This window comes from Pseudomonas veronii (assembly GCF_002028325.1).
GTDB lineage: Bacteria > Pseudomonadota > Gammaproteobacteria > Pseudomonadales > Pseudomonadaceae > Aquipseudomonas > Aquipseudomonas veronii.
In genome coordinates, this window is sequence record NZ_CP018420.1 from 6,736,565 (window position 1) to 6,794,235 (window position 57,671).

Here is a 57,671-nt window from a genome sequence, read left to right on the forward strand (position 1 = left end):
TGGTTACGGATCCACACCGCCGACAAGTTGAGCGTGGCGATCACCAGCACCAGCAACAGCGCGGTGGCATATACCAGCGGCCTTGCGGCCTCGACGTTGGGGCTCTGGAAACCGACGTCATAAATATGGAAGCCCAGGTGCATGATCTTCTGGTCAAGGTGCAAGTAAGGGTAGTTGCCGTCCAGCGGCAGCGACGGGGCCAGCTTGACCACGCCCACCAGCATCAGCGGCGCTACTTCACCGGCGGCACGCGCCACGGCGAGGATCATGCCGGTCATCATCGCCGGGCTGGCCATCGGCAGCACGATCTTCCACAGCGTTTCCGCCTTGGTCGCGCCGAGTGCCAGCGAGCCTTCGCGCACAGTGCGAGGAATCCGCGCCAGGCCTTCCTCGGTAGCCACGATCACCACCGGCACCGCCAGCAGCGCCAGGGTCAGCGACGCCCACAACAGGCCCGGCGTACCGAAGGTCGGGGCCGGCAGGGCTTCGGCGAAGAACAGGCGGTCAACCGAGCCACCCAATACATACACGAAGAAGCCCAGGCCGAACACGCCGTAAACGATGGCCGGTACGCCCGCCAGGTTGTTCACGGCGATGCGGATGATCCGCGTCAGGGCGTTCTGCTTGGCGTATTCACGCAGGTACACCGCCGCCAGCACGCCGAATGGGGTCACGATCATCGCCATGATCAGGGTCATCATCACGGTGCCGAAGATGGCCGGGAAGATCCCGCCTTCGGTGTTGGCTTCCCGTGGGTCGTCGCTGAGGAATTCCCAGACCTTGCTGAAGTAGAAGCCGATCTTGGTCATCGTGCCCATGGCGTTCGGCTGATAGGCGTGGACCACTTTGCCGATGCCGATTTCGACTTCCTTGCCGTTCGCATCGCGGGCAGTCAAGGCGTCGCGGTTGAATTGGGCGTGCAGGTCGGCCAGGCGCGCTTCGATGTCCTGGTAACGGGCATTCAGTTCGGCGCGGCCCGAGTCCATGTCGGCCTGGGCGGCGGCGTCGAGCTTGCCTTCCAGTTCCAGCTTGCGACCGTGCAGACGGATACGTTCAAGACCGGCGTTGATCGCGCCGATATCGGACTTCTCAAGGGTCTTGAGCTGGGCCGCCAGCTTGTTCACGCGGTCGACCCGAGCCTGCAGCTCCGGCCACGCGGCCTGGCCTTCGGCGATGACCTTGCCATCCTGCTTGACGTTGACCAGGGTGCCGTAGAAGTTGCCCCACTCACGGCGCTCGATGGTCATCAATTCCAGCGGTTTGGTCTGGTTCTTCAGCCATTCGCCGACGATCCATGTGAAGTCGTTGCCATTCAGATCGCGGTTACCGACTTTGATCAGCTCGCGGGTCATGAATTCCGGGCCCACGTCGGGCACGGGCAGGCCAGCGCTTTTCAGGCGCTCGCGCGGCACTTCTTCTTTCTGTACCACTTCGCCGATGACGATATGGTTGGCCTGGCCCGGGACATCGTAGTTGGCCTGGATCAGGTCAGCCGGCCAGAAGTGGCCCAAACCACGCACCGCAATCACAGCCAGCAAACCAAGGGTCATGATGACCGCGATGGACACCGCGCCACCGCTGATCCAGACGCCGGGGGCGCCGCTCTTGAACCATCCATTCAGGGAGTTCTGTTTCACAGACTTCTACCTTTCTTAAAGCGACGAGTATTTCTTGCGCAGACGCTGACGAATCAGCTCGGCGAGGGTGTTCATGATGAAGGTGAACAACAGCAGCACCAACGCCGAGAGGAACAGCACGCGGTAGTGACTGCCGCCCACTTCCGACTCGGGCATTTCCACCGCGACGTTGGCCGCCAGGGTGCGCAGGCCTTCGAACAGGTTCATCTCCATCACCGGGGTGTTACCGGTGGCCATCAGCACGATCATGGTCTCGCCCACGGCGCGGCCCATGCCGATCATCAGCGCCGAGAAAATCCCCGGGCTGGCGGTCAGGATGACCACGCGGGTCATGGTCTGCCACGGCGTGGCGCCCAGGGCCAAAGAGCCCAGGGTCAGGCCGCGCGGCACGCTGAACACGGCGTCTTCGGCGATGGAGTAGATGTTCGGGATCACCGCGAACCCCATCGCCAGGCCGACGACCAGAGCGTTGCGCTGGTCATAGGTGATGCCCAGGTCATGGGAGATCCACATCCGCATGTCGCCGCCGAAGAACCAGGTTTCCAGGTACGGGCTCATGTACAGCGAGAGCCAGCCCACAAACAGGATCACCGGGATCAGGATCGCGCTTTCCCAGCCATCGGGAACCCGCAGGCGAATGGACTCAGGCAGGCGGCTGAAGATAAAACCGGCCACCAGGATGCCAATCGGCACCAGCATCAGCAGGCTGAAAATCCCCGGTAGATGCCCTTCGACATACGGCGCGAGGAACAGGCCGGCGAAGAAGCCGAGGATCACCGTCGGCATCGCTTCCATCAGCTCGATCACCGGCTTGACCTTGCGGCGCAGGCCCGGCGCCATGAAGTACGCAGTGTAGATCGCTGCGGCAACAGCCAGCGGCGCGGCCAGCAACATGGCGTAGAACGCGGCCTTCAGCGTACCGAAGGTCAGCGGCGCGAGACTCATCTTGGGTTCGAAATCGGTGTTGGCGGCGGTCGATTGCCAGACGTATTTAGGCTCGTCGTAGTTTTCGTACCAGACCTTGCTCCACAGCGCGCTCCACGACACTTCCGGGTGCGGGTTGTCCAGCAGCAACGGTTGCAGCTTGCCGCCGGCTTCGACGATCACACGGTTGGCCCGTGGCGACAGGCCGAACACGCCCGGGCCATCGACCACCGGGTCCACCAGCAGGGTGCGGTGGGCGGTGCTGTGGAACACGCCGAACTTGCCGGAAGCGTCGAGGGCGGTGAAGCCTTTGCGGCGTTCTTCGGCGGTGATTTCAACGATGGGCGCAGTGCCCATCTCGAAGGTGCGGATCTGCTTCAGGCGCTGTTCGCCATCCGGGTCACGGGCCATGAACCACTGGGCCAGGCCGCCCTTGGAGTTACCGACGATCAGCGAGATACCACCCACCAGCTGGGTGCTGGCGGTGATTTCGGCGTCGCCGTCTTCCAGCAGTTTATAGCGACCGTTGAGGCTCTTGTCGCGCAGGCTGAACACATCCGCCAGGGCACGGCCGTTGATCACGTACAGCCATTGCTGGCGTGGGTCGATGAAGATCGCCTTCACCGGCTCGGTCATCTGCGGCAGCTCGATACGCTTCTGCTCGCTGGTGACTTCGCCGGTCATCATGTTTTCTTCACGGCTCAGGGACAGCACGTTCAAGTGCGAACCGGCCGAACCGGCCACCACCAGCGAGGTGTCGGTGACGTTCAGCGCGACATGTTCCAGCGGGCGACCGGCGTCATCCAGCACGATCGGCGTTTCGCCGTAAGGGTATTCGATGGCCGGGCTGATGGTCTTCTTGCCGTCCGGGTAGGACACCTTGTAGGTGTGGCGGAACACCAGGGACTGGCCATTGGACAAACCGAGGATCACCAGCGGGCTGCCCGGCTGGTCTTTACCAATCGACACGACGCTGACGCCGGCCGCCAGCGGCAGGTCGATGCGCTTGAGTTCGGCGCCGGTGCTCACGTCGAAGAACAGCGCCTGGCCTTTGTCGGAAACCCGCATGGCGACTTGGTTCTGTTCTTCCAGCGAGATCATCAACGGCTTGCCCGCGTCTTGTATCCACGCCGGTGTCAGCGCGGCTTCCTTGGTCAGCGAGGCGCCCTGGAACAAGGGCGCGACCACGTAGGCCAGGAAGAAGAAGATCAGAGTGATAGCGCCGAGGACGGCGAGGCCGCCGATCAGCACGTACCAACGGGTCAGGCGATCCTTGAGCGCGCGAATGCGGCGCTTGCGTTGCAACTCAGGCGTATTGAAGTCAATACGCTTGGGGGGAGAAGTCGTCGTCATAGTGGAATTGGCCAGATCATTCATGCGCACACCCTAGCGGTCCTGTATGACAGAAAGATGACAATGCAGTGACGCAAGAAATCCGCCGCATGGCAAAGCCGGCAGCGGACTAAAAATTAGGAGTTTCTGTAGGAGCGAGCTTGCTCGCGAAGAGCGTTAACGATAACGCGCCGCTTCTGAATAAACGCGGTGCTCTATCATCTTTCGCGAGCAAGCCCGCTCCTACAGAACGGCCGGTTTTACCCGGCCCAGCAACTTAGTTGCCTTCTTTCAGACCCAGGTCAGCCAGTGCCTTGGCGGCAACTTTGGCTGGCAGTGGGATGTAGCCGTCCTTGACCACAACTTCCTGGCCCTGCTTGGACAGAACCAGCTTCACGAACTCGGCTTCCAGCGGTGCCAGCGGCTTGTTCGGGGCTTTGTTGACGTAAACGTAGAGGAAACGCGACAGCGGGTATTTGCCGTTCAGGGCGTTTTCTTCGCTGTCTTCGATGAAGTCAGTGCTGCCTTTCTTGGCCAGGGCCACGGTCTTCACGCTGGCGGTCTTGTAGCCGATACCCGAGTAACCGATGCCGTTCAGCGAGGAGCTGATCGACTGCACGACCGAAGCCGAGCCTGGTTGTTCGTTCACGTTAGGCTTGTAGTCGCCTTTGCACAGGGCTTCTTCTTTGAAGTAGCCGTAGGTGCCGGATACCGAGTTACGACCGAACAGTTGCACTGGCTTGTTGGCCAGGTCGCCGGTCACACCCAGGTCGCCCCAGGTTTTGACGTCGGCTTTGGCACCGCACAGGCGAGTCGAGGAGAAGATCGCGTCGACTTGTTCCATGGTCAGGTGCTTGATCGGGTTGTCCTTGTGCACGAACACGGCCAGGGCATCCACGGCAACCGGGATAGCGGTTGGCTTGTAGCCGTACTTCTGCTCGAAGGCCGCCAGTTCGGTGTCCTTCATCTTGCGGCTCATCGGGCCCAGGTTGGAGGTGCCTTCAGTCAGCGCAGGTGGCGCAGTGGCAGAACCAGCAGCTTGAATCTGGATGTTGACGTTCGGGTATTCCTTTTTGTAACCCTCGGCCCACAGGGTCATCAGGTTAGCCAGGGTATCGGAACCGACGCTGGACAAGTTGCCCGACACACCAGTGGTCTTCGTATAAGCCGGAATAGCCGGGTCAACACCAGCGGCCACCGCGTGGGCAGTCGCAACGCCAGCAGCGACAAAAGTCATTGCCGCCATCAAACGCTTCAGTTTCATGCCTTACTCCTAGCAGATAGGGATAGTTGGATCGGGGCCAAGTATTGATAGGCCGTGTGAACACTCTATGTCTGGAATATGACAATTAGATGAAAGGCCAGTATTGGGGGAAAAAGCGGCCAGAAGCGGCAAGTGCCGAAAAAACGGGGGTGGCGAGGACGTCGGGGCGGTTGAAACGATGATTCGGAAACACTCTGTAATTTATGATCGTTCCTACGCAACTGCGTAGGAACGATCTTCAGATAGCTGATTACCTGCCGCGCTTCCACAGATACCCACCCACCCCCATCCCCATCACGCACAGGACGGCAACGTAGTAGGCCGGGCCCATCGGGCTTTCTTTCATCAGCAGCGACACCGCCAACGGCGTCAGCCCGCCGAACACGGCATAGGCCACGTTGTAGGAGAACGACAACCCGCTGAAGCGCACCACCGGTGGGAAGGCTTTCACCATCACGTAGGGCACCACGCCGATGGTGCCGACAAACAGGCCGGTCAGGGCGTACAGCGGGAACAGCCAGTCAGGGTGGTCCAGCAGGCTGTGATACAGCGTCCAGGAGGTCGCCAGCAACAGTGCGCAACCGACCACCAGTATGCGGCCGGCACCGAAGCGGTCGGCCAGGGCGCCGGAGGCAATGCAGCCCAGGCTCAGGGTCACGATGGCCAGGCTGTTGGCTTGCAGCGCAACGGTCGGGCTGAAGTGGTAGAGGGTCTGCAGCACGGTCGGGGTCATCAGGATGACGACTACCACGCCGGCCGACAGCAGCCAGGTCAGCAGCATCGACAGCACGATGGCGCCACGGTGGTCGCGCAGCACCGCGCGCAGCGGCAGTTCGGCGGCCAGAGCCTTGCGTTGCTGCATCTCGGCGAAGATCGGCGTTTCATGCAGCCAGCGGCGCAAGTACACCGACAGCAGGCCGAACACACCGCCGAGCAGGAACGGGATACGCCAGGCGTAATCGGAGACCTGCTCCGGGCTGTAGAGCGTGTTGATGGCGGTGGCCACCAGCGAACCCAACAGGATGCCGGCGGTGAGGCCGCTGGTCAGGGTGCCGCAGGCGTAGCCGATGTGGCGTGGCGGCACGTGTTCGGAGACGAACACCCAGGCGCCCGGGACTTCGCCGCCGATCGCCGCGCCCTGGATCACGCGCATCAACAGCAACAGGATCGGCGCCCACAGGCCGATCTGCGCGTAGGTCGGCAGCAGGCCCATGATCAGGGTCGGCACGGCCATCATGAAGATGCTCAGGGTGAACATTTTCTTGCGCCCCAGCAGGTCACCGAAGTGCGCCATGATGATGCCGCCCAGGGGCCGCGCCAGGTAACCGGCAGCGAAGATGCCGAAGGTCTGCATCATGCGCAGCCACTCGGGCATGTCGGCGGGGAAGAACAGTTTTCCGACCACGGTGGCGAAAAACACGAAGATGATGAAGTCGTAGAACTCCAGCGCCCCGCCCAAGGCAGACAGCGACAGGGTTTTGTAGTCGTTGCGGGTCAGCGGGCGCGACGGTTGCGCACTGCTTGCGGGCACGGAGGACATGGCAAGGCTTCTCTTATAGTAATCAGCGTAATAAAGACGGCACGCCCTGGACTTGCGGCGGTCTGGCAAGATAGCAAATCGCCGGAAAAAGCACAGCGTCGAACGGTTGATAGCGCAGCGCGGTGAACTATTCACGGCGTAGGGAGTCGGTCAACCAGGGCAGGAGAACAGTTGCCGGAAAAAGCTCCGTTACAGCGTCTATTTACCGACCAAATGAGCGCCGAGAGGTCGTCGCGACGCCAGCGTCTCGATATACTCGGCCCTTGCAAGCGCCAGACCCGCAGTCTTGAGGGGCTGCTGTGCCAAAACGCCGTTGGGTGCCATCCAGCCGGTTTGGCAGAGTTTCCCTTTAGTACGCCTTACGAGAAACACAGCTCGCGTCGTGCGTTGGTGCTGAAATGTTTTTCTACAAGACGGCTATCCATTTGAAACACCCATGAAGCGTCACGGCTCAGAGGCACCCTCGGCATGATCGAACTCGAACAAGAAGATCCCATCCCACAAGGCGATCTCGCCCTGCAAATCACCGCGCTTCCGCGTGAAACCAACGGTTTCGGCGATATCTTCGGCGGCTGGCTGGTCTCGCAGATGGACCTGGCCGGTACGGCCATGGCCAGCAAGGTCGCAGGCGGGCGTGTCGCCACCGTGGCCATTGATCGCATGGCGTTCCTGGTGCCGGTGGCCGTGGGCGCGCAATTGTCCTTCTATACCCAGGCCCTGGAAATCGGCCGCAGCTCGATCCAGATGATGGTCGAAGTGTGGAGCGACGACCCGCTGTCCAGCGAATGGCGCAAGGTCACCGAGGCGGTGTTCGTGTTCGTCGCCATCGATGGCAGCGGCCGCACCCGTTCGGTACCGTCGCGAGCGCGTTAAACCTCGCCGGGTTTTGACGGTCAATTGCCCCATTGCCTGCTATTAAGAGTGCTTTGTTATGCCGACGCCCCACGTTGAATCCGTGAAAATCGACGAGCTGGACTGCTGGCGCATCCGCCACAACGGCGCCGAGCTGATGGTGGCCCAACAGGGCGCGCACCTCTTCAGTTACCAACGCGCAGGCGAACAGCCGCTGATCTGGCCGAACAAGGCAGCCGTCTTCAAGGCTGGCAAAGGCATCCGCACCGGCGTACCGGTGTGCTGGCCGTGGTTCGGCGTGTTCGATCGCAACCCGCACAGCGTGCAGGCCATGCGCCAGAGCGACCAGCCCGCGGGCGCCCACGGTTTCGTGCGTACTGCACTCTGGGAATTGGCCGCCACCGAACTCGAAGGTGACACCCTGCGCGTCGACCTGGTGCTCCCCGTGCCCGCGGGCGGCTTCCCCGGCTGGCCGCATCAGGTCGACCTGAAGCTGAGCCTGCGCCTGGACGATCACCTGCACATCGGCCTGACCAGTCATAACCGTGGCACCGACACCGTGACCCTCAGCCAGGCGTTGCACACCTACTTCGCCGTGAGCGATGTGCGCAACGTGCAGGTCGAGGGCCTGGACGGGCTTGCGTATATCGATACCGCCGACGGCTGGGCCACCCGGCAACAGGCTGGGCCGCTGCACTTCGGCGCCGAGACCGACCGTATCTACCTCGACACCCCCGCGCAGTTGCACATCGTCGATAACGACTGGCAGCGGCGCGTCCGGCTCAGCAGCGAAGGCTCCCACTCGACCGTGATCTGGAACCCCTGGACCGAACGTGCCAAAGCCTTCGACGACATGGCCGACAACGGCTGGCAGGGCATGCTGTGCATCGAGACGGCGAATGTGCTGGATGACGTGGTGACGCTGGCGCCGGGCGAAAGCCACACCTTGGGCGTGAGCATCACCAGTAGCGCTTTGTAAACCCAATCAAAATGTGGGAGGGGGTGTTGCTCCCTCCCACATTGGTCGGTGTTGTGGTTTAGAGATCCGACTCCTTCACCACCCGCACCTTCCCCGCATCCAGCGCATACGCCGCATCGGCCAGGTCGTTATTGACCGTCTCCACCTTCAACGTGCCCGTGACCCACAGCGGCGTGTAGATATCATCCAGCTTCAACCCCTTGGGGTAACGCACCAGCACCAATTGGTTCGGCGGCGGTGGCGGCACGTGGATGCACGCGCCTGGGTACGGCACCAGGAAAAACAGGGTGCTGCGGCCCTTGGCGTCGGTTTCCAAAGGCACCGGGTAACCGCCGATGCGGATGTTCTTGCCGTTCATGGCGGCCACGGTCTTGGTGGAATACATCACCGCCGGCAACCCTTTGCTCTGCTTCAAGCCACCTTTGTCGGTGAAGGTGCCCTGGGCTTCGGGGGAGTTGTGGTCGATTTCCGGCATTTGTTCGAGGGCTTTCTGGTCCGACAGCGGCATCAGGTCGAGCCAGTCGGTTTCCGGCAGTTCGCCAGCATGAGCCAGGCCTGGGCCCAGCAGGAGAAACATCAAGAGGAGACGGCGCATGGAGGAGCTCGACAAGGTAAACAGTGCCGGCATTCTAGCCCTCTGCGCCTGCGCAGCGCAGAGGACTTTGTCGCTCGATTAGTTCTTTTTGATCAGGCCGTAGATCACCAGCAGCACAATGGCGCCCACCAATGCGCCGATGAAGCCAGCGCCCTGGCCTGCCTGGTAGATACCCAGTGCCTGACCGCCGTAGGTGGCGGCAAGGGAGCCGGCGATACCCAGCAGGATGGTCATGATCCAGCCCATGCTGTCGTCGCCGGGCTTGAGGAAACGCGCCAGCAGGCCGACGATCAGGCCGATAAAGATGGTTCCGATGATACCCATGGCATTTCCCTCTGATTGAATGTGAGTCATGAAAAAGCCTAGCCAGGCTTTATCATCCTGCAATCAGAGAGACGGCGGCCACCAATGGTTCCCGCCGCCCCCGGGATTATTGCTCGGCGATCAACGCTTCGACCTTGAGGATCTGCGCTTGCAGCGTCGCGCGGTCCTGGCAACGCAGGTTGGCGTGGCCGACCTTGCGCCCGGTCTTGAAAGCCTTGCCGTAGTGATGCAGGTGGCAGTCGTCGATGGCGATGACTTTTTCAACCGGCGGGACCACGCCGATGAAGTTGAGCATGGCGCTCTCGCCCACCTTGGCTGTGGAGCCCAGCGGCAAGCCCGCCACCGCGCGCAGGTGGTTCTCGAACTGGCTGCACTCGGCGCCTTCGGTGGTCCAGTGCCCGGAGTTGTGCACACGCGGGGCGATTTCGTTGGCCTTCAGGCCACCGTCGACTTCAAAGAACTCGAACGCCATCACGCCGACATATTCCAGCTGCTTGAGCACACGGCTGGAATAGTCTTCGGCCAGGGCCTGCAACGGATGGTCGGTGCTGGCCACGGACAGTTTGAGAATGCCGTTGTCGTGGGTGTTGTGGACCAACGGGTAGAAGCGGGTCTCGCCATCGCGGGCACGCACGGCGATCAGCGAAACTTCGCCGGTGAACGGCACGAAGCCTTCCAACAGGCAGGCCACGCTGCCCAGTTCGGCGAAGGTGCCGACCACATCGGCGGCGGTGCGCAGGACTTTCTGGCCCTTGCCGTCGTAACCCAGGGTACGGGTTTTCAGCACGGCCGGCAGGCCGATGCTGGCGACGGCGGCGTCCAGGTCCGCCTGGGACTGGATATCGGCGAAGGCCGGGGTCGGAATGCCCAGGTCCTTGAACATGCTCTTCTCGAACCAGCGGTCACGGGCGATGCGCAAGGCTTCGGCGCTCGGGTAGACCGGCACGAACTGCGAGAGGAAGGCCACGGTTTCGGCCGGGACGCTTTCGAACTCGAAGGTCACCAGGTCGACTTCTTCGGCCAGTTGGCGCAGGTGGTCCGGGTCGCTGTAGTCAGCGCGCAGGTGTTCACCCAACGCGGCCGCACAGGCATCCGGCGCCGGGTCCAGGAAAGCGAAGTTCATCCCCAGCGGCGTTCCCGCCAGGGCCAGCATGCGACCCAGTTGGCCGCCACCGATTACACCGATTTTCATCGTCAACAACCTCAGGCGATACGTGGGTCTGGATTGTCCAGCACGCTGTCTGTCTGCTCAGCACGGAATTTTTTCAGCATCGCGTGGAACTGCGGGTGCTTGGCGCCCAGGATGCTGGCGGACAGCAAGGCGGCGTTGATCGCGCCGGCCTTGCCGATCGCCAGGGTCGCCACCGGGATACCGGCCGGCATCTGCACGATGGACAACAGCGAATCCACGCCCGAGAGCATCGACGACTGCACCGGCACGCCGAGTACCGGCAGGTGGGTCTTGGCCGCACACATGCCTGGCAGGTGCGCTGCACCGCCGGCACCGGCGATGATCACCTCGATGCCACGGGATTCTGCTTCATCGGCATACTGGAACAGCAAATCCGGGGTGCGGTGGGCAGAGACCACTTTCACTTCATACGGAATGCCGAGTTTTTCCAGCATATCGGCGGTGTGGCTAAGGGTGGACCAATCGGACTTGGAGCCCATGATCACGCCAACCAATGCACTCATCGTCGTGCCTCTTCTCTCTGGGCGCCCGCAGGCGCGTCAAAAAACAACAAGCCACGCGGGAAATCCGGCGTGGCTTGGTGTACGAAATTTGGCCGGTTGGACCGGCCGAAGGCCGCGCAGTATACCGTAATAACGCAGATAAACAGCCCCTGGAATGACCATCTGTCTAGCGGCGCAAACCGGCGGTTTTATTGACTTAAGAGTCAGCGAAAACCCCACAAAACCCCTCCCACAGTTAAGCGGTGCTGGACTCACGTATTCTGCGCGGCTCCACCTTCCAGCTTGCGCCACAACAACCGCACGTTTGCCTTACGCACCAAGGCACAGCGGTACAAACGAATCTCCAACGGCACATGCCACTGCGGACCGCCGCAGACCACCAGCTCACCCCGGGCCAACTCGGCACGCACGCTCAGTTGCGGTACCCAGGCGATGCCCAGGCCTTCCAGGGCCATGCTTTTGAGGCTGTCGGCCATCGCGGTTTCGTAAACCGTGGTGAAGCGCAGGGCACGTTGGCGCAACAACAGGTTCACCGAACGCCCCAGAAATGCCCCGGCGCTGTAGGCCAGCAGCGGCACACTGCCTTCACCTTCCAGGTCGAACAGTGGCTTGCCCTCGGCATCGGCGGCGCACACCGGGAGCATTTCGGTATTGCCCAAGTGCAGTGACGGGAAGATCTCCGGGTCCATCTGCATTGCCGCGTCGGGGTCGTAGAACGCCAGCATCAAATCGCAGCCGCCTTCGCGCAGGGCATGCACGGCATCACCGACGTTGGTGGCGACCAGCCGGGTGGCAATGTTCAGACCTTCGTTGCGCAACTGCGCGATCCAGCGCGGGAAGAAGCCCAGCGCCAGGGAGTGGGCCGCCGCCACTTGCATGACTTCACCCTGCCCGCCTTCCAGATGGTGCAAATGGCGCAGTACTTCACCGAGCTGCTCGACCACCGTGCGCGCGGTCACCAGGAACAACTGCCCCGCGGCCGTCAATTCCACCGGCGTGCGCGAGCGGTTGACCAGGGTCAGGCCCAGCGCGGCTTCGAGGCTGCGGATACGTCGACTGAACGCCGGCTGGGTGACAAAGCGCCGCTCAGCAGCCTGGGAAAAGCTGCGCGTCGCCGCCAGGGCGCTGAAGTCTTCCAGCCATTTGCTCTCAAGGTTCATCAGTTCCTCCCACGGGTATGCACCATTTTGGCACACACGCCCGCCATGATAGCCGGGTCACACGCCTATTATGCCGTTTGTGCATAGGCCAGTGTTTAACAGCATTGGCCCAAAAACTTCCACAAGCCTAGCATTCACAGCGTTCCGGCCAGTTCCGGGTCCATATCGAGATGATTTCCGTCATGTCCTCCGCTGCATCATTCCGCACAGAAAAAGACCTGCTTGGCGTACTCGAAGTACCTGCTCAAGCGTATTACGGCATCCAGACCCTGCGAGCGGTGAATAACTTCCGCCTCTCGGGCGTTCCGATTTCGCATTACCCGAAATTGGTGGTCGGCCTGGCAATGGTCAAGCAAGCCGCCGCTGACGCCAACCGCGAGTTGGGCCAGCTCAGCGAAGCCAAGCACGCTGCGATCAGCGAAGCCTGTGCCCGCCTGATCCGCGGCGACTTCCACGAAGAGTTCGTGGTGGACATGATTCAAGGCGGCGCTGGCACTTCAACCAACATGAATGCCAACGAAGTCATCGCCAACATCGCGTTGGAGGCCATGGGCCACAACAAGGGCGAGTACCAGTACCTGCACCCGAACAACGACGTGAACATGGCGCAGTCGACCAACGACGCCTACCCGACCGCGATCCGCCTGGGTCTGCTGTTGGGCCATGACGCGCTGCTGGCCAGCCTCGACAGCCTGATCCAAGCGTTCGCCGCCAAGGGTGTCGAGTTCAACCATGTACTGAAAATGGGCCGCACCCAGTTGCAAGACGCCGTGCCGATGACCCTCGGCCAGGAATTCCGCGCCTTTGCCACCACCCTCAACGAAGACCTGGCCCGCCTGAAAACCCTGGCGCCGGAGCTGTTGACCGAAGTGAACCTGGGCGGCACCGCCATCGGCACCGGCATCAACGCCGACCCGCGCTACCAGGCCCTGGCCGTACAACGCCTGGCCACCATCAGCGGCCAGCCACTGGTGCCGGCGGCGGACTTGATCGAAGCCACCTCCGACATGGGCGCCTTCGTATTGTTCTCCGGCATGCTCAAGCGTACCGCGGTGAAGCTGTCGAAGATCTGCAACGACCTGCGCCTGCTGTCCAGCGGCCCACGTACCGGCATCAACGAGATCAACCTGCCGGCCCGCCAGCCTGGCAGCTCGATCATGCCTGGCAAGGTCAACCCGGTGATCCCGGAAGCCGTCAACCAAGTGGCCTTCCAAGTGATCGGCAACGACCTGGCCCTGACCATGGCAGCCGAAGGCGGCCAACTGCAGTTGAACGTGATGGAACCGTTGATCGCCTTCAAGATCTTCGACTCGATCCGCCTGCTGCAACGGGCCATGGACATGCTGCGCGAGCACTGCATCGTCGGCATCACCGCCAACGAAGCCCGCTGCCGCGAGCTGGTGGAGCACTCCATCGGCCTGGTCACCGCGCTGAACCCGTACATCGGCTATGAAAACGCCACCCGCATCGCGCGTATCGCCCTCGAAAGCGGCCGCGGCGTGCTGGAACTGGTGCGCGAAGAAGGCTTGCTCGACGACGCCATGCTCGACGACATCCTGCGCCCCGAAAACATGATTGCTCCACGTTTGGTCCCGCTGAAGGCCTAAGCGTTTGTTGCACCGCTCACCAGGTTGAGGGACTAGACACCTCTCACCTTTTGAGGGCCTGAAGGCTCGTTCTTCAGGCCCTTTTTTTTGCCTCAAGGTTGTGAAATGACGCCCATAAAAATTCCAATATCGCCCCTGCCCGCCACACCCTGGCTGAAACCTTTAATCAGCCCAGGCAGACGGATCACGTTCGCCTAGGTATAGTGCCGCCCCTCTTCGCGCCAGCGGCCATCGGTAACGAGGCCCGGACACACGCGAAAACGCATGAATAACAACACCCGCAAAAGGATCGGGTCGAACCGTCGCGCACTGCCTGGTGCCAAGTGACAGCGTCGAACCGTCCTGCGTTTGCCATTAGAAAAATCAGCGAGGAACACTCCATGCTCGAAGTCATCAACGACTTCCTCTCAGGGAAAGTACTGATCGTGCTCATTGTCGGGCTCGGCGGTTATTTCACGATCCGCTCGCGTTTCGTTCAGTTGCGTCACTTTTTCCACATGTTTTCGGTGTTTCGCGACAGCCTGAAAAACAGCTCCGACCAGCTCAGTTCGTTCCAGGCGCTGATGCTCAGCCTGGCCGGCCGCGTCGGTGCCGGTAACATCGCCGGTGTCGGCATTGCCGTGACCCTGGGCGGCCCCGGTGCCGTGTTCTGGATGTGGGTCACCGCGTTGGTGGGCATGTCCTCGAGCTTTATCGAGTGCTCCCTCGGCCAGTTGTACAAGCGCACCGACGCCGAAGGCACCTTCCGCGGCGGCCCGGCTTATTACATCCAGCACGGCCTGCACAAGCGCTGGCTGGGCATGGTGATGGCGTTCCTGCTGCTGGTGACTTTCGGTTTTGCCTTCAACGGCCTGCAAGCCCATGCCGTGACGCACTCGCTGAACAACGCCTTCGGCCTCGACACCACCTACACCGGCCTGGCCCTGGCGGCATTGCTGGGCCTGGTGTTCATCGGCGGGATCAAGCGGATCGCCTCGATCGCCGACCTGCTGGTGCCGGTCAAGACCCTGGTCTACATCGCCGTGACCCTCTACGTGATCGTGCTGCAATTCGACCACGTGCCGGCCATGCTCGCGACCATCGTCAAGAGCGCGTTCGGCCTCGACCAGGCCTTCGGCGGCCTGGTGGGCAGTGCGATCATCATGGGTGTGAAGCGCGGCGTATTCGCCAACGAAGCCGGTTTGGGCAGTGCGCCTAACGTGGCGGCGGTCGCGTCGGTGGAACATCCGATCGCCCAAGGCGTGGTGCAAGCGTTCAGCGTGTTCCTCGATACTTTCGTGATCTGCACCTGCACCGCCTTGCTGATCCTGCTCTCCGGTTTCTACACCCCAGGCTTTGAAGGCGACGGCATTGCCCTGACCCAGAACTCCCTGGCGGCCGTGGTCGGCGACTGGGGCCGGATGTTCATCTCGGTGGCCCTGGCGTTGTTCGTGTTCACCTCGATCATGTACAACTACTACCTCGGCGAGAGCAACCTGCGCTTCCTGGTCGGCAACAACCGCAAGGTGCTGATGGGCTACCGCGCGTTGGTGCTGGTGCTGATTTTCTGGGGTTCGATCGAGAACCTGAGCACCGTGTTCGCCTTCGCCGACATCACCATGACGATGCTCGCGTTCGTCAACCTGTTCGCCCTGGCGTTCCTGTTCAAGATCGCCATGCGTATCCTGAATGACTACGACAACCAGCGCGCGGCGGGGATCAAGACCCCGGTGTTCGACTCCAGCCAGTTCCCCGACCTGGACCTGGACCACAAGGCCTGGCCGGCCAACCCGGTGAAACCGGAGCCTGCCGCTAAAGCGCCTGCTGAATCGATCGCACTGTCGCAACGCTAAGCGCAGATGACACGCCGCCTGGCCTTGGGCATGCTCTGGGCTTGGCGGCGTTTTTCGTTCAGGAGATTTTCGATGCAAGCAGCTAACAACGTCATGGTGCTCTACACCGGCGGCACCATCGGCATGCAAGCCAGTGCCAACGGCCTGACCCCCGCATCCGGTTTCGAAGCCCGCATGCGCGAACAGCTCGCCAACCAGCCAGTGCCTACATGGCGCTTCCGGGAAATGTCGCCGCTGATCGACAGCGCCAACATGACCCCGGCCTACTGGCAGCGCCTGCGCACTGCCGTGGTCGAAGCCGTGGACGACGGTTGCGACGCGGTGCTGATCCTGCACGGCACCGACACCCTGGCCTACAGCGCGGCCGCCATGAGCTTCCAACTGCTGGGCCTGCCGGCGCCGGTGCTGTTCACCGGCTCCATGCTCCCGGCCGGCGTACCCGACAGCGATGCCTGGGAAAACGTCAGCGGTGCGCTGCTGGCCCTGGGCCAAGGCCTGGCGCCGGGTGTGCAGTTGTACTTCCACGGCACGCTGATGGCGCCGACACGCTGCGCGAAAGTCCGCAGCTTCGGGCGTCACCCGTTCGCCGCGTTGCAACGCCAGGGCGGCGTGGCCCGCGCCGCGTCGATTCCTGCAGCGCTGGACTACCGTCAGCCCAAGGCCCTGGCCAATGTCGGTGTGCTGCCGTTGGTGCCGGGTATCGGCGCGCCCCAACTGGACGGTTTGATCGGCAGCGGCCTGCAGGCGCTGATCCTGGAATGCTTCGGCAGCGGCACCGGGCCCAGCGACGACCCCGAGTTCCTCGCCAGCCTCCAGCGCGCGCAGGCGCAAGGCGTGGTCGTGGTCGCGATCACCCAATGCCATGAGGGCGGCGTGGAACTGGACGTGTACGAAGCCGGCAGCCGTTTGCGTGCAGTGGGCGTGCTGTCCGGTGGCGGCATGACCCGCGAAGCGGCGTTCGGCAAACTCAACGCGCTGCTCGGCGCCGGGCTCGACACCCAGACCATCCGGCGCCTGGTGGAACTCGATCTGTGCGGTGAACTGGCCTGAATCGTACAGCCGAACCCGCGTAAAAACCCTCGGCCAACTATATAGTTAGCCTCCTCCCTGCCTTGCCGCTTTCTAGCATGCCGAAGCTGTTCTTCCGGCAGCGTCCATGAAATGGCAAGGCAGGAACTCATGAGCCAACAAACCTCCACCCTTCGTTACAACCCCTCCGATACGCTGGTCACCCAACTCTGCGTCGGCCCCGCCTTCCGGGAAGCCGCCAGCACGCTGTTACGCCGCTCGTTGCAAGAACTCTACCCGGACCTAGGCATCGACCCGGACATCGCCATGGTCGGCACGCCGACATGGGGCATTGTCGACGATGAAATCGTCGCCGGCCCCACCGCGCACCAAACCCTCACCGACATCCTCACCAATCAGGCCATCTCAGGTGAACCCGCGCTCTACATCGAAGGCGCGCACTACCTTATCCAGCCGAAAAACCAGCAACCCACCGCGCACCTGCCGGTACGCATCACGCAGATCGCCACCCTGATCAACCTGTTGGCGCCAGTGATGCTCACCGCCTACCAGGAACAACAAGTGGCGTTCTGGAACTCCAGCAACGGCACCTCCGGCCCCCACTGGCAAGCCTTGTCCAGCACGCTGCGCTCGGTGTGGAACGTGACCCTCGTCGACGGCTGGGACGAACAGGACTGCGCCATGGCCCGCACGCTGTACGCCGCGCCTGAACTGACACGCCGCCAGAGCGACGATGCATTCGCCTGCCGCGCCTACCTGGTGGACGTCGATCAGGTCGATGGCGCAACCGTCACCCACCTGGGCCTGCTGTCGATTGCCGTGCTGATCGGCAACCACGACGGCGAGACGCTTATCCTCACGTACTCCCTGTTCAACGGCTACGAGAAATTCGCCACGCTGGAGCAACTGGGCCAGAGCTTGCCCGGCTACGTAGGTCGCCATGCACCCACTGACATCCAATGGCGACTGTTCGAACCCACCGGGCATTTTTTCGATCACCAGGCTTGCACGCTGATTGCCCAACAGCTTGCGTTCATCGGGCAGCTCGACACTCAGCAACTGCGGCGCACCGCCCCCAGCGAATCCTCACTCAACCTGCCACCGGCCACCCAAGAGCTGGTCGGCGAAAAGCAACCCGACCTCAAACCCTACCTCGACGCACTCCCGTCCTGGCTGACATCCGCCTCCACCACCGACCTGAGTCTCTACGCACGCTACCTGAAAGACCTCGCCGCGCTGCACAGCCTCAACGCGGGCAAGTCCTACGACGATGACATCCCGCACATCCAGACCTACGCGCTCGACAGACTGCGCGCCGAAATGCTCAAGGACCACACCGACGCGGCGAACCTGCGCCTGGAGAACATCGAGATTCAGGTACGCAGCCCGATTGTGTGGGGCAGTTTCACCCTGCCGGGCAAGGTCGACACCACCACCTTCAGCCTGGCCGACCTGGCCCTGCAAAACCTGATCGGCCTGCCCCTCGGCGACAAAAGCGTGCGCTTGCGCAACAGCAGCAGCGTGCCGGCGTGGCTGACCGTGGCATACATCGAAACGCTGATCCGCAAGGTGGACGTCGGCCAACACTACCCGGCCCTGGCCAAAAGCAAGTTGCTCGACAACCCGCTCGAATCCAGCCGCCGACGCGCCCTGTACAGCAGCCATTTGCGCATCCAACTGCCGCTGCAAGCCTTGCAATACAAGATGAGCCGACACGCCGGGATCGACGAACTGGGGTATCGCTACGTCGCTGCCGTGCTGGCGCCAGAGGCAGCGGACCGTCAGGTCGACGGGCAAACCATCGTTCTTCGTCCCCTGGCCTTCCTGCCGAAAAACCGCAGCGCCGACACGCAAGACGTGGTGAGCAACATGTTTGTGATTGGCCCCCAGGACGCGAACGCCGGGCCCTGCCTGTTGTATCGCCCGATGGCGGAATTACAACTGCTGCAATATCCGTCACCGGCCGACCTGCTGTATGCGATCCGCCAATCACGCCACCTGCGCGACTCGGTCCTGGCCTGGCTGCCGGACAATGTGCGCGACGACTACGCACGCTACGCATTCCCCGGCGAACTGCCGTCGCCCTGGGCAGTCGTGACGCTGCTGGTGGACCCGGTCAAACTCGTGATGATGAGCGGGCCCATGGACCTGGGCATGCAAGCGCTCAGCGGCGAGCTGCCCGACGAACTGTTCAAGGCCAATGCCAACGCGCTGATCACGCTGGCCGACCGTCAGTCGGCGTCGAATGCCGAAAGTCGCTGGGCTTCGTTCAAGCAGGCGGGCTGGCTGATATTCAACGCAGCCCTGCCGTTCCTGGGCCGCACCGTGAACACCGCCGCCTGGATCTGGCAGATCCTGGATCAGGTGCAAGCGGTCGTCGACGCGCAACAGCAGAAGGACAAACCGGCCGAATGGTCCGCCCTGGCCGGGCTGTTGCTCAACCTGGGCATGGTGTTGACCCTGCACATCGCCAGCCGCGAAGCGCCGTCAGCCCCCGCCTTGAGCAAGGACGAGCCGGCGCCGAAACCTGCCGCCCGGCCCGAGGTGATCGCCAAGCCCGTGACAGTCAAACAATTGGCCAACCTTTCGGCAGTTGAGCTGCCAGGCAATCACCCGCATGCACTGCACACCCTGGCCGCGATCAACCGCAGCCCCAGCGACCTGAGCAGCCTGCTGGACAGTTTCAAGGTCGAAAAGCCGAAGGTGCGCAACAAGGCCTCATCGCGCATCGGCCCCCATCGCCACCTCTACCCGCTGCTCGATAAATGGTACGCACAGGTCGGCGAACGCTGGTTCGAAGTGACGGTGGATGAGAATGACGAAGTGCAGATCACCGATCCCCAACAACCCGCGCGCAACGGTCCCTTTCTGATCGGCAATCTCAAGGGCGAGTGGTTCATCGACACCCGGCTGCGCCTGCGTGGCGGCGGTTCAAGAAGCCGGGAGCGCAAAGCCCGGGCGCAAGCCGAACGCCAGGCCAGCCAACTGCGCAGGCAGATCACCGCCTTCGAGCAACAGAAAAAGACCGCCCAGGACACCCTGGAAAAGACTTATCAGGCACTGGTTGACGCGCCGCCCACCTCGGCCCAGGCCGCGCAAAGGGCTTACCTCGATCAACTGGAGGCCCAACGCACAGACTACGAGACCGCCCTGAAAAACCTGAAAGAATTGAATGTACTTGCCCCAACGCCGGACTACCTGCACAGCGCCGTGGGGTATCTCAAGGCTCAGTTGAGCCTGAGCTGGGCCGGGCTCAACGAGGTGCTCAAGGCCTTTACGCCCAAACTCCGTACAATCCTCGACCACATCGCGAAGCAGGCCGCCGACGCACGCGTGCGCAACATCCCCGACGCACTGCAAATGAACGCAATACTGCACGGCATGATCGAGCGCCTGGACTACTTCGAAACGCGGTTCAACGAACTGCGTGACCTGCCCGGCGAAGGCCTGCGCCTGATCAAGAACACCAAAAGCCTGCTGCCTGCCTACAGCAGCGGCGACCTCAAGGCGTTGCAAGTCACCTTGGCCCGCAACCTGTGCCTGCGCGAAACCACCACCCTCAGCGCACCACTGGCATGGGCGGCCATCGACCATATTGTCGACGCCTGCGACATCGCCATCCAGGCCCTGCGCGACACCCTGCGCGAGCGCAGTGACAAGCGCATCGACGAACAGATCGAGACCCTGAGCAGCCTGATCGAACAGTTCACGGTGCTGGGCGAGCGCCTGCAGGACTTTCCCACGGAATTCCCCAGCGTCTCCCTGACGGAACCGTTGACCCGCCTGCGCGAGCAACTCGGCGAGTACACCAAACGCGCCAGCACCCATCTTGCGCAAATGGCCGACCGACGCACCGCGCTGAGAGCCACCCCCAGCCCGCCGCCCATCCCGCCACACCCGCAGAAAAAATTCATCCGCACCCGTTACCACGGCATGGTCGTCGGTGAGCCGCAATTGTCCGCCACAGGCCTGGACACCGGGCTGGTGGATGTTCGCTCGCCCCTGTCCAACACCGTGGTGGCCACGTTTCACGAGAAACCGGACGGCTTTTGGGTGCAACGGGCCAGGAGCGAACAAACGGTGAACACGCCCATCGACCTGCAAACCAGCGTGGACGCCGGCCAGAACCTGCTCGACGGCCTACCGGACTTCAAACAACGGATCACCGGCCTGGCCAGCCAAGCCCAACGCACGCCCATCGGCATCGAATACTTGTACCATCAACACGCCCAGCGCCTGGAGCAAGCCACGCGCAGTATCGAGCAAGCCCTGAGCCAGAAGAACCTCGCGCAAGGCGACGTGGCCCTGGCCAGCACCGTCAAAAAGACCCTCAGCGACGCCACCACAGCCCTCTATCAACAATCCGTAGACAATGTGCTGAGGATGACCCAACAGCACCCACCGACACCCTCCGGCGTGCAATGGTTGAAGGCCCGCAACGCGATAAGCATCAAAAAAACCATCAGCCGCCGACGCATCAAATCCGCCCGGCCGGATTACCTGGACGAATACACCATCACCGACCGCAGCACCCATAAGGTGCTGTGGTATGCACACTTCCACTACTCGACCGACTGGACCACGCCCAGGGCGTTTATCAGCGCGCGCCTCAAGACACCGCAGGAACACAGCCTGGGCGCGGCAGCCGACACCACCAAAGGCCTGAGCAGCGCACAACGCGTGGCATTCCACCGCAGCGAGATCAACGAGAGTCAGGCCAGTACGCTGTTTTTCAACCTCGCCTGACACACGGCCGACGGCACACAACTTGCTCTTTCACCGTACCTGACACGTTGGAGCCGTCGATGCTGCACGCTCATCTCACCACCCTCAACGCGGTGTCGCTGGTGCTCGACACCTTCAAGGCCCAAGGGCTGCCCAGCGAGGCCTTGCTCGCGGGCAGCGGCATCTGCGCGGCGGACTTGAGCCGCGCCGACACGCGCATTACCACCAATCAGGAAATGCGCGTATGCGCCAATGCCGTGGCCCTGCGCCGGGATGTCGGCCTGGCGCTGGGCCGCCAGATGCATGTGTCGGCCTACGGCATGCTCGGTTACGCGCTGCTGACGAGTGCCACCTTCGGTGACGCTTTGCGCCTGGCGCTGCGCTATCCGGCGCTGCTGGGAACACTTTTCAAGCTGAGCCTGGAGGCGGACGGCGAGCGCATCTGGTTTACCGCCGCGGACTATCGCGAAACCCCGGCCATGCAGATGTTCAACGTCGAACTGTGCCTGGCCTCGCTGAAGGTGATCTGCGACGACCTGCTCGGCCAGCCGCTGGCGCTGCTTGGCGCACGCTTTGAATACAGCGCGCCGGATTATCGCGCGCGCTACAGCGAGTGTTTCGCCTGCCCGCTGCAGTTCGACGCCGGCACCAACGCCTTCGCCTTCGACAAGCGCTGGCTGGACCAGCCCCTGCCCCTGGCCGACGCCGTGACCCACCAGGCCATGGCCGAGCGGTGCCGCAAACAGAACCTGGAGTTCACCGGCCGCCAGGCGTGGCTGGGCAGAATCCGCCAGTTGCTCACCAGCCAACTCGGCGCCGCGCCGGGGATCGAAGGCCTGGCCGCACAGATGAACTGCTCGCCGCGCACCCTGCGCCGCCACTTGCACGACCTGGGGTGCAGTTATCAGGAACTGCTCGACGAACTGCGCTTCGAGCGCGCCAAGCAATGGCTGGCGGCGGATGAACTGCCGATCTACCGCATCGCCGAGCAACTGGGTTTCAGCGAAACCGCCAGCTTCCGGCATGCCTTTGTGCGCTGGAGCGGCGTGGCGCCGAGCCAATTTCGTGCATGACGCCCCATTGATGGGCGAATTGCGGACACATAATTTGGCCCGATTTATCCCCTTTTGGCCGCTCCTGCCGTTCTCATAAAGCGCCCCGCCCGCAAGACTGCAGGCACCGATACCGCCTGCGGAGAACAACAAAATGCTGACGATCTACTCGGACGATCACCACCTGCACCACGGCCGCTGTGAACTGATGGACGGGCAACTGATGCCCTGCTTCGAAATGCCCTCGCGCGCCGACCACGTACTGCAACGGGTCAAAGCCCGTGGGCTGGGCCCGGTCCTTGCCCCGCAGGACTTTGGCCTGGCGCCGCTGCAACGTGTCCATAGCCGCGACTACCTGGACTTCTTCAAAGGTGCCTGGCAACGCTGGACCGCATTCGGCGAGGACGGCGACCTGTTGCCCTACACCTGGCCCGCCCGCACCTTGCGCCGCGTGCTGCCCACCAGCCTGCACGGCCAGCTCGGTTACTACAGCTTCGACGGCGGCGCACCGATTACCGCCGGCACCTGGCAAGCGGCCTACAGCGCCGCCCAGGTCGCGTTGACCGCACAGCAAGCGATCCAGCGCGGTGCCCACTGTGCGTTCGCGCTGTGTCGCCCGCCGGGGCACCACGCCGCCAGCGACTTGATGGGCGGTTATTGCTACCTCAACAACGCCGCCATCGCCGCCCAGGCGTTTCTCGACCAGGGCCATCGCAAGGTGGCGATCCTCGACGTGGACTACCACCACGGCAATGGCACTCAATCGATCTTCTACGCACGCAACGACGTGCTCTTTACCTCGATCCATGGGCATCCGGAGGCGGAGTTCCCGTTTTTCCTGGGCTACGCCGATGAGCAGGGAGAAGGCGCCGGGGAAGGCTTCAACTTCAACTACCCGTTGCCGGCCGGTTCCGGGTGGGCGCGCTGGAGCGCGGCGCTTGACGAGGCGTGCAGGGAGATCGAGCGCTATGACGCCGACATTATCGTCGTGTCGCTGGGTGTGGACACGTTCAAGGACGACCCGATCTCGCAGTTCAAGCTCGACAGCCCGGACTACCTCGCCATGGGCGCACGCATCGCGCGCCTGGGCAAACCCACGCTGTTTGTGATGGAAGGCGGCTACGCCGTGGCAGAAATCGGCATCAACGCCGTCAACGTTCTAGAAGGTTTTGAGGGGTCCATCCAATGAACATGCTCAAGTCGCTCGTCCTCTGCGCCGCCGTTCTCGGTGGCGCGGCCCATGCCGAAGAGAAAACCCTGCGGGTCTACAACTGGTTCGACTACATCACGCCCAAGGCGCTGGAAGACTTCAAGGCGCAGAACCCCGACGTCAAACTGGTGTACGACATCTTCGACACCAACGAAGCCCTGGAAGCCAAGCTGCTCACCGGCAACTCCGGGTATGACGTGGTAGTGCCGTCCAACGTGTTCCTCGCCAAGCAGATCGAAGCCGGAGTATTCCAGCCCCTGGACCGCAGCCGACTGCCGAACTGGAACCACCTTGATCCCAAGCTGATGAAGCTGCTCGAGGCCAACGACCCCGGCAATAAGTTCGCCGTGCCCTACATGTACGGCACCATCCTGATCGGCTTCAACCCCGACAAGGTCAAGGCCGCGCTGGGTGCCGATGCGCCGGTGGACAGCTGGGACCTGATCTTCAAGGAAGAAAACATCAGCAAGCTCAAGCAGTGTGGCGTCGCGCTGCTCGATTCGCCGTCCGAGATCCTGCCGCTGGCCCTGCAGCACCTGGGCCTGGACCCCAACAGCAGCAACCCCAAGGACTATGAAAAAGCCGAAGCGCTGCTGATGAAAGTCCGCCCGTACATCACCTACTTCCACTCCTCCAAGTACATGGCCGATATCGCCAACGGTGACATCTGCGTGGCCGTCGGTTATTCCGGCAGCTTCTCCCAGGCCGCCAACCGCGCCAAAGAAGCCAAGAACGGCGTGATCGTGGACATGCGCCTGCCCAAGGAAGGCGCGCCGATCTGGTTCGACATGCTCGCCCTGCCCAAAGGCGCGAAAAACCCGCAGGACGCCTACACCTTCATCAACTACCTGCTGCAACCACAGGTGATCGCGCCGATCAGCGACTTCGTCGGTTACCCCAACCCGAACAAAGACGCGACGGAACTGGTTGACCCAGCGATCCGCCACAACCCCAACCTGTACCCCACCGAGGCGGCGATGGCCACGCTGTATACCCTCAAACCCCTGGGCCGCGACGCCGAGCGCGCCCGGACGCGGGCGTGGACCAAGATCAAGTCGGGGACATAGGGGCCGCCCGCTATCTAACTACCACCTCCGGACGGGCACGCGCCCTAACGTGGTCGAGGTCCTGGGTTGCCGTCGGCAACCCGCCTCACCTCGCCCGTCAGGAGCCCGCCCTTGCCCTCATCGCCTCCCAGTGCCAACGACCTGTTGACTCAACTGACCACCGGCCCCTCCTTGCGCGAAGTCGCGGCCGCCACCCTGCGCTCGAGCTTGCGCGAGCTGTACCCGGATCTCGACATCGACCCCGATCTGACCCTTCTGGTGACACCGCACTGGCAGATCACCGCCGAGGCGATCCTGCCCGGAGCCCCGCGATTTCAAACACTGACCGGCGCGTTGTGCCGCAGTGCAACATCCGGCGCACCTGTCACCTGGCTCGACAGCGAGCACTACCTGATCTATCAATCCGCCACCGGGCCGAACGTGCATCTGCCGGTCAAGGTGGACTCCGTCGGCCGCCTGATCAATGAGCTGGCACCGTTGCTGTGCGTCGCGTACCAAGAGCAGCAACTCGCGTTCTGGAATGCCAGCAACCACCCGAACGGCCCACGCTGGCGCACCTTTGCCAACGCCTTGCGCACGATCTGGAATGTCGACAGCGTGGAGGGTTGGGACGAGGATGAATGCAACGTCGCCAGGGCGGTTTTTCACACGCCGGATTACGCCCAGCGCTTGCCCCAGGACAAATACGCGACCAAGGCTTATCTGATCGACGTCGACCTGGAACACGCCACACAGGTCAAACACCTCAACCTGTCGGCATTGGCGGTACTGGTCGGACGCCTCGGCGAGCGCGACATCATCCTCAGCTATTCGATCGCCGACGGTTACGCCGCCTTCAAGAGCCTGCAAGCGCTTGGCGACGCCCTGAGCATTCAAGTGGCCACTCCACAGGCGACCAAGCTCCACTGGCGACTCTTCCAACCCTCAGGGGACTTTTTCGAGCAGCAGGCCTGTGCGTTTATTTCCCTGCAGATTCAGGCAATCGGCGCAATCGCGTTCAACAGCGGCGAGCTGATCCCGACCATGGCGCACGACAAGCCAGGCAGCGAAATCGCCCCCCGCGCCCCGCTGAATCAAGACCGAATCGGCTGGGTACATCGTGCCTTGCCCGACTGGATACTCACCGCGTCCTCGTCGGATCAGGCCACCTACGGGCGCTACATGATGGACCTCGCGGCCCTGCACCTGCGGCACGCGGGTAAAGCCTTTGATGACGGGATCAAGCACATCGGCGATTTTGCCCTGGATGCGATCCACACCCTGATGGTCAAGGACCACCCCGGCGTGGCCCGCACGACGCTGGACAGCGTGCGGATCAGCGTCACCAGCGTGCAAGCCTGGGGCACCCTGATCGTGCCGGGAAACACCCAGACCCAAACCTTTACCCTGGCCGAGTTGGCCCTGGAAAACCTGATAGCCCTGCCCTTGGGCAACAAAACCGTCGGTTATGAAAACGGCAGCGCGGTGCCCGCCTGGATGACGGCGGCCTACCTGGAGCACTTGATTACCCAGGCGAACGTCGGCATGCACTACCCGGCCCTGGTCAAACGCACGCTGCTTGACGACGCTGCCGAGTCCCTGCGAAGGCAACGTCTCTACACCGCTCAATTACGCCTGCAACTGCCGCTACTGGCGTTGCAGTACAAAGTACGAGGTGTCCACGACCTGAGCGAACAGGGCTATCGCTATGTCTGCGCGGCGATGCATCCAGACAGCGCAGCCCGTGTGGTCGACGGCGCGGCGGTGGTCATCCGCCGCTTGTCCCTGCTCCCCAAACGCCGTCTGGGTTCGGCCGTCGACATCGTCGGCAACATGTTCGTCATTGGCCCTCAAGACCCGAAAAAAGGTCCTTGCCTGCTCTATCGCCCGCTGTCCAACCAACCGTTGATGCAGTTCCCGTCACCGACCAATCTGCTGTACGCGATCAAACAAGACACGCCATTGCGCCAATCGGTCCTGGCTTGGCTGCCCGATAAGGTGCGAACGGCTTACGCGCAATTTGTGTTTCCCGGCAGCCTGCCCTCGCCGTGGGTATTTACCAGTGTGCTGAACGACCCGCTGAATGCACTGGTGATGACCGGCCCCGTCGAACTGGGGCGGGAAGTGCTGCCAAACGACGACTTCGCCACACTGTTCCGAGCCAACGCCGACGCGCTGGTCACCCTGGCCGACCGCCAATCGGTGTCCAATGCCGAGGCGCGCTGGGAGAGTTTCAAGCACGCCGGGTGGCTGATGTTCAATACCGTGCTGCCGTTCATGGGCCGCGCCGCGGGCGCCGCGACCTGGATCTGGCAATTGATGGATGACCTGCAACAGATGGTCGACACCAATGAGGTCGGTGACCGTTCCGCCGGGCTCTCGGCGCTGGTGGATATCTTGCTGACGCTCGGCATGGTGTTAACGACGCATGTCGCCACGGCGCATCGGCCCGAGTCGTCCATCGGGAAGCCCGCCAAGCCGCCCGCATTGCCGCCGCCGGAGGTCAAGGTAGAGGTCGTCCAAAAGCCGGATATCGCGACGGCAGAGCTGCCCGTCGACCACGAACACACCCTGCACATCAGTGGTGCCCTGAACCGCAGCGCGCAGAACCTGGGCACGTTCCTCGACAGTTTTGCGCAGGCCAAGCCCGATCAATTGGGTACGCAACAGACCGTGGAAGGCCCTCATCAGCATCTCTATGCCAAAGCCTCACACTGGTACGCCCCGGTGGGTACACGATGGTTTGAAGTGACGGTCGACGAAAACGACACCGTGTTGATCATCGATCCGCGCCAACCAGGCCGGCGCGGCCCGCCGCTGATCGCCAATCGCCTGGGGCAATGGTTCGTCGACACGCGCTTGCGCCTACGCGCAGGCGGCCTGCGCAGCCGGCGCAAAAAAGGCGAAGCCCTCAGGCCGCCGAAAATCACCGATTTACGCCGGCAACTGGCAACCTTCGACAGCGAGCAAGCCCAGCGCCAGCACGATCTTGAAGCCTTGCAAGGCGCCATCGACCGCACGGCGGGTGACGCCAAAGCCGCGGCCAGAACCACCTTTCTCGAACAGGTGGATACGCGTCTCAAAGAAATCGACGTACCGATTTCCCAGCTCAAATCCCTGAATATTCTCGACACGGTGCCCAACTATCAGGACGCCATGGTCGGCTACCTGGAACATCAGCTGTTTCTGGCGCGCTCCGCCATCAGCGAACAACAGATCCCGTTTCGCGAACGACTGGAAGCCATACAGGGCCACCTCGACATCGAGGGCATTGAAGAAGAAGCCTTGCCCACCGTTCACTACCGCAACATGTATACCGCGACACACGCCATGGCGGAGCGCCTGGGCTACCTTCAGGCACGCTTCAAGGAGGCTCGTGCCCTGGGTGCGCGCGGGGTCAGGCTGATCCAGCAGCATGAGCCGCACCTGCCCGCTTATGCCCTTGATGATCTCAAGGCGTTCAAGATTACCCTGGGCCACTTCCTGTGCGTGGCCGAAGGCGCATCGGCCACACGCGCCGACGCCAGGGAAGCCTTGCGCCGTATCGTCGATGTGGCGGAGCTGGCGGTCCAAAGTTTCAGAGAGGCCGCACAACCGCGCAACCTGGTGCCGCCGGAGCAGTTGATCGAAACCCTGGACAGCCTGATGGATCAGTTTTCCAGGGTTGACCAGAACCTGGTGGATCTGCCGGCCGAGTTTCCCAATGACCTCAACAAGCCCGACCTGGAAAACCTGCGCAAGCAAGTGGACGAGTTCGCTCGGCTCGCAGAGAAACAACTGACAACCCTGCTTCGCGAACGCAGAGCCATGGAGCCCACCGCGGGCCCGTCGCGCACCGTCCCCAGGGTGAAGAAAAAATACATCAAGACGCGTTTCAAGGGGATGGTGGTCGGCGAAGAGCGTGAGAGCCCCGACGAAGACGGCAAGACGCTGGTCGACGTAAAGGAACCCCTGACCGGCAAAGTGATTGCAACCTTCCATGAGAAGGAGCCGGGGGTTTGGGTCGAACGCGAGCTGACGCCCAAGCCCGCTTCCCGCAGCCAGGCGCGTAACCTGGCAAACAGCATCAGCGACGGTCAGGCGCTGGTCGATGGGGTCGAAACCTTTATCGCCAACAAGGAAGCCTGGGCGAAGGAAACCCGGCAACTGCCGGTGGAAATCGAAGAGCGCTTCCACCAGCACGCCAAAAAACTGCAACGGGCCAACCAGGATATCGAAGAGGCGTTGACCTCCAGCAACCAGACCGAAAGCGCCTCGCCGTCAGCTGCGTTGACTAACCGCCGCCTTGATGAGGCGATCACCCAGCTTTACCGGGAAGGCAAACGGATCAAGCTCGAGGTGCTCAAGCGCCGACCACCGGAGGCGGCGCACGTCGAATTGCTGTTGCGCGAGGGCGCCGTCACGGTAGACCCGCCTGTCGGCGCCCGCACCCGACTCAGGGGCCGCGACAAGGGTTTCCTGCAGGAGTATGCGGTGGTGGACGTCAACACGAACCGTCCGTTGTGGTACGCACACTTTCACTACCCCACCCTCACCGGGCCGGAAGAAGCCTACACCGCCGCCCACCTGAAAAACCGCCAACAGCGCCTGATGGGCGGCCGGTTCGAACCCTTGAGCGACATCGCCGTGTACCGCAGTGAAATCGGTCTGCATCTGGCCCGCTCGCTGTTCCTGAAAGCCAAGCCTCAGCCCTCAGCCTGACCGGTCCAGGCCTGGCGCAACCGCGCGAGCGCCTGGCGGATCGCCGCCTCGGGCACTGCGGCGAAGCCCAGCACCAGGCCGGCGCGTTGATCGTCCGGTGGCCCGGCCTGCGCCAGCCAATAGCTGCTCAGGCCATTGACCTCCACGCCCACCGCGCGGGCCTGCGCCACCAGTTGTTGTTCGCGGGCGAGGCTGTCCACCCGCACGGTAAGATGCAGGCCCGCCGCACTGTTCGGCAGGCTGCCGACCCCCGGCAGCTCGTCCGGCCAGCCGTTCAACAGGACGTTGCGCCGACTGAGCGCAGCGCGGCGCATGCGCCGGATATGCCGCTGAAAGTGCCCCGCCGCCATGAACTCCGCCATCACCGCCTGGGTGCTGACCTCCGAGTGCCGCACATCCACGGCGCGGCGCTGGGCGAATGCGTCGACCAGCGTCGGCGGCAACACCAGGTAACCCAGGCGCAGCGCCGGGAACGCGACTTTGCCGAACGTCCCCACATACAGCACCCGCCCGCTGCGATCCAGGGCCGCCAGCGGGGCCAGCGGCGCGCCGCTGTAACGGTACTCGCCGTCGTAGTCATCCTCGACGACCCAGCCACCGCTGCGTTCGGCCCAGGCCAGCAACTCCAGGCGCCGGGCCAGGCTCATGACCACGCCCAATGGGTACTGATGGGACGGCGTGACATAGGCCAGGCGGCAGTTGTCGAGGCCGTTCAACACGCTGCAGTCGATCCCCTCGCTGTCCACCGCCACACCTTGCAACTGCGCACCGGCCAGGGCGAAGGCATGACCGGCGGCGCGGTAGCCGGGATTTTCAATCGCCACGCCATCACCTGGGCTCACCAGCAACTGTGCACAAAGGCTGATTGCCTGCTGCGCGCCACTGGTGATCACAATTTGCTCAGCCGTACACTGCATGCCCCGCGAGCTGCGCAGGTAGGCGGCAATCAGGCCGCGCAAGCGCTCGTCCCCGGCCGGGTTGCCATAACACAGTTGCTTGAGGTCCGGCTTGCGCCAAAAAGCCGCATTCAGCTTGGCCCAGACGTCAAAAGGGAACAGGTCAAAGGCCGGAACCCCCACCCGAAATGCCCGTGGAGGCCCCGTGGGCGGCAAGGGCAAATGGTTGTTTTCGAGGCGCTCCAGCGCCGCGCTGTGGATAACTTTTTCGCTCGAAATATCGGCGTTTTTCAGCTCGATTGTGGATAAGGCTGGGGATAAGCCTGTTGAAAACCCTGTGGACAGTTTTGTGGATAGTTTTTTTGAACTGGGCAGTTGGGCGACATACGTCCCGTCGCCGACCCGGCTTTGCGTAAAGCCCTCGGCATACAGCTGATCGTAGGCACGCACCACGCTGTTGCGCGAAATCGACAACGCCGCCGCCAGGTCGCGCGTGGCGGGCAAACGCGTGCCGCCGGCCAGTCGCCCGTCCAGCACGCGTTGGCGCAAGGCTTCGTACAGCTGGCGGGTCAGCCCCTGACGACGATCCAGCTCGATTCCCGCAGGGTTGAACGACAACGGCGGCGCAAGGGACGACATTGGGCAGGCTCCGGAATTGGACCCATGAAATGGGTCATAGATGGCTCTTACAACGAACCATTAGCCTGCCTAGGATGCAGGCATTCGCCAAGGAATACTTTTATGTACACACCACGCGCCTTTGCCCTCGACGATTTGCCCGAACTGCAGCAACTGATCCAGCACACGCGCCTGGCGCAGGTGGTGACCGTGGGTGAACACGGCCTGCTAGCCAGCCACCTGCCACTGCTGCTCAACCCCAACGAAGGCCCGAACGGTACGCTCTACGGCCACATGGCCAAGGCCAACCCGCAGTGGCACGACCTGCAGAACGGCGGCGAAGCGCTGGTGATCTTTGCCGGGGCCGACGCCTATGTCAGCCCGGCGTTTTACCCGAGCAAGGCCGAGCACGGCAAAGTGGTACCCACCTGGAATTACCTGGCCGTGCATGCCTACGGCACGGCCGACGTGTTTACCGACGCCGAGCGCCTGCTCGGCGTGGTCAGCGCCCTCACCGACCGCCACGAAGGCCGCCGCGCCCAGCCCTGGAAGGTCAGCGACGCCCCGGCCGACTACATTGAAGGCATGCTCAAGGCCATCGTCGGTTTCGCCTTGCCCATCGAACGCCTGATCGGCAAACGCAAACTCAGCCAGAACCGCAGTGCCGCCGACATCCAGGGCGTGCGCGAGGGGCTGGCCGCCAGCCTCGACGTGCGCGACCAGACCCTCGCCCGTTTCATTCCCCAAGGAGCCCCAGAATGAGCCCGATCGACATCCGCCCCGTCACCGCCGCAGACCACGCCGCCTGGCTGGCGCTGTGGCACGCGTACTTGCAGTTCTACAACACCGAACTGCCAGACGCCGTCAGCCAGAGCACCTGGCAACGCCTGATCGACGCCCGTGAGCCGACCCACTCCGCGCTCGCCTGGCAGGACGGCAAAGCGGTAGGCATGGTCAACTTCATCTACCATCGCTCCAACTGGAGCATTGAAAACTCCTGCTACCTGCAAGACCTGCTGGTGGCGCCGGCCCAGCGCGGCGGCGGCGTGGGCCGCAAATTGATCGAACACGTCTATGCCACGGCCAAAGCCGACGGCTGCTGCAAGGTCCATTGGCTGACCCACGAGACCAATGCCACCGCGATCCAACTGTACGAACGCATCGCCGAACGCCCTGGCTTCATCCAATTTCGCAAAGGTCTTTAAGGAGCGCAGCATGTCCACCTCTCTCGCCGACTGGCAAGGTGCCCCGGCGCCCACGGTCCAACTGCTCGAAGGGCGTTTCATCCGCCTGGAAAAACTCGACCCGGCGCGCCACGCCGACGGTCTGTGGCAAGCCCTCGAAGGCCCCGGCGCCGACCCCAAGCTGTGGGACTATTTGCCGTATGGCCCGTTCAGCGACCGCACCGCGTTCGATGCCTGGCTGAATAACCATGCCCAGCACAACGAGCCGTATTTCTTCAGCGTGATCGACCGCGCCAGCGGCGATGTGCAGGGCATCCTCAGCCTGATGTCCATCGTCCCGGCCCACGGGCGCATCGAAATCGGCCACGTCACCTTCGGCGCGCCGATGCAGCGCTCGCCGAAAAGCACCGAGGCCGTGTATCTGTTGGCCAAGCATGCTTTCGAACTGGGCTACCGCCGCCTGGAGTGGAAATGCAATAACGGCAATGCCCGCTCCAAATACGCCGCCGAGCGCCTGGGGTTCAGTTTTGAAGGGGTGTTCCGCCAGCACATGGTGGTCAAGGGGCAGAACCGGGACACGGCGTGGTATTCGATTCTGGACTCGGAATGGCCGCCGATCGGGGCAGGGTTTGAGCACTGGCTGTCGGAAGCCAATCAGGCAGGTTCAGGCCAATTGAAAAGCCTGGCGGAGTGTCGCGCCTAAATCCCACAGACAGCGCAGCACCAGAATATGAGCGCGGGCTTGCCCGCGAGGCGGTGGGTCAGTCGAGATTGATTTTCGACTGGTCTACCGCTATCGCGGCGTAGGTATCTACACATCCGATGGCGCTGAAAACCCCGGTCGTATCGCGAGCTGTTGCTTTGCTGTTGCTCTGCTTTTGCTCTGCTTTTGCTCTGTTTTTGATTTTGATCTTAGGCGCCCCGTTAACCACGCTGGCCGAACGCAGGCTTGAATCCGTGGGCAACCCGGCAGGACGCCGGGTTAGCCGTCCTGGGCCAGGGATGGCCCATGACGGCGGCCCACGGATTCAAGCCTGCGTTCGGGCATGCCGAGCCTAGGCGAGGCACCGAGTGGTGGGGCAAGAGCGTTTTGCTTACTTTTGCGCTTTTCAAAAGTGAGCCGCCGTAAGGGCGGAACCCATAGCGGCCGTCACCTGAATAATGGATATGTACTCATTCCAACCCGAGCGAAGGGTCGGCCTACAGGCCGCCACGGGAGCAAGCCCCCTCCCACACTCGATCCTCAATGCAATCCGCACTGGGTGTCAGTCGGCAAGCTGCTTGGCCAACACCGCAATATGCTCCGGTCCGATCCCGCAGCAACCGCCCAAATGGCTGGCGCCGCGCTTCTGCCAATCGGCAGCCCATTGCAGGTAGCCCGGCGGGTCGAGGTCGTCGCGCAACGGGTCGAGGCCGTCGTTGGCCGTGGCCTCCTTGGGCTGTGGCGGGAAGGCGTTGGCATAGGCGCCGATCTGGATCGCCACCCCCAGGCACTCGAAGGTCTGGCGGGCCTCGTCAATCGCCGCGCCGATCACCTCCGGCTGGCTGCAGTTGAACAACAACACCTGCACGCCCAGTTGCGCAGCCGCTTCGGCCGCCTCGGCCACCGGCTCGCCGGAACGCAGGCGCGGCACCTCGTCGGTGTCTTCGTCCTTCAAGGTAAACGACAGCCAGAACGGTTTGCCGTCCGCCGGCAGACCGGCATGAATGGCCCGCGCCTCGACGATCGAACTCTGGGTTTCCGCCAGCCACAGGTCGACATAAGGCGCCAGGCCGTTCACCAGGGGCGTCAGCAGTTCGCTGACCCGGTCGGCCTCGAACAGGTCGGGCCGATACGAGCCGAACAGCGGCGGCAGGGAGCCGGCCACGCGCACTGCTTGGCCGGACGCCACCACCGCGCGCCGCGCCAATTCACCGGCCAACGCCGCCAGGGCCTGGCCCTCGGCGGCAAACCGCGCTTCGCCGATATGAAACGGTACGACGGCATAGCTGTTGCTGGTGATCACGTCGGCACCGGCCTGGATGTAAGCCGCGTGTACCGCTTCCACCGCCTGCGGCGCTTCGCTCAACGCCAGCGCCGACCACTCCGGCTGTCGGAACGGCGCGCCGCGGCGTTGCAGTTCGCGGCCCATGCCACCATCGAGAATTACTGTGCGTACTGCGGCCATATGCTTTTTACTCATAAGCTTATGAAAATAACTCACTATGAGAGTCGCTCTTATAACTATTTAATACGGTAAATTCGCTTCATAACAACTTCTTTTTTTATTCGGGTGCCTCTCTTGAAACTCAAACCGCTACTGGCCCTGGGCCTGACCATGCTGGCTGCCTCCACCCAAGCCTTCGGCGGTGCAACCCTGGACCGGGTTGAGCAAAACCACGAATTGGTCGGCGTGCTGATGGAAAGCTATCCGCCTTTCTCGTTCCTCAACGAGCAGAACCAGCTCGACGGTTTCGACGTCGACGTGGCCAAGGCCGTCGCGCAAAAACTCGGGGTCAAACTGCGCCTGGAAACCCCGTCCTGGGACGTGATCGCCGCCGGCCGCTGGAGCGGGCGCTACGACATCTGCATCTGCTCGATGACCCCAAGCAAGGCCCGCGCCGAAGTGTTCGACTTCCCCGTGGAGTACTACGCCTCGCCTGCGGTGATCGTGGTCAATGCCAAGGATGAGCGCATCCACGGCGCCAAGGACCTGAGCGGCAAGAAAGTCGGCCTCACCAGCGCCTCCAGCTACGAGAGCTACCTGAACAAAAACCTGGTGATCGAAGGCGCCGAAGACACCCAACTGCAGTACCCGTTCGAGAACGTGCAGATTGCCCCCTACGACACCGACAACGTGGCCTTCCAGGACCTGGGCCTGGGCGCCGGCGTGCGCCTGGATGCGATCCTCACCAACCTGGTCACCGCCCAACCGCGCCTGAGCCAGGACAAGCGCTTCAAGCTGGCCGGCGAAGCGCTGTACGCCGAGCCCAACTCGGTGGCCATCGAAAAAGGCGACCCGCAGTGGGACAGCAAAGTGCGTGAAGTCTTCGCGCAGTTGAAGCAGGACGGCACCTTGAGCAAGCTGTCGCAAAAATGGATCGGCGCCGACATCAGCCAATGACCGCGTTCCCCACCCCACCCAAACCACCGGTCAGCGCGTCGCGGCTACAACGATTCTTCGGTTTTCGCACGCGCCTGTACCTGACCTGGGCCGCGCTGTTCTGCCTGTTCGCCAGCTTCTTCCTGAGCTTTGACCTGAAGTTCTCGATCATCCTCGACAAGCTGCCCAATCTGGTCGGCGTGCATCTGGCGCCCAACGGGTTTCTGCAAGGCGCGGCGCTGACGGTGTTCCTGTGCCTGTGCTCGATCGTGGCGTCATCGATACTGGGCTTTATCACCGCCCTGGGGCGCCTGTCGAAAAGCGCGGTAGCCTTTGGCGTCGCGAGTTTCTATGCCTCATTCTTCCGTGGCACACCGCTGCTGATCCAGATCCTGCTGATCTACCTGGGCCTGCCGCAACTGGGCCTGGTGCCGGGGGCCATCGTCGCCGGGATCATCGCGCTGTCGCTGAACTACGGCGCCTACCTGAGCGAAATCTTCCGCGCCGGCATCCTCGGCGTGCCCCACGGCCAACGGGAAGCCGCCCTGGCCCTGGGCATGCGCGACAGTGCGATCTTCTGGCACGTCACCCTGCCCCAGGCCATGCGTACCATCGTCCCGCCCGCCACCAACCAGTTCATCTCGATGCTCAAGGACTCCTCCCTGATCTCGGTGATGGGCGTGTGGGAAGTGATGTTCCTCGCGCAATCCTACGGCCGCTCCAGCTATCGCTACATCGAAATGCTCACCACGGCGGCGATCATCTACTGGGTGATGTCCCTCGGCCTGGAACTGATCCAGGCGCGCATGGAGCGGCATTACGGCAAGGGGTATGTGCGACGGGGGTGAGGACTCAGTCATCCCACTCGCGACGCACCTTGACCACGCCCATCTGCAAGCCAAAGGGGCGGAACACGGCGTTCAGCGATTTCAGGGTTTGATTGCCCTCGCCGTGTTCGATATGCACCAGGGTACGCACAGAAATCTTGCACATCTTGGCGAACTGGCTTTGGTGCAGGCCAGTGACTTCGGTGCGCAAGCGGCGCACGGCTTCGCCAATTGCAAGGGAACCATCAGCCAGCCCCTGTTCGACTCGTTCGATTAACAGGGCGCGGGCATCCAGGGTAATGGTCATTTCAGCCCCCATTGCTTCAGACGCATGTCCAGTTTCCCCAACGGGACGCTGGGGTGGTTCAAGGTGACCGCTGGCAAACCGCCTGCAGCCAAGATGTCCGGCAGAGCTCGCAAGTGTTCGGCGTCTTGTCGCAGCCGCTCAAAACTTTGCTCAGGGTCAATAATCTCGGCCAGTGCATCGCAGACCCCTCGCCAATTGATATCACCTGCCACTTCCAGCGCTTTGGGCCACTTGGTCGTTCGGGTAACGCCCTCGGCATCCATCACCATGGGGGCCAAGTCATAAATCGGCGCCAGACGCAGAGAGTCGGTACCTCGGATGATCGACATATTTCGCCCGTGGTTATCCGAGTTACCCAACACCTTGTTCAGCAGGTCTCGGCGTAGGTACTCCGCAACCAGATCGGCAACCTGCTCTTCTTGCCCAACCGCGCGCCATTGATTCACCAGCAGTCTGATCACCTCAAGATGATCCATGTAACTGCCAGGCGTCGTCACTCCCGCCAAGGAATAAATCGACTCAACGGCCAATCGTTCGACACCGGCGTTACTGACCTTGCGATCGAAGCGGTGCATCCAAAGGCTCGGCTTGGTGGCCTCTTCCAATGCCAGCCCTTCGGCACCCACCGTCTCTATTCCCAGGGCCTGAAGAGCTCTGTAGTAGTGATACTCACTTCTCAGGATGTCTTGATCATTCTGGGTCGCCTGGTTACGTGCGAACTTGATAAACCAATGTTGGGTAACCTCGGCATCGTTCAGGGTAGCGTCCGGGTACAGCAAGCCATCAGCATTCTGCGTCATCAACAGTTTCGGAGCCTCACCGCCCGCGCCCGTTGCCCCGCCGATTGCCGCGCCTTGTTCATAGGCATATTCCAGAAAGCTGTTATCGCGGTTGATCACTTCCCGACGAGGAAAACCAATCGGTGCGGTACCGTCCAGTGCCTGCACGGATTCCTTGACCCGCATATGGCCAATGGGGGCCGGCGTACTGCGACCTAGTAGAAACAAATCGGCACTGACGCCCTCCGGCTTCTCATGGCCGATACGTTTCATCAAAGAACGTTTGGCGGCCCCTGCCGGTGCAATATCGTGCAAAAAAGCAGGCGCTTTCTTGAGAACCGCAACATCCCACTCCAGTGGAAACCGCGCACTGACAGATTTGGAAAAAGGCAATCGGACAGCGTCCAGGTTATCGACTAGATAATCCTGTCGATAATGAAACCTGCAAGGTCCATCAAAACCCTTTTCAGGCTCCGAGAACTCCAACCGCATAGCGTCACGCCAATGACCAGCGGTGAAAATCTGCAGTATCAAAGAGTAGGTCGTTTCCATCTGCATTTAAGTGCACCTGGCAAGCAATGTTCGGGACGCGTACTGCAATATAGTGCATTTACCGCTCAGCAGATGACCAGATTTACGCATTAAAATGCATTTATATCGCCAGAATTAATCTAAAAATGCATTTTAATGCAAATGAGATGGCCATTTATCCTGTCGCGGACAAAGCCCGATGCGTTTTTAATCGCACCGCACTACAGACAACTCCCGCAAACCAGGGGTCGATAGCCTGACAGTTATCGCCCCGCCATCTCGCTAAATTTCCGGCCTCATTCATCAGAGGTTGGGATCACATGCCCTTTACACCCCCACGATTTGCACTTGTCATGGCGCTTGCGATCAGCGCCGCCAGCCTTCAACACGCCCAGGCGCGGGGCGATATCGAATACCGGCCGTACCATTTCCAACCCTATGAGGCGCTTGATAATGAGTGGGCCGACGCAGCGTCTGAAAAAGCCGAACCCATCGACGGTTACCTCACTCAGCGCGCCACCACGCACAATGGCCTGCAGCTCGCCAAGGCCCTGGAACCTGCGCTGGTTCAGTTGCTGGAGTCCGGCGAACTGACCTCCGAACAGATCAAAGCCCTGGAAAAATTCGCCGACGCGCTGGACAAGCAGCCCGGTGGCATCGGCGCGGCCCTTGAGCAATTGGCCGCCAGCCAGAACGCCAATCTCGCCGCCGCGACCCAGAACACCACGCAGCAACTGAGCAGCCAACTGTTGTCGATCCTGCGCACCCTGCCCGCCGACGACGCTGGCCACTTCTGGGTGCAAAGCCTGGGCAACGACGGCACGCTCGACAAAAAAGGCGGCAGCGCCGGTCTGAAACATGGCACCCAAGGCCTGTTGCTGGGGGCCGACTGGGCGCTCGACCACGCCTGGCGTGTCGGCGTGATGGGCGCCAAATCCAGCAGCCACCTCGACGCCGCGCGTTTTTCCGCCGACCTCGACAGCTGGCACCTGGGCAGCTATGCCGTGCGGCAGGACGGCCCGTTGGCCCTGCGCCTGGGAGCGATCTACAGCAGCCATGACGGGCAGAACAAGCGCAGCGTCAAGTTGCTCGATTACACCGAGCAGCTCAGGGCCAATTACAACGCCAACAGCCAAACCGTCTTCTCCGAAATGGGCTACCAATTGGGCACTGCGGATTTGAGCGTGGAACCCTTCGCCGGCCTCGGTTACCAGCGCTATCACCGCGACGGTTTCAAGGAGCGGGGTGGCCTGACTGCGCTGAACGTCGGCTCGCAAAACCAACAGAACCTGAGCAGCACCTTCGGTCTTCGCCTGGCGTCGCTGTATCGGTTCGATAACCAGATGAGCCTGGCCCCCCACCTCAGCGCCAGTTGGAAACACCTGTACGGCGACGTCGACAGCCGGGTCAGTCAATCCTTTCGCGCTGCGCCGGGGCTGATTGACAGCTTCACTGTCCAGGGCACGTCGCTGGACCGCGACAGCCTGAACGTCCGAGCCGGCCTGGACCTCGCACTCTCGCCGCAACACACCGTGGGCCTGACCTACGCCAGCGAAACAGGCAACCATAGCCGCAACCAGGGCCTGATGGGCCAATGGCAAATGCGGTTCTGACCCCACGCTGCGCGCGCCGGCCAAATTACGGGCGAAAAAAAAGGGGAGCACCTGCTCCCCCGAGGATTAAACGGTAGTGTCGAAGGCTGGATCAGCCTTCGATTTCAATCAGGATTTCGCCAGGGTTCACCCGGTCGCCCTTGGCTACATGAACGGCGGTCACCTTGCCGGCAATCGCGGCCTGCACTTCGGTTTCCATCTTCATCGCTTCGGTGATCAGCACCGCCTGGCCGGCCTTGACGACGTCGCCTGGCTTGACCAGCACGTCGACGATATTGCCCGGCATCGTGGTGCTCACATGGCCTGGCTCGGTGGCTTGCTTGCGCTTGCTACCGCCACCGCCGACGAACTCGTTGAGCGGTTCGAACACCACTTCTTCGGGCATGCCGTCGATGGACAGGTAGAAGTGACGCTTGCCTTCAGCTTTCACGCCAACACCGGTGATGTCGACGCGGTAGCTTTCGCCGTGGACGTCGATGACGAACTCGGTCGGTACGCCTTCGCCACCCGCACGGGCCACGCCGCCGGCTTCCGGGATCGGCAGCAACACTTCCGGAGTCAGGGTGCCGGCGTCACGTTCTTCGAGGAACTTGCGGCCAATGTCCGGGAACATGGCGTAGGTCAGCACGTCTTCTTCAGATTTGGCCAACGCACCGATTTCGCCGCGCAGCTTGTTCATTTCCGGCTTGAGCAGGTCGGCCGGGCGCACGTCGATCACGTCTTCGCTGCCGATGGCCTGGCGACGCAGTTGCCCGTTCACCGTGCCCGGCGCTTTGCCGTAGCCGCCTTGCAGGTAGAGCTTCACTTCGTTGGTGATGGTCTTGTAGCGCTCGCCGGCCAGCACGTTGAAGAACGCCTGGGTGCCGACGATCTGCGAGGTCGGGGTGACCAGCGGCGGGAAGCCCAAGTCTTCACGCACCCGCGGAATTTCAGCCAGCACTTCGCCCATGCGGTTGAGTGCGCCCTGCTCTTTGAGCTGGTTGGCCAGGTTGGAAATCATCCCGCCCGGCACTTGGTTGACTTGCACGCGCGTGTCGACCGCGGTGAATTCGCTTTCGAACTGGTGATACTTCTTACGCACGGCGTAGAAGTACAGGCCGATTTCCTGCAGCAGTTCCAGGTCGAGGCCGGTGTCGAATTCGCTGCCTTTAAGGGCGGCGACCATCGACTCGGTGCCCGGGTGGCTGGTGCCCCAGGCGAAGCTGGAGATCGCGGTATCGATGTGCTCGGCACCGTTTTCGATGGCCTTGAGTTGGCACATCGCTGCCAAACCCGCCGTGTCATGCGAGTGGATGAACACCGGCAGGCTCTGCTCGGCTTTCAGTGCCTTGACCAGCTCGCCGGTGGCGTATGGCGTGAGCAGGCCGGCCATGTCCTTGATCGCCACCGAGTCGCAGCCCATGGACTCCATTTGCTTGGCCTGGGCCACAAACGCGTCGATGGTGTGTACCGGGCTGGTGGTGTAGGCGATGGTGCCCTGGGCGTGTTTGCCGGCGGCCTTGACCGCTTCGATGGCCACGCGCAGGTTACGCACGTCGTTCATCGCGTCGAAGATGCGGAACACGTCGATACCGTTGACGGCGGCCTTGGCGACGAAGGCTTTGACCACGTCGTCGCTGTAGTGGCGATAGCCCAACAGGTTCTGGCCGCGCAGCAGCATTTGCAGGCGGGTGTTAGGCAACGCAGCGCGCAATTTGCGCAGACGCTCCCACGGGTCTTCTTTCAAAAAGCGCACGCAGGCGTCGAAGGTCGCGCCGCCCCAGACTTCCAGGGACCAGTAGCCGACTTTGTCGAGCTTGTCGCAGATCGGCAGCATGTCGTCGGTACGCATGCGGGTGGCCAGCAACGATTGGTGAGCGTCGCGCAGGATGGTGTCGGTGACAAAGATCTTCTTGCTCATTGTTATATTCCTCACAGGCCTGCGTGGGCGGCGATGGCGGCGGCGATGGCCAGGGCCAGCTCTTCGGGTTTGCGCTTGATCGAGTAGTTGGTCAGCTCAGGGTGGCTTTCCACAAAACTGGTGTTGAACTGGCCGCTGCGGAATTCCGGGTTGCGCAGGATTTCCTGGTAGTAGGCGGCGGTGGTCTTCACGCCTTGCAGGCGCATGTCATCCAGGGCACGCAGGCCGCGGTCCATGGCTTCTTCCCAGGTCAACGCCCACACCACCAGTTTCAGGCACATGGAATCGTAGAACGGCGGGATGGTGTAGCCGGTGTAGATCGCCGTGTCGGTACGCACGCCGGGGCCGCCGGGCGCGTAATAGCGGGTGATCTTGCCGAAGCTGGGCAGGAAGTTGTTCTTCGGGTCTTCGGCGTTGATCCGGAACTGCAACGCAAAACCACGGTGCTGGATGTCTTCCTGCTTCACCGAGAGCGGCAGGCCCGAGGCGATGCGGATCTGCTCGCGAACGATGTCGATCCCGGTGATTTCTTCGGTGATCGTGTGTTCCACCTGCACCCGGGTGTTCATCTCCATGAAGTACACCTCGCCCTCGGCGAGCAGGAACTCCACGGTGCCGGCGTTTTCGTAACCCACGGCCTTGGCTGCGCGCACCGACAGATCGCCGATGTAGGCGCGCTGTTCAGGGGTCAGTTGCGGGCTCGGGGCGATTTCGATGAGCTTCTGGTTACGGCGCTGGATCGAGCAATCGCGCTCGAACAGATGCACCACGTTGCCGAAGCTGTCACCGAGGATCTGCGCTTCGATGTGCTTGGGATTGACGATGCATTTTTCCAGGAACACTTCCGCCGAACCGAAGGCCTTGGTGGCTTCGGAGATCACGCGGGGGAAGGCTTGTTCGAGTTCTTCACGGCTGTTGCAACGACGAATGCCGCGACCGCCGCCACCGGAGGTGGCCTTGAGCATCACCGGGTAACCGATGCGGTCGCCTTCGGTGAGGGCTTCGGCGATGTCGGCGACGTTGCCTTCGGTGCCGGGGGTGACCGGTACGCCGGCCTTGATCATGCTGCGGCGCGCTTCGGTCTTGTCGCCCATGCGGCGGATCACTTCCGCGGATGGACCGATGAATTTAATCCCACGTTCGGCGCAAATGTCCGCCAGTTCCGCGTTTTCCGAGAGGAAACCGTAACCGGGATGCAACGCATCGCAACCGGTTTCCACGGCCAGGTTCACCAGCTTGCGCGGGTTCAGGTAACCGGCTAGGGGTTCGGCGCCGATGCTGTGGGCCTCGTCGGCACGTTTGACGTGCAACGCGTGGCGGTCGGCGTCGGAATAGACCGCGACCGAGCGAATGCCCATCTCGGCGCAGGCACGCACGATTCGCACGGCAATTTCACCACGGTTGGCGATCAGGATCTTTTTTATCACTTGGAAATTCCCTTGAGCCGATTGCTGCGTTCTTCGACCCGCTAGACTCGGGTCGGCGCGTGACTAAATGTTTCAAGCCAGTCGCGAGGCACACACTAAGCCTGCTGAGGGATTAACAAAAATCAATAATTATTGGGTCATGCATAAGTAAAGACTTATAGTTGGCGGACCGGACGCCGCCAAGAGGCTTGAAAAAAATGCGTAAGTCATTGATGAGGCTGACATTACGTCAACTGCAGATCTTCAATGAGGTGTGTGATTTGCGCTCCTACAGCCGGGCGGCCGAGGAAATGTCCCTCACCCAGCCGGCCGTCAGCCTGCAAATTCGTCAGCTGGAAGAGCTGATCGGCCAGCCGTTGTTCGACTACGTCGGTAAGAAACTTTACATGACCGAGGCGGCCGAAGCGCTGCAACGGGCCAGTCGCGATATTTTCGGACGCCTGGAAAACCTCGATATGCAGCTGTCGGATATGCAGGGCTCGCTGCAAGGCCAACTGAAACTGGCGGTGGAGTCCAGCGCCAAGTACTTCGTGCCGCACCTGTTTGCCGCGTTCAAGCGCCAGCATCCGGAGGTGCAATTGCATCTGACGGTGGTCAACCGCGCCCAGGTGATCCGTCGACTGTCGGACAACCGTGATGACTTGGTGATCATGTCCATGGTGCCCCAGGACATGGGCCTCGAATTCCTGCCGTTCCTCAACAACCCGATTGTCGCCGTGGCGCTGCCCGACCACCCCTTGAGCCAGCAAGGAGCGCTGCGCCTGCGCGACCTGGAGCCTTACACGCTGTTACTGCGCGAACCGGGTTCCGGCACGCGGCTGGCTTGCGAGGAGTACTTCAAAGAAAAACGCGTTCACTTCAGCCAGACAGTGGAAGTCGCCTCGGCCGAGGCGCAGCGTGAATGCGTGTTGGCCGGGTTGGGCGTGGCCTTGTTGACACGCCACGCCCTGAACCTGGAACTGGCCACCGGCGGGCTCAAGGAGCTGCCGGTGGAAGAGCTGCCGCTGTACCGCAGTTGGTGCCTGGTGCAGGCCAAGGCCAAGCGCCTGTCACCGGTGGCCCATGCGTTCCTGGGCTTTATCCGCAGCGAGCGGGTGCAAATCAGCGCGCTGGCTGAGCGCTTCGCTGGGCAGCCGCGGGTGCCTGCCAGTGCAGTTCCGGGTAGTCCGTGATGCTTTGCAGCAATTGGCGTTGATCACAGCGGTCTTCGATTGCGCGACGGAACGCCATGCGGCGCTGGTCTTCCTGCTGACGACGGGTCTTGACGGAGCTGTTGCTATCTTCGTAGGGCCGGGCCATTTGGAGTCTCCCAATGCGAGTGCGGGGAGTTCAGAATGGGCGCGAGGGATGACGGTTTGGCGGCGCGGGGATGACAGGACGATGAATCTTCTGGACAGGTGAGACATGCACATGTGGGAGGGGGCTTGCTCCCAATGGCAGAGTGTCAGTCGATGCATATGCGACTGAACCACCGCTATCGGGAGCAAGCCCCCTCCCACATTTGGATCGCTGTATCGCGCTCAGTCGTCGAGGGCTTTGACGGACTTGGGCGACAGACGAAGGCTGCGCAGGCTGCGCTTGACGCTCTTGAGGTGGTTGACCAGGCTCGGCCCGCGCGCCATGGCCACGCCCATCGCCAGCACGTCGATCACCACCAGGTGGGCGATGCGCGAGGTCAACGGGGTGTAGATTTCGGTGTCTTCGTGGACATCGATCGCCAGGTTGACCGTGGACAGTTCCGCCAACGGCGTCTGGCTCGGGCACAGGGTGATCAGCGTGGCGCCGCTTTCACGTACCAGGTTGGCGGTGATCAGCAAGTCCTTGGAGCGGCCGGACTGGGAAATACAGATGGCCACGTCGGTCGGCTTCAACGTCACGGCCGACATCGCCTGCATGTGCGGGTCGCTGTAGGCCGCCGCCGTAAGCAGCAGTCGGAAGAATTTGTGCTGGGCATCGGCCGCCACCGCACCCGACGCGCCAAACCCGTAGAACTCGACACGCTGGGCCTGGGACATCGCCGTCACGGCCTTTTGCAGCGCCACCGGGTCGAGCTTCTCGCGCACTTCCATCAGGGTGTGCAGCGTGGTGTCGAAAATCTTGAGGCTGTAGTCGGCGACGGAATCGTCTTCGTGAATCGCAAACTGCCCGAAGCTCGCGCCGGCGGCCAGGCTTTGGGCCAGCTTGAGTTTCAGGTCCTGGAAGCCGGAACAACCGATGGCACGGCAGAAGCGCACGATGGTCGGCTCACTGATGCCCACGCTGTGGGCCAGGTCGGCCATGGAACTGTGCATTACGGCCGCAGGGTCAAGCAGCACGTGGTCGGCAACCTTGAGTTCCGATTTGCGTAACAGGTGGCGCGACTGGGCGATATGTTGCAACAGGTTCAAAGGACAGGACTCTTGTTATTGGCAGACGCCAGGGATGTAGCAAGCTTGTAGTTATACTACAAGAATTGCCGTTTTGCCCGTCCGATGCATCACTAAATCGCCCTGCTGCCCTTTGAATCTAAGGGCAGCCAAGTTGTAGCCACAAAGGCTGAAGGCACGTCTCTAGGAAAAATCCGCATTCTTCCGTAACAAATCTGCCAGCCCTTCGGCCTTCATCGGCCGGCTGATCAAGTAGCCCTGCACCTCATCGCAACGCTCCCGGCGCAGGAAATCCAGCTGCTGCTGATCTTCCACGCCTTCGGCCACCACCTTGAGCGCCAAACCGTGGGCCATGGCGATGATCGCACGGGTAATGGCCGCGTCTTCCCGCCCCTGGCCGAGGCCGCGGATGAAGGTCTGGTCGATCTTCACGTAGTCCACGGGAATGCGCTTGAGGTAACTGAGGGACGAATAGCCGGTGCCAAAATCGTCGATGGCCAACTTCACCCCCAGGTCGCGCAGTTGCTGGAAGGTGGCGATGATGTGCTCAACACTGTCGAGCAGCTGGCTTTCGGTCAGCTCCAGCTCCAGGTATTGCGGGTCCAGGCCGGTTTCTTCCAGCACCTGGCGCACCAGGCTGACCAGCTTGCCTTGACGCAGTTGATGCACCGACAGGTTCACCGACACACGTATCGGCGCCAGCCCCTGACGCTGCCACTCACAAGCCTGCCAGCAGGCCTGGCGCAGGACGAATTCGCCCAACGGCACGATCAGGCCGGTTTCTTCGGCCAGGCCGATGAAGTCGCTTGGCGGCACCGTGCCCCACTGCGGATGCTCCCAACGAATCAACGCCTCGGCGGCGTTCAGTTTGCCGCTGGCCAGGCACAATTTCGGTTGGTAGAACACCGACAGCTGGCGCTCGTCGATGGCCTTGCGCAGCTGGTTTTCCAGCTGCAAACGCTCCAGGGTGCTGGCTTGCAGGCTGTCGGTGTAGAACTGGAAATTATTCCCGCCCAGGTGTTTGGCGTGTTGCATGGCCATGTTCGCCTGGCTGACCAACGCCGAAATTTCCCGCGCATTATCCGGAAGCAGGCTGACGCCCATCGAGGCGCTGACCACCAATTCATGCCCTTCCACCGTCACCGGCACGCGCAACTTGGCCAGCAGGCGCGTGGCCACCCGCGCCAGGCTTGAGAGGTTGCCGTAGGCATCGAAAAGCACGGCGAACTCATCCCCGGACAAACGCGCGATGGTGTCGGCCTCGGGCAGGGCATTGATCAAACGTCGCGCCATTTTTTGCAGCAATTGGTCGGCGACGTCATGGCCCAGGCTGTCGTTGAGCAACTTGAAACGGTCCAGGTTGATATGCAGCAACGCCAGGCTGCGCCCGCCCTGGCGCACCCGCTGATGCGCTTCGCGCAGCCGCTCGCGAAACAGCGAGCGGTTGGCCAGGCCGGTCAATTCGTCATAGTGCGTGAGGTAGCGCATGCGCTCCTCGGATTCACGCCGCGCCGAGAGATCGGCGAAGAAGCCTACGATATGGCTGACGTTTCCTCGAATATCGCGTACCACGTTCAGTTGCAGCCACTGTGGGTACAGTTCGCCGTTCTTACGCGTTTCCACCAGCTCGCCCTGCCAGGTACCGTGACTGAGCAGCGCCTGGCGGATCAGCGGAAAGTGCCGCCGGGCGTCGCGGCTGCACGGCAACTCCACCACATTGCGCCCGAGCATGTCGTCGATATCAAAGCCGGTGACGCGACTGAAGGCCTGGTTGACGGCGAGCAGCGCGTAGTCCGGGTCGAGGATCACAATGCCTTCGCTGGCCGCTTCGAATACGGTCGAGGCCAGGCGTTGCTGTTCCTCCAGCGCCTTGCTTGCGCTGATGTCGCGGCGCGTGCCGAGCATGCGCGTCACGCGACCGCTGGGCGCACGCTCCACGGCGCGGCCGCGGTCTTCGATCCACACCCAGTGGCCATCGCCATGGCGCACCCGGTATTCCACCAGATAGTCCTCGCTGCGGCCCTTGAGATGCTCCACCAGGGCACGCTTGAGCAGCGGCAAGTCGTCGGGGTGCAGGCGCGGTTTGAGGTGGCTGAGCATCGCCGTGACGAACTCGGGCTCCAGGCCGAACAGTTCCTTGAGCTGGGTGTGGTGGACTTCGTCGGTTTGCAGGTTCCAGTCCCACAGGCCCAGTTCGCTGGCTTGCAGGGCCATCGCCAGGCGCGCTTCGCTTTTATTCAGGGCCAGGCTGGCGGCGTCCAGTTCCTGGCTGCGTTGCGCCACGCGGTCCTGCAGGCCGATTTGCGCTTCGCGCAGTTCCTGCTCGACCTGGCGGCGTTGCTCGACTTCGCGCACCAGCTCCTGATTCAACTGTTCACTGCGCTGCTGTGCCTGTTGCAGATGCTCGATCAGCGCCTGGTTCTGAAAGCGCCGCAACAGCCCGTGCTGGATCAGGCGGTTGACCTGCCACGCCACCACACTCAAGGACGCCAGCAGGATCAGACCGAGCACACCCCAACCCTGTTGCTGCGCGGCGCCGTTCCAGAAGAGATAGACAATGGCCGGCACCAGGCACGGCAGCGCAAATGACAGGAACGCCGGCAGGCTCACCGCATAGGCAACGCTGGCGGACAACGTCGCCGCGCCGATCAGGCCGAACACCCAGGCTTGCTGCGTAAAGCTGTCTGCCGGCACCAGGGCGATGGCGGCGATGGCCAGGGTCAGGCCGCTGACCGCCGAGCCGAGCATGAACATGCGCCGCCAGATCGGTTGGGCCTGGCGGCTGGGCATCGCCGAGTCGAAGGCGGCCACCTGGATCACGCGCAGCGCGACCAGCGCCAGCAGCCAGACCAGCCAGATGCTGTCGAGCAGGTAATGTTTGGGGTTCCAGATCAACCAGGCGCAGACCAGGCCGTTGACCAGCATCAATAAGGTCGGCAGCAGCGAACCCTGGTAGAGCAGGCGCGTGCGTTCGACCGCCATCTCGGTAGCGTAGTGTTTTCGGATAACCTGCGCGGGCGCCGCCATGGGGCTAAACAGGTCGGTGCTGAGGGTCATAGGCAGTGTTCTTATAATGGTGAGCCCGAAACGTCGACGGAGCATACACAAGCAAGCGCTCGGGCCAAACTGCTGCGCGTCATAAAAACCAGCGAGGCGTACCGCGCAAACCTCGGGGCCAGACGGCTTGAGCGAGACGCGGCGCGGCCTGTGGCCCATGACCAACCAGTCATCAGCCCCGCCGGAACGCGTGCCCGCCCCGGCACGCGCCGCAGGTTTTCCGTCGGCCATCCGCCAATGGGATTTGCCCCACTCCCCCGCGGGCCATAGAATGCGCCGATGCGCGATGATCTCTCCCTTTTGCTGAATTCCCTCAACGATGCCCAACGCCAGGCCGTAGCGGCCCCCGTTGGCCGTCAGTTGGTCCTGGCCGGTGCTGGCTCCGGTAAAACCCGAGTGCTGGTACACCGTATCGCCTGGTTGATCCAGGTCGAGAACGCGTCCCCGCATTCGATCCTGTCGGTGACCTTCACCAACAAGGCCGCTGCCGAGATGCGCCACCGCATCGAGCAGTTGATGGGCATCAGCCCGGCCGGCATGTGGGTGGGCACCTTCCACGGCCTGGCGCACCGCCTGCTGCGGGCGCATTGGCAGGAGGCGGGCCTGGCCCAGACCTTCCAGATCCTCGACAGCGATGACCAGCAACGCCTGGTCAAGCGCGTGATCCGCGAGCTGGGCCTCGACGAACAGCGTTGGCCGGCGCGCCAGGCCCAATGGTTCATCAATGGCCAGAAAGACGAAGGCCTGCGCCCGCAACATATCCAGGCCAGCGGCGATTTGTTCCTGGCCACCATGCGCAGCATTTATGAAGCCTACGAAGCGGCCTGCGTGCGCGCCGGCGTGATCGACTTCTCCGAGCTGCTGCTGCGCGCCCTCGACCTGTGGCGCGATAACCCCGGCCTGCTGGCCCATTACCAGAAACGCTTCCGGCATATCCTGGTCGACGAGTTCCAGGACACCAACGCCGTGCAGTACGCCTGGTTGCGCCTGCTGGCCAAGGGCGGCGACAGCCTGATGGTGGTGGGCGACGACGACCAGTCGATCTACGGCTGGCGCGGCGCGAAAATCGAGAACATCTACCAGTATTCCGAAGACTTCCCGGACGCGGTCACCATCCGCCTGGAGCAGAACTACCGCTCCACCGCCGGGATCCTCAAAGCCGCCAACGCCTTGATCGCCAATAACACCGGGCGCCTGGGCAAAGAGCTGTGGACCGACGGCGGCGAAGGCGAAGCGATCAACCTGTACGCGGCGTTCAACGAGCACGACGAAGCGCGCTACGTGGTGGAAACCATCGAAAGCGCATTGAAAACCGGCCTGGCGCGCAGCGACATCGCGATTCTGTACCGCTCCAACGCCCAATCGCGGGTGCTGGAAGAAGCCTTGCTGCGCGAGCGCATCCCGTACCGCATTTACGGCGGCCAGCGTTTCTTCGAGCGCGCCGAAATCAAGAACGCCATGGCCTACCTGCGTTTGCTGGAAGGTCGCGGCAACGACGCGGCGCTGGAGCGGGTGATCAATATCCCGGCCCGCGGCATCGGCGAAAAAACCGTTGAAGCGATTCGCGACCATGCGCGCCACGCCGATGTGTCGATGTGGGAAGCCATGCGCTTGCTGATCGCCAATAAAGGCCTGACCGGCCGTGCTGCCGGGGCGTTGGGTGTGTTTGTCGAGCTGATCGAGAACCTGGCGGCCAAGTGCGCGGACATGCCCCTGCATTTGATGACCCAGACCGTGATCGAGCAGTCCGGGCTGATTGCCTATCACGAAGCGGAAAAAGGCGAAAAAGGCCAGGCCCGGGTGGAAAACCTTGAGGAACTGGTCAGCGCCGCCCGCGCGTTTGAAAACACCGAGGCCGATGAAGAACTGACCCCGCTCGCCGCGTTCCTCGGCCATGCGTCGCTGGAAGCCGGTGATACCCAGGCCGATGAGCATGAAGACAGCATCCAGCTGATGACCTTGCACAGCGCCAAGGGCCTGGAGTTCCCGTATGTGTTCCTGGTGGGCATGGAAGAAGGCCTGTTCCCCCACAAGATGAGCCTGGAAGAGCCCGGCCGCCTTGAGGAAGAACGCCGCCTGGCCTATGTGGGCATTACCCGGGCGATGCAGAACCTGGTGATGACCTACGCCGAGACCCGTCGCTTGTATGGCAGCGAGACCTACAACAAGGTGTCGCGCTTCGTGCGGGAAGTGCCGAAGGGGCTGATCCAGGAAGTGCGCCTGTCCAACAGCGTCAGTCGCCCGTTCGGCGGCGGACAGCAGCAGAACTCCAGCAGCCTGTTTGCCGGTTCCGAGATCCCGGAAACCCCGTTCAGCCTTGGCCAGCAGGTCAAGCATGCGATCTTCGGTGAAGGGGTGATCCTCAACTTCGAAGGCGCCGGCGCCCAGGCACGGGTGCAGGTGAACTTCGCCGAGGGCAGCAAGTGGCTGATGATGGGTTACGCGAAGCTCGAAGCGGTCTGACACGCTGACCCCTTCCCCCTGTAGGAGCGAGCTTGCTCGCGAAAAACCCTCAGACAACGCGTCTCATCCAGGATGCCCGCGTTATCGTTGGCGATCTTCGCGAGCAAGCTCGCTCCTACAGACAGAAGGACGGTTCAGCATGAAGGTTTCGCGTCCACCCTTGTTTTTGATGCGCGCGGGCCAATATCTGTAACTAGTCCTACAGACCCTTCGGATTCTGTCTTACGCAAAAGCCCGAAACATTATGTCGCTAGCCACTGTCACGACACCTGTGCAACATGGCGCGCGTGCAATCCACAAATGGGAATTCCCTTTATGAAACGTTTTCTTAGCATCGCCATGGCGCTGTGCATTGGCCTGACGATGAGCCTCGATGCCAACGCCAAACGCTTCGGTGGCGGCAAAAGCATAGGCTCGGCACCAACTCACCAGACCAGCCAAATGGCTCCGTCCGCTGGCGTCGGCGGTGCTGCCGCCACTGCAGGCGCGGCCGGTGCTGCAGGCGCAGCCGCCAAGGCCGGCGGTGCTTCGCGCTGGTTGGGCCCTCTGGCCGGTATCGCCGCCGGTGGCCTGCTCGCATCCATGTTCATGGGCGGCGGCTTCCAGGGCATGCAGATCTTCGACATCCTGATCATGGCGGTCATCGCCTTCCTGATCTTCCGCTTCATCGCCGCCCGTCGTCGCAAGCAGCAGGAGCACATGGCTCCAGCCGGCGCGCCGATGCAGCGTGAAGTGTTCGAGCAGAAGCCAGCCATGGGTTCGATCTTCGGTGGTTCGGCCGCGCCTGCTGCTGCCCGCCCGGTGATCAATGCGCCAGCCTGGTTCAACGAAGAGCGTTTCGTCGAAGCGGCCCGCAGCCACTTCCAGTCCCTGCAGCAGCACTGGGACGCCAACGAAATGGATAAAATCTCCGAGTTCGTGACCCCGCAACTGCTCGAGTTCCTCAAGCGCGAACGCGCCGACCTGGGCGACGGCTTCCAGTCGACCTACATCGACGACCTGCGCGTGCAGCTCGAAGGTGTGGACGATCGCGCCGACAAGACCATCGCCACCCTGACGTTCAGCGGTGTGTCGAAGACCTCGCGTTTCGACCAGGGCGAAGTGTTCAGCGAAAGCTGGAACATGGAACGCGCCCAAGGCGACAACCAGCCTTGGCTGGTCGCCGGTATCCGCCAGAACGGCTGATAGCCACACGCTTGAACAAGCCGTAAGCAAAACCCCGGACATGTTCCGGGGTTTTCTATTTCACGGTTGCACTTATAGCGAGCTACTGTATAAAACGCCCCTGTAAACCGCGCCATCTAGCAAGAGGATCCCGGCCGTGGAAGAAGTCATCGAACAATTGCGTGAAGCCAACGAACCGGTTCCGGTTCCTCTGGAACTGCCTGATGAAGACCAACTGGTGGAAATCGAGGAACAGCTGTTCATCGACATCCCGTTTGTCTTCCGCGAATTCCTGCTAACCGTCAGCGACGTGGTGTACGGCAGCCTGGAACCGGTGACCGTCACCGACCCGCAGTCCCACACCTACCTGCCGGATGTGGCGGCCAACGCCTGGGATGCCGGTGTTGACCGCACCATGATCCCGATCTGCCAGGACGGCGACGACTACTACTGCGTCGAAGAAGACGGCACCGTAGTGCTGTGGTGCGCCGAAGAAGAACTCGTCACCGAAGAAACCTGGGAGTCGGTGTGGCACTGGGCACGGGACGTCTGGCTGGAAAGCTGACACCTGCGTCCTGCTCGCGCGGGGCGGCCCAGCCTCCTCAGTGTTCCGGCGTATCCTTGTGGTTATCCAGAGTCTCCAGCAAAGCGACCTGCATCCGCGTATGCACGCGGATGAACCACCGCCAGAGCACGGCCGCCACCGCCGCCGCGACCACGGCGATCAGCACCAGCAACTTGTTGGTTGGCAGAATACTCGCCGACAACGCCGCCAATAGCAGGAAGATCACCAGCAGCGACAAAATCGGGATCACCTCGGCGATCACCCGACGCACGCGCTGGGTATGCCGCCCGGCCATTTCCGGCTTGACGCTCATCTCCGCCAGCAGCATCGACAGCGCCTTGAGCTTGCGGTACGCCGCAATCAGGAACGGCAGCGACAACAGCAACGCCGCGCCCCAGATCAACGCCTTCTGCCAGCTTGGATCACTGATCCAGCCCTCCAGATACCCGCCGATACGCAGCGCGAAATAACTGCCGGTAAAGAAGATCGCCACCACCAGCGCCAGGTTCACCCCCACTTGCAGCACGATTTTGCGGATCATCGACGCCAGCAGCGCCCCCTCGCCGTGGGGCTGAATGCTGCGCAGCCATTCGCCATAGAGGCCAAATACCCGGCTCATGCGCTTGGGCATCACGGCGGCAATCTTCAGCGACAATGGGTCGGCGCCGCGAATCAGGTATGGGGTGAGCAATGTGGTGATCGCCGACACCGCGACCGCCACCGGGTAGAGGAAGTCGCTGGTCACCTGCAAGGTCATGCCGAGCGCCGCGATGATGAAGGAAAACTCACCAATTTGTGACAGACCCATCCCAACGCGCAACGAGGTGCGGCCGTCATTGCCGGCGATAAATGCGCCCATGCCGCAGGACAACATCTTGCCCAGCACCACGGCCACGCTGATCACGGCAATCGGCCAGGCATATTGCAGCAGGATCTGCGGGTCGATCATCAAGCCAATGGCGACAAAGAAGATTGCGCTGAACATGTCGCGAACCGGCTCGATCAGGCGCTCGATCTTAATCAACTGGCGGGATTCGGCCATGATCGCGCCGATCAGGAACGCCCCCAGCACCATGCTGTATTCCAGCTTGACCACCAGCAGGCAAAAACCGAAACACAGGCCCAGCACGGTAATCAGCAGCATTTCATTGCTGTCGAACCTGGCCACGTAGGCCAGCAAGCGCGGCACCAGCAAAATCCCGATGACCAGCGCGACGATCATGAACAGCGAGAGCTTGCCGACCGTGGAAAACACCTCGCCGGAGCTGACCGTGCCACTGACGGCGATGCTCGACAGCAAGGCGATGATGCCGATGCCGAGGATGTCCTCGACGATCAGCACGCCAAAAATCAGTTGGGCGAAGCGCTGGTCTTTCATCTTCAGGTCGTTGAGCGCCTTGACGATGATGGTGGTCGAGGAAATCGCCAGGATCGCGCCGAGGAACAGCGAGTCCATGGTGTTCCAGTCGAACCAGCGGCCGATCTCGTAGCCGATCCAGATCATCAGCACGATTTCCAGGAAGGCCGCGATAAACGCCGTGGCTCCCACCTTGAACAGCTTGCGCAGGCTGAACTCCAGGCCCAGGCAGAACATCAGGAAGATCACCCCCAGTTCGGCGAGGGTCTTGATGGTGTCTTCATCGTGGATCAGGCCGAACGGCGGCGTGTGGGGGCCGATGATGAACCCGGCGACGATGTAACCGAGCACCACCGGCTGCTTGAGGCGATGAAACAGGATAGTCACGACCCCAGCCACCAACATGATCACGGCCAGATCCTGGATAAAGCTGATGGCGTGCATGGCGAGGGGCTCCTTGAGGGTACTGGCGCTTTTCCCACGTCCACCGCGCCTTTGAAACTTCGTAAAGAGCGGAAGGAAAAGTCTGCCTTGATCGTAAGAAATGCCCTTAGAAAGGCTTTTGAAGGTTAACACCGCGACTTCCGCCGAAAAGCCGGTGCAATATATGGAAACAGATCGCTGCAGGCGTGACGGCAAGCCGCCCGCCGGCGTCCCGTAAGAGATGGCGCTGCAATGACTCGAGCATCCACAGAGGTGCCTCCCCACCAATGCCTAACCCGTGAGTGTGCTATGGAACCCGGAAACGCCCAGCTGTCGATGACGGTACTGATGACCCCTGATATGGCCAACTTCTCAGGCAATGTCCATGGCGGCACCCTGCTCAAGTACCTCGACGAAGTGGCCTACGCCTGCGCGAGCCGTTATGCCGGGCGTTATGTCGTGACCTTGTCGGTGGACCAAGTGATTTTTCGTGAACCGATCCACGTCGGCGAGTTGGTGACCTTCCTCGCATCGGTCAACTACACCGGCCACACCTCGATGGAGGTGGGCATCAAGGTGGTGACCGAAAACATCCGCGAGCGCTCTGTGCGCCATACCAACAGTTGCTTCTTCACCATGGTCGCCGTGGACGACCAGCGCAAACCCGCCGCCGTGCCGCAACTGCAACCGCACAACAGCGAAGACCGCCGCCGGTTTGCGCAGGCGCAGCAACGCCGGCAGATCCGCCAGGAACTGGAAAAGCGCTACCAGGAAATCAAAGCCGACGCACTGTAAGCCCCAGGCTGTATACCCAAGCAAAATGTGGGAGGGGCTTTGCCCCCTCCCACATTGGGTTTTGTGTCCTTACAGGCCGATCGGCGTGGCCTCGAAACGCACGCGGGGATGGGCGATGCGATCCTGGGCACGTACCAGCTCCAGTTCATAACTGGCGCAGGCCTGGGTTTCCAGCAGCACTTCATGCACCGCCGCCGCGGTGAACTCGAAAGCGGCCACCAGGCTGTCGCCCAACAATACCCGCGCCAGGAACAACCCTGAGGTCAGGTCGCCCACGCCCACCGGCTGGCGGGGAAACGCCAGCAGCGGCCGGCGCAGGTGCCAGCTGCCTTCGGCTGTCACCAGCAGCATCTCAAAGCCTTCCGGCAATTTGCCCGGGTAATCCAGGTGCTTGACCAGCACGGCCTTGGGCCCGCGTGCCAGCAGGGCTTTGGCCATGCCCAGGCAGTCGAACAGCGATTGCGGCTTGCGCCCGGAAAAGCTGTCCAGTTCCAGCTGGTTGGGGCACAGGAAGTCGGCCATGGCAGCGGCTTCGTCCAACAGAAAATCACTGACTTCCTGCGGCACGATGCAGCCCTTTTCCGGGTGGCCCATCACCGGGTCGCACAGGTACAGGGCCTTGGGGTTGATCGCCTTGATCCGCGCCACGCCGGTGAGGATCGCCCGGCCCTGGGCCGCGCTGCCGAGGTAGCCGGAGAGTATGGCGTCGCAGTTGCCCAATTCACCGATGGCCGCAATACCCTCCACCAGCGCTGGAATCTGCTGCGGCGCTAACACTTCGCCCGTCCACTGGCCATACTGGGTGTGGTTGGAGAATTGCACCGTGTTGAGCGGCCACACGTTCACCCCGACCCGCTGCATGGGGAACACGGCGGCGCTGTTTCCGGCGTGGCCAAAGACCACATGAGACTGGATCGCAAGCAGATGAGGTGTGCGTTTCATGCAGGGGATTTCCGTAAAACCATTGAAATTCTGGTCGCGCAGTATGCGACCAAACACAGCCTGTACGACAGGCTAACGACACAGTTAAGCTGCTCTCACTTCGTTGGAGTTTTTTTCGCATGCTGACCCTGGGAAACATCTTCGTGTTGATGCTGCTGGCGACCGGCGCCGCCTGGGTATGGCACAACCACGGCCTGCGCGAGCGCGCGTTGGAGCGGGTCAAGCAGCATTGCGCCAAGCTCGATATCGAGTTGCTCGACGGTGCCGTGGCCTTGAAACGCATCGGTTTTGTGAAGGATGCCAAAGGACGGCGACGCCTGGCGCGCATCTACAATTTCGAATTCACCGTGACCGGCGAAACCCGCCACCCCGGGACCATCACCCAGTTCGGCGCCCACAGCGCGCAGATCGAACTGGCGCCCTACCCGTTCGAAATCAAGACGCCGCTACCCAGCGCCGACGTGATCGAACTCAGCCAGTGGCGCCAGGACCACGCCAAGCACCGTCAATGACGGCAGGCGGCCAGCGCCTGCTGTAGCGCGGCCACGTCCTGTGGCGCGCTGAAAATCAGTTCGATACGCGAATCACGCCGCCATTCGCTGGGTTGCCAGACGAGTGGGCTGTTATCCACAGCGTTGCCGGAGATCCAGCCGTCGGTGCTGTGGATAACCAGTTTGGCGCGGCGCCAATCCAAGCGTGTCAGCCATTGCGCCAGGCGCTGGTGATCGAATGACTGGCTCGGATGCCAGCGCCAACCGATGCTCCAGCCGCCCTCCTGGGCCTGGCTCAAGCAGATCGGCAACGCAGGATCGCTCCACACCGCCGGCATTTGCGCCACGCCCTTGGGCGCCACGAAGTTATCCACAGCCGCTGCAGCCTGTGCGTTCAGGCCTGGCAAAAGCTGCAGTGGCAATTGCGCCTGACGCGTCCAGTAAAACGGAACCTCGGCTAACTGCCGTTCGATCGCCTCGCGCTGTGCGGCGTCCAGCGCCTCATCCTTGTTCAGGACCAACAGGCCGGCGCTGGCGAGTGCCTCGCGCTGCGCCTCCGGCAATGGTTTGCCCGCCGCCAGGGCTTGCGCATCCAGCACCAGCACGCAAGGCTGAACCGCAAGCACATCCTGCCATGGCGCCTCGCGCAATTGCTTGAGCACCTGCACCGGGTGCCCGAGCCCCGAGGGTTCGATAAACAGGCGGTCCGGCTTGGCCTTACGCAGCAAGCGGCCCAGTCCGACCTGGAACGGCGCACCATTCACACAGCACAAGCAACCGCCCGCCACTTCGCCCAGGGCAATGCCGTCGTCGGCCTGGGTCAGCAAGGCCGCATCCAGACCGATCTGCCCGAATTCGTTGATCAACACCGCCCAGCGCTCGTTGGCCGGGCGTTGGGCGAGCAGGTGTTTGATCAGGCTGGTCTTGCCGGCGCCCAGGGGCCCGGCAATCACATGAGTAGGAATGTTCTGCAGCATAGAGGGTATCATTCAAGCCGTGTAGAGCGTTTGATCCTACGCGGTTATGCCAGCCAATCCAGCGTCAGAATTAACCGTCGCTCATCGGCTTTAAGCTGCGGCGAGCGGTGAATCAGGCCGTGAGCTTCGTTGCCATGCCACTTCGTCCCTTTGAGCAACGCCACTTCGCCGCAGTGAATCTGCTCGATACGCTCGCTGGGCTCGGCATCCGCCTGGCCCAACTGGCGGCGGTCCATCACGCCTTCGCGCAACCATTGGCTGCCGATGCCGGCATAGGTGGTGATCAGGCGCACGGGCACATGGTCGACGTGAAAGCGCGGGCACATGGCTTTGTCCAACAGGCGCAAACGCACGCCGATCCGACGGGCGCCAAGCAGGCAGGCAAACGCGCCGATCAGCCAC

At 62.3% G+C, this 57,671-nt stretch carries 44 protein-coding genes (2 of these 44 running past the window's edge); 22 read left to right on the forward strand and 22 right to left on the reverse strand.

All coding sequences use genetic code 11. From position 1 onward, the window contains the following. The 4 genes from pstA to PverR02_RS31055 all read right to left on the reverse strand — a co-directional run. Positions 1–1,637: the 5' portion of a phosphate ABC transporter permease PstA gene (pstA, locus tag PverR02_RS31040; RefSeq protein WP_046485946.1), read on the reverse strand. The gene continues 34 nt to the left of window position 1, outside the view; 1,637 of the gene's 1,671 nt are visible here — the first part of the coding sequence; its start codon is at positions 1,635–1,637; its stop codon lies beyond the left edge, outside the window. Between the two features lie 15 nt (positions 1,638–1,652). Then, positions 1,653–3,686: an ABC transporter permease subunit gene (locus PverR02_RS31045; protein ID WP_174630515.1), complete on the reverse strand. Its 2,034-nt coding sequence runs from the start codon at positions 3,684–3,686 to the stop codon at positions 1,653–1,655. A gap of 484 nt (positions 3,687–4,170) precedes the next feature. Then, entirely contained in the window at positions 4,171–5,157 is a 987-nt protein-coding gene (locus PverR02_RS31050) for a phosphate ABC transporter substrate-binding protein PstS (protein WP_017850004.1), read from the reverse strand. Positions 5,158–5,407: 250 nt separating this feature from the next. Beyond that, positions 5,408–6,697, reverse strand: a complete 1,290-nt coding sequence (locus tag PverR02_RS31055) for an MFS transporter (RefSeq protein ID WP_017850005.1) — start codon at positions 6,695–6,697, stop codon at positions 5,408–5,410. Between the two features lie 468 nt (positions 6,698–7,165). Here PverR02_RS31055 and PverR02_RS31060 point away from each other — a divergent pair, with 468 nt between their 5' ends. Further along, complete coding sequence (locus tag PverR02_RS31060) at positions 7,166–7,570, forward strand: acyl-CoA thioesterase (RefSeq protein WP_010566936.1); 405 nt, start codon at positions 7,166–7,168, stop codon at positions 7,568–7,570. A gap of 58 nt (positions 7,571–7,628) precedes the next feature. After that, a complete protein-coding gene (locus tag PverR02_RS31065) occupies positions 7,629–8,528 on the forward strand; it encodes a D-hexose-6-phosphate mutarotase (protein ID WP_079444952.1) in 900 nt (299 codons plus the stop codon). 58 nt (positions 8,529–8,586) lie between these two features. Here PverR02_RS31065 and PverR02_RS31070 read toward each other — a convergent pair whose 3' ends face one another. The 5 genes from PverR02_RS31070 to PverR02_RS31090 all read right to left on the reverse strand — a co-directional run bounded on the left by PverR02_RS31070 (position 8,587) and on the right by PverR02_RS31090 (position 12,302). Beyond that, positions 8,587–9,123, reverse strand: coding sequence for a DUF3299 domain-containing protein (locus PverR02_RS31070; protein WP_017850007.1), 537 nt, complete (start codon positions 9,121–9,123; stop codon positions 8,587–8,589). Positions 9,124–9,201: 78 nt separating this feature from the next. Beyond that, positions 9,202–9,447, reverse strand: coding sequence for a GlsB/YeaQ/YmgE family stress response membrane protein (locus PverR02_RS31075; RefSeq protein WP_046381616.1), 246 nt, complete (start codon positions 9,445–9,447; stop codon positions 9,202–9,204). A 106-nt stretch (positions 9,448–9,553) separates the two neighbouring features. Then, entirely contained in the window at positions 9,554–10,639 is a 1,086-nt protein-coding gene (locus PverR02_RS31080; RefSeq protein ID WP_046381615.1) for a 5-(carboxyamino)imidazole ribonucleotide synthase, read from the reverse strand. Between the two features lie 11 nt (positions 10,640–10,650). Beyond that, positions 10,651–11,142, reverse strand: a complete 492-nt coding sequence (gene purE / locus PverR02_RS31085) for a 5-(carboxyamino)imidazole ribonucleotide mutase (protein ID WP_017850010.1) — start codon at positions 11,140–11,142, stop codon at positions 10,651–10,653. Positions 11,143–11,393: 251 nt separating this feature from the next. Then, positions 11,394–12,302, reverse strand: coding sequence for a LysR substrate-binding domain-containing protein (locus PverR02_RS31090; protein WP_017850011.1), 909 nt, complete (start codon positions 12,300–12,302; stop codon positions 11,394–11,396). 182 nt (positions 12,303–12,484) lie between these two features. On the opposite strand from PverR02_RS31090, the gene aspA reads away from it, so the two are divergent. From aspA to PverR02_RS31130, 8 genes are all read left to right on the forward strand, one after another. Next, on the forward strand, positions 12,485–13,909 hold the full coding sequence (aspA, locus tag PverR02_RS31095) for an aspartate ammonia-lyase (RefSeq protein WP_017850012.1): 1,425 nt from the start codon (positions 12,485–12,487) through the stop codon (positions 13,907–13,909). Positions 13,910–14,289: 380 nt separating this feature from the next. Then, positions 14,290–15,741 carry an alanine/glycine:cation symporter family protein gene (locus PverR02_RS31100; RefSeq protein WP_046381614.1) on the forward strand — a complete coding sequence of 484 codons (1,452 nt, stop codon included), beginning with the start codon at positions 14,290–14,292 and terminating at the stop codon, positions 15,739–15,741. 72 nt (positions 15,742–15,813) lie between these two features. After that, entirely contained in the window at positions 15,814–16,791 is a 978-nt protein-coding gene (locus tag PverR02_RS31105) for an asparaginase (RefSeq protein WP_046485938.1), read from the forward strand. A gap of 129 nt (positions 16,792–16,920) precedes the next feature. After that, positions 16,921–21,516 (forward strand): hypothetical protein, encoded by a 4,596-nt coding sequence (locus PverR02_RS31110; protein WP_079444953.1) that lies wholly within the window; start codon positions 16,921–16,923, stop codon positions 21,514–21,516. A 59-nt stretch (positions 21,517–21,575) separates the two neighbouring features. Next, on the forward strand, positions 21,576–22,568 hold the full coding sequence (locus PverR02_RS31115; RefSeq protein WP_017850016.1) for an AraC family transcriptional regulator: 993 nt from the start codon (positions 21,576–21,578) through the stop codon (positions 22,566–22,568). Between the two features lie 133 nt (positions 22,569–22,701). Beyond that, a complete protein-coding gene (locus PverR02_RS31120; RefSeq protein WP_046485934.1) occupies positions 22,702–23,736 on the forward strand; it encodes a histone deacetylase family protein in 1,035 nt (344 codons plus the stop codon). Then, on the forward strand, positions 23,733–24,824 hold the full coding sequence (locus PverR02_RS31125; RefSeq protein ID WP_017850018.1) for a polyamine ABC transporter substrate-binding protein: 1,092 nt from the start codon (positions 23,733–23,735) through the stop codon (positions 24,822–24,824). The genes PverR02_RS31120 and PverR02_RS31125 overlap by 4 nt, the downstream gene beginning before the upstream one ends. Before the next feature lie 111 nt (positions 24,825–24,935). Next, complete coding sequence (locus tag PverR02_RS31130) at positions 24,936–29,504, forward strand: dermonecrotic toxin domain-containing protein (RefSeq protein WP_079444954.1); 4,569 nt, start codon at positions 24,936–24,938, stop codon at positions 29,502–29,504. Here the strand turns inward: PverR02_RS31130 and pdxR are convergent. Further along, on the reverse strand, positions 29,489–31,039 hold the full coding sequence (gene pdxR, locus PverR02_RS31135) for a MocR-like pyridoxine biosynthesis transcription factor PdxR (RefSeq protein WP_079444955.1): 1,551 nt from the start codon (positions 31,037–31,039) through the stop codon (positions 29,489–29,491). The genes PverR02_RS31130 and pdxR overlap by 16 nt on opposite strands. Before the next feature lie 102 nt (positions 31,040–31,141). Here pdxR and PverR02_RS31140 point away from each other — a divergent pair, with 102 nt between their 5' ends. From PverR02_RS31140 to PverR02_RS31150, 3 genes are read left to right on the forward strand one after another with little or no spacing between them, the layout of a single operon-like run. Continuing rightward, entirely contained in the window at positions 31,142–31,780 is a 639-nt protein-coding gene (locus tag PverR02_RS31140) for an FMN-binding negative transcriptional regulator (protein WP_017850021.1), read from the forward strand. Then, complete coding sequence (locus PverR02_RS31145) at positions 31,777–32,223, forward strand: GNAT family N-acetyltransferase (protein ID WP_017850022.1); 447 nt, start codon at positions 31,777–31,779, stop codon at positions 32,221–32,223. The genes PverR02_RS31140 and PverR02_RS31145 overlap by 4 nt, the downstream gene beginning before the upstream one ends. 10 nt (positions 32,224–32,233) lie before the next feature. Further along, complete coding sequence (locus PverR02_RS31150) at positions 32,234–32,905, forward strand: GNAT family N-acetyltransferase (protein ID WP_017850023.1); 672 nt, start codon at positions 32,234–32,236, stop codon at positions 32,903–32,905. Between the two features lie 562 nt (positions 32,906–33,467). On the opposite strand, the gene PverR02_RS31160 is transcribed toward PverR02_RS31150, so the two are convergent. After that, positions 33,468–34,370: a homocysteine S-methyltransferase family protein gene (locus PverR02_RS31160; RefSeq protein WP_079444956.1), complete on the reverse strand. Its 903-nt coding sequence runs from the start codon at positions 34,368–34,370 to the stop codon at positions 33,468–33,470. A 114-nt stretch (positions 34,371–34,484) separates the two neighbouring features. Between PverR02_RS31160 and PverR02_RS31165 the strand changes: the two genes are divergently transcribed. Together PverR02_RS31165 and PverR02_RS31170 are read left to right on the forward strand one after the other, a co-directional pair. Next, positions 34,485–35,306, forward strand: coding sequence for an ABC transporter substrate-binding protein (locus tag PverR02_RS31165; protein ID WP_017850025.1), 822 nt, complete (start codon positions 34,485–34,487; stop codon positions 35,304–35,306). Next, complete coding sequence (locus tag PverR02_RS31170) at positions 35,303–36,133, forward strand: amino acid ABC transporter permease (RefSeq protein WP_017850026.1); 831 nt, start codon at positions 35,303–35,305, stop codon at positions 36,131–36,133. The genes PverR02_RS31165 and PverR02_RS31170 overlap by 4 nt, the downstream gene beginning before the upstream one ends. Positions 36,134–36,137: 4 nt before the next feature. On the opposite strand, the gene PverR02_RS31175 is transcribed toward PverR02_RS31170, so the two are convergent. Together PverR02_RS31175 and PverR02_RS31180 are read right to left on the reverse strand one after the other, a co-directional pair. Further along, the gene (locus tag PverR02_RS31175) at positions 36,138–36,419 is read right to left on the reverse strand and encodes a helix-turn-helix domain-containing protein (protein ID WP_017850027.1); all 282 of its coding nucleotides are present in this window, start codon (positions 36,417–36,419) and stop codon (positions 36,138–36,140) included. Next, complete coding sequence (locus tag PverR02_RS31180) at positions 36,416–37,756, reverse strand: type II toxin-antitoxin system HipA family toxin (protein ID WP_079444957.1); 1,341 nt, start codon at positions 37,754–37,756, stop codon at positions 36,416–36,418. The genes PverR02_RS31175 and PverR02_RS31180 overlap by 4 nt, the downstream gene beginning before the upstream one ends. 293 nt (positions 37,757–38,049) lie before the next feature. Here PverR02_RS31180 and PverR02_RS31185 point away from each other — a divergent pair, with 293 nt between their 5' ends. Next, positions 38,050–39,342 (forward strand): autotransporter outer membrane beta-barrel domain-containing protein, encoded by a 1,293-nt coding sequence (locus tag PverR02_RS31185; RefSeq protein ID WP_026140406.1) that lies wholly within the window; start codon positions 38,050–38,052, stop codon positions 39,340–39,342. Positions 39,343–39,433: 91 nt separating this feature from the next. Here PverR02_RS31185 and oadA read toward each other — a convergent pair whose 3' ends face one another. Beyond that, positions 39,434–41,242, reverse strand: a complete 1,809-nt coding sequence (gene oadA / locus PverR02_RS31190; protein ID WP_046381604.1) for a sodium-extruding oxaloacetate decarboxylase subunit alpha — start codon at positions 41,240–41,242, stop codon at positions 39,434–39,436. A gap of 11 nt (positions 41,243–41,253) precedes the next feature. Continuing rightward, on the reverse strand, positions 41,254–42,669 hold the full coding sequence (locus PverR02_RS31195) for an acetyl-CoA carboxylase biotin carboxylase subunit (protein WP_003213442.1): 1,416 nt from the start codon (positions 42,667–42,669) through the stop codon (positions 41,254–41,256). Positions 42,670–42,866: 197 nt separating this feature from the next. Between PverR02_RS31195 and PverR02_RS31200 the strand changes: the two genes are divergently transcribed. Then, the gene (locus PverR02_RS31200) at positions 42,867–43,841 is read left to right on the forward strand and encodes a LysR family transcriptional regulator (protein WP_017850031.1); all 975 of its coding nucleotides are present in this window, start codon (positions 42,867–42,869) and stop codon (positions 43,839–43,841) included. Here PverR02_RS31200 and PverR02_RS32850 read toward each other — a convergent pair. The 3 genes from PverR02_RS32850 to PverR02_RS31215 all read right to left on the reverse strand — a co-directional run bounded on the left by PverR02_RS32850 (position 43,771) and on the right by PverR02_RS31215 (position 48,092). Further along, positions 43,771–43,968, reverse strand: a complete 198-nt coding sequence (locus tag PverR02_RS32850; protein WP_079444958.1) for a PA3496 family putative envelope integrity protein — start codon at positions 43,966–43,968, stop codon at positions 43,771–43,773. The genes PverR02_RS31200 and PverR02_RS32850 overlap by 71 nt on opposite strands. Positions 43,969–44,189: 221 nt before the next feature. Next, complete coding sequence (hexR, locus tag PverR02_RS31210) at positions 44,190–45,056, reverse strand: transcriptional regulator HexR (protein ID WP_017850032.1); 867 nt, start codon at positions 45,054–45,056, stop codon at positions 44,190–44,192. A 162-nt stretch (positions 45,057–45,218) separates the two neighbouring features. Next, positions 45,219–48,092 (reverse strand): EAL domain-containing protein, encoded by a 2,874-nt coding sequence (locus PverR02_RS31215; protein ID WP_017850033.1) that lies wholly within the window; start codon positions 48,090–48,092, stop codon positions 45,219–45,221. A gap of 279 nt (positions 48,093–48,371) precedes the next feature. On the opposite strand from PverR02_RS31215, the gene uvrD reads away from it, so the two are divergent. From uvrD to PverR02_RS31230, 3 genes are all read left to right on the forward strand, one after another. Further along, positions 48,372–50,555, forward strand: a complete 2,184-nt coding sequence (gene uvrD, locus PverR02_RS31220) for a DNA helicase II (protein ID WP_017850034.1) — start codon at positions 48,372–48,374, stop codon at positions 50,553–50,555. Between the two features lie 315 nt (positions 50,556–50,870). Beyond that, complete coding sequence (locus tag PverR02_RS31225; protein ID WP_017850035.1) at positions 50,871–51,740, forward strand: Tim44 domain-containing protein; 870 nt, start codon at positions 50,871–50,873, stop codon at positions 51,738–51,740. 136 nt (positions 51,741–51,876) lie between these two features. Then, complete coding sequence (locus PverR02_RS31230) at positions 51,877–52,284, forward strand: SMI1/KNR4 family protein (protein WP_079444959.1); 408 nt, start codon at positions 51,877–51,879, stop codon at positions 52,282–52,284. A gap of 37 nt (positions 52,285–52,321) precedes the next feature. Here PverR02_RS31230 and PverR02_RS31235 read toward each other — a convergent pair whose 3' ends face one another. Further along, a complete protein-coding gene (locus tag PverR02_RS31235; RefSeq protein ID WP_017850037.1) occupies positions 52,322–54,085 on the reverse strand; it encodes a cation:proton antiporter in 1,764 nt (587 codons plus the stop codon). Between the two features lie 288 nt (positions 54,086–54,373). On the opposite strand from PverR02_RS31235, the gene PverR02_RS31240 reads away from it, so the two are divergent. Continuing rightward, complete coding sequence (locus PverR02_RS31240; protein WP_017850038.1) at positions 54,374–54,859, forward strand: acyl-CoA thioesterase; 486 nt, start codon at positions 54,374–54,376, stop codon at positions 54,857–54,859. A gap of 69 nt (positions 54,860–54,928) precedes the next feature. On the opposite strand, the gene pdxY is transcribed toward PverR02_RS31240, so the two are convergent. Then, positions 54,929–55,801 carry a pyridoxal kinase PdxY gene (gene pdxY, locus PverR02_RS31245; RefSeq protein WP_017850039.1) on the reverse strand — a complete coding sequence of 291 codons (873 nt, stop codon included), beginning with the start codon at positions 55,799–55,801 and terminating at the stop codon, positions 54,929–54,931. Positions 55,802–55,920: 119 nt separating this feature from the next. Here pdxY and PverR02_RS31250 point away from each other — a divergent pair, with 119 nt between their 5' ends. Then, positions 55,921–56,313: a DUF3301 domain-containing protein gene (locus PverR02_RS31250; protein ID WP_017850040.1), complete on the forward strand. Its 393-nt coding sequence runs from the start codon at positions 55,921–55,923 to the stop codon at positions 56,311–56,313. On the opposite strand, the gene PverR02_RS31255 is transcribed toward PverR02_RS31250, so the two are convergent. Both PverR02_RS31255 and PverR02_RS31260 read right to left on the reverse strand, forming a co-directional pair. Then, entirely contained in the window at positions 56,307–57,269 is a 963-nt protein-coding gene (locus PverR02_RS31255) for a CobW-like GTP-binding protein (protein ID WP_079444960.1), read from the reverse strand. The two genes, PverR02_RS31250 and PverR02_RS31255, sit on opposite strands and share 7 nt — an antisense overlap. A 44-nt stretch (positions 57,270–57,313) precedes the next feature. After that, a protein-coding gene (locus tag PverR02_RS31260; RefSeq protein ID WP_057005203.1) for a DUF1826 domain-containing protein crosses the window boundary here: on the reverse strand, positions 57,314–57,671 show its 3' portion. 287 nt of this gene lie beyond the right edge of the window; only the last 358 of its 645 coding nucleotides appear in the window; the start codon falls outside the window, past its right edge; it ends in the stop codon at positions 57,314–57,316.

Bases quoted from the DNA above. Each gene is read 5' to 3' on its own strand.
- PverR02_RS31050 (WP_017850004.1), bottom strand. From the start codon at position 5,157: ATGAAACTGAAGCGTTTGATGGCGGCAATGACTTTTGTCGCTGCTGGC.
- PverR02_RS31055 (WP_017850005.1), bottom strand. From the start codon at position 6,697: ATGTCCTCCGTGCCCGCAAGCAGTGCGCAACCGTCGCGCCCGCTGACC.
- PverR02_RS31060 (WP_010566936.1), top strand. From the start codon at position 7,166: ATGATCGAACTCGAACAAGAAGATCCCATCCCACAAGGCGATCTCGCC.
- PverR02_RS31065 (WP_079444952.1), top strand. From the start codon at position 7,629: ATGCCGACGCCCCACGTTGAATCCGTGAAAATCGACGAGCTGGACTGC.
- PverR02_RS31070 (WP_017850007.1), bottom strand. From the start codon at position 9,123: ATGCGCCGTCTCCTCTTGATGTTTCTCCTGCTGGGCCCAGGCCTGGCT.
- PverR02_RS31075 (WP_046381616.1), bottom strand. From the start codon at position 9,447: ATGGGTATCATCGGAACCATCTTTATCGGCCTGATCGTCGGCCTGCTG.
- PverR02_RS31080 (WP_046381615.1), bottom strand. From the start codon at position 10,639: ATGAAAATCGGTGTAATCGGTGGCGGCCAACTGGGTCGCATGCTGGCC.
- purE (WP_017850010.1), bottom strand. From the start codon at position 11,142: ATGAGTGCATTGGTTGGCGTGATCATGGGCTCCAAGTCCGATTGGTCC.
- PverR02_RS31090 (WP_017850011.1), bottom strand. From the start codon at position 12,302: ATGAACCTTGAGAGCAAATGGCTGGAAGACTTCAGCGCCCTGGCGGCG.
- aspA (WP_017850012.1), top strand. From the start codon at position 12,485: ATGTCCTCCGCTGCATCATTCCGCACAGAAAAAGACCTGCTTGGCGTA.
- PverR02_RS31100 (WP_046381614.1), top strand. From the start codon at position 14,290: ATGCTCGAAGTCATCAACGACTTCCTCTCAGGGAAAGTACTGATCGTG.
- PverR02_RS31105 (WP_046485938.1), top strand. From the start codon at position 15,814: ATGCAAGCAGCTAACAACGTCATGGTGCTCTACACCGGCGGCACCATC.
- PverR02_RS31110 (WP_079444953.1), top strand. From the start codon at position 16,921: ATGAGCCAACAAACCTCCACCCTTCGTTACAACCCCTCCGATACGCTG.
- PverR02_RS31115 (WP_017850016.1), top strand. From the start codon at position 21,576: ATGCTGCACGCTCATCTCACCACCCTCAACGCGGTGTCGCTGGTGCTC.
- PverR02_RS31120 (WP_046485934.1), top strand. From the start codon at position 22,702: ATGCTGACGATCTACTCGGACGATCACCACCTGCACCACGGCCGCTGT.
- PverR02_RS31125 (WP_017850018.1), top strand. From the start codon at position 23,733: ATGAACATGCTCAAGTCGCTCGTCCTCTGCGCCGCCGTTCTCGGTGGC.
- pdxR (WP_079444955.1), bottom strand. From the start codon at position 31,039: ATGTCGTCCCTTGCGCCGCCGTTGTCGTTCAACCCTGCGGGAATCGAG.
- PverR02_RS31140 (WP_017850021.1), top strand. From the start codon at position 31,142: ATGTACACACCACGCGCCTTTGCCCTCGACGATTTGCCCGAACTGCAG.
- PverR02_RS31145 (WP_017850022.1), top strand. From the start codon at position 31,777: ATGAGCCCGATCGACATCCGCCCCGTCACCGCCGCAGACCACGCCGCC.
- PverR02_RS31150 (WP_017850023.1), top strand. From the start codon at position 32,234: ATGTCCACCTCTCTCGCCGACTGGCAAGGTGCCCCGGCGCCCACGGTC.
- PverR02_RS31160 (WP_079444956.1), bottom strand. From the start codon at position 34,370: ATGGCCGCAGTACGCACAGTAATTCTCGATGGTGGCATGGGCCGCGAA.
- PverR02_RS31170 (WP_017850026.1), top strand. From the start codon at position 35,303: ATGACCGCGTTCCCCACCCCACCCAAACCACCGGTCAGCGCGTCGCGG.
- PverR02_RS31175 (WP_017850027.1), bottom strand. From the start codon at position 36,419: ATGACCATTACCCTGGATGCCCGCGCCCTGTTAATCGAACGAGTCGAA.
- PverR02_RS31180 (WP_079444957.1), bottom strand. From the start codon at position 37,756: ATGCAGATGGAAACGACCTACTCTTTGATACTGCAGATTTTCACCGCT.
- PverR02_RS31185 (WP_026140406.1), top strand. From the start codon at position 38,050: ATGCCCTTTACACCCCCACGATTTGCACTTGTCATGGCGCTTGCGATC.
- oadA (WP_046381604.1), bottom strand. From the start codon at position 41,242: ATGAGCAAGAAGATCTTTGTCACCGACACCATCCTGCGCGACGCTCAC.
- PverR02_RS31200 (WP_017850031.1), top strand. From the start codon at position 42,867: ATGCGTAAGTCATTGATGAGGCTGACATTACGTCAACTGCAGATCTTC.
- PverR02_RS32850 (WP_079444958.1), bottom strand. From the start codon at position 43,968: ATGGCCCGGCCCTACGAAGATAGCAACAGCTCCGTCAAGACCCGTCGT.
- PverR02_RS31215 (WP_017850033.1), bottom strand. From the start codon at position 48,092: ATGACCCTCAGCACCGACCTGTTTAGCCCCATGGCGGCGCCCGCGCAG.
- uvrD (WP_017850034.1), top strand. From the start codon at position 48,372: ATGCGCGATGATCTCTCCCTTTTGCTGAATTCCCTCAACGATGCCCAA.
- PverR02_RS31225 (WP_017850035.1), top strand. From the start codon at position 50,871: ATGAAACGTTTTCTTAGCATCGCCATGGCGCTGTGCATTGGCCTGACG.
- PverR02_RS31235 (WP_017850037.1), bottom strand. From the start codon at position 54,085: ATGCACGCCATCAGCTTTATCCAGGATCTGGCCGTGATCATGTTGGTG.
- PverR02_RS31240 (WP_017850038.1), top strand. From the start codon at position 54,374: ATGGAACCCGGAAACGCCCAGCTGTCGATGACGGTACTGATGACCCCT.
- pdxY (WP_017850039.1), bottom strand. From the start codon at position 55,801: ATGAAACGCACACCTCATCTGCTTGCGATCCAGTCTCATGTGGTCTTT.
- PverR02_RS31250 (WP_017850040.1), top strand. From the start codon at position 55,921: ATGCTGACCCTGGGAAACATCTTCGTGTTGATGCTGCTGGCGACCGGC.
- PverR02_RS31255 (WP_079444960.1), bottom strand. From the start codon at position 57,269: ATGCTGCAGAACATTCCTACTCATGTGATTGCCGGGCCCCTGGGCGCC.